At 64.0% G+C, this 56,912-nt stretch carries 51 protein-coding genes and 1 tRNA gene (1 of these 52 running past the window's edge); 22 read left to right on the forward strand and 30 right to left on the reverse strand.

Annotated features, from left to right (window positions below):
- Together guaA and NKI29_RS26670 are read right to left on the reverse strand one after the other, a co-directional pair.
- On the reverse strand, positions 1-959 hold a 959-nt coding region (gene guaA, locus NKI29_RS26665), incomplete at its 3' end, for a glutamine-hydrolyzing GMP synthase (protein ID WP_352797805.1).
- Between the two features lie 55 nt (positions 960-1,014).
- The gene (locus NKI29_RS26670) at positions 1,015-1,548 is read right to left on the reverse strand and encodes a MarR family winged helix-turn-helix transcriptional regulator (protein WP_245274715.1); all 534 of its coding nucleotides are present in this window, start codon (positions 1,546-1,548) and stop codon (positions 1,015-1,017) included.
- A 71-nt stretch (positions 1,549-1,619) separates the two neighbouring features.
- Between NKI29_RS26670 and NKI29_RS26675 the strand changes: the two genes are divergently transcribed.
- The gene (locus NKI29_RS26675) at positions 1,620-1,946 is read left to right on the forward strand and encodes a hypothetical protein (RefSeq protein WP_023677142.1); all 327 of its coding nucleotides are present in this window, start codon (positions 1,620-1,622) and stop codon (positions 1,944-1,946) included.
- On the opposite strand, the gene NKI29_RS26680 is transcribed toward NKI29_RS26675, so the two are convergent.
- From NKI29_RS26680 to NKI29_RS26690, 3 genes are all read right to left on the reverse strand, one after another.
- Positions 1,918-2,592, reverse strand: coding sequence for a 5'-methylthioadenosine/S-adenosylhomocysteine nucleosidase (locus NKI29_RS26680; RefSeq protein ID WP_023677141.1), 675 nt, complete (start codon positions 2,590-2,592; stop codon positions 1,918-1,920). The two genes, NKI29_RS26675 and NKI29_RS26680, sit on opposite strands and share 29 nt — an antisense overlap.
- A gap of 27 nt (positions 2,593-2,619) precedes the next feature.
- The gene (locus NKI29_RS26685) at positions 2,620-3,078 is read right to left on the reverse strand and encodes a PaaI family thioesterase (RefSeq protein WP_352797808.1); all 459 of its coding nucleotides are present in this window, start codon (positions 3,076-3,078) and stop codon (positions 2,620-2,622) included.
- 125 nt (positions 3,079-3,203) lie between these two features.
- Entirely contained in the window at positions 3,204-4,493 is a 1,290-nt protein-coding gene (locus NKI29_RS26690) for an RsmB/NOP family class I SAM-dependent RNA methyltransferase (protein WP_352571592.1), read from the reverse strand.
- A 345-nt stretch (positions 4,494-4,838) separates the two neighbouring features.
- Between NKI29_RS26690 and NKI29_RS26695 the strand changes: the two genes are divergently transcribed.
- Positions 4,839-5,516 carry an MIP/aquaporin family protein gene (locus NKI29_RS26695; protein WP_023677138.1) on the forward strand — a complete coding sequence of 226 codons (678 nt, stop codon included), beginning with the start codon at positions 4,839-4,841 and terminating at the stop codon, positions 5,514-5,516.
- Positions 5,517-5,595: 79 nt separating this feature from the next.
- Here the strand turns inward: NKI29_RS26695 and katG are convergent, their stop codons facing one another.
- Positions 5,596-7,794 (reverse strand): catalase/peroxidase HPI, encoded by a 2,199-nt coding sequence (katG, locus tag NKI29_RS26700; protein WP_352571593.1) that lies wholly within the window; start codon positions 7,792-7,794, stop codon positions 5,596-5,598.
- Positions 7,795-7,941: 147 nt separating this feature from the next.
- On the opposite strand from katG, the gene NKI29_RS26705 reads away from it, so the two are divergent.
- Entirely contained in the window at positions 7,942-8,850 is a 909-nt protein-coding gene (locus NKI29_RS26705; RefSeq protein WP_352457578.1) for a hydrogen peroxide-inducible genes activator, read from the forward strand.
- A gap of 59 nt (positions 8,851-8,909) precedes the next feature.
- Here NKI29_RS26705 and NKI29_RS26710 read toward each other — a convergent pair whose 3' ends face one another.
- Positions 8,910-9,512: a cupin gene (locus NKI29_RS26710; protein WP_352457577.1), complete on the reverse strand. Its 603-nt coding sequence runs from the start codon at positions 9,510-9,512 to the stop codon at positions 8,910-8,912.
- Positions 9,513-9,927: 415 nt separating this feature from the next.
- Here NKI29_RS26710 and NKI29_RS26715 point away from each other — a divergent pair, with 415 nt between their 5' ends.
- Positions 9,928-10,569, forward strand: coding sequence for a peroxiredoxin-like family protein (locus NKI29_RS26715; RefSeq protein WP_023677134.1), 642 nt, complete (start codon positions 9,928-9,930; stop codon positions 10,567-10,569).
- Positions 10,570-10,980: 411 nt separating this feature from the next.
- Here the strand turns inward: NKI29_RS26715 and NKI29_RS26720 are convergent, their stop codons facing one another.
- Together NKI29_RS26720 and NKI29_RS26725 are read right to left on the reverse strand one after the other, a co-directional pair.
- A complete protein-coding gene (locus NKI29_RS26720; protein WP_023677132.1) occupies positions 10,981-14,184 on the reverse strand; it encodes an efflux RND transporter permease subunit in 3,204 nt (1,067 codons plus the stop codon).
- Entirely contained in the window at positions 14,181-15,287 is a 1,107-nt protein-coding gene (locus tag NKI29_RS26725; protein ID WP_051406143.1) for an efflux RND transporter periplasmic adaptor subunit, read from the reverse strand. The genes NKI29_RS26720 and NKI29_RS26725 overlap by 4 nt, the downstream gene beginning before the upstream one ends.
- A 1,016-nt stretch (positions 15,288-16,303) precedes the next feature.
- On the opposite strand from NKI29_RS26725, the gene NKI29_RS26730 reads away from it, so the two are divergent.
- The 3 genes from NKI29_RS26730 to NKI29_RS26740 all read left to right on the forward strand — a co-directional run bounded on the left by NKI29_RS26730 (position 16,304) and on the right by NKI29_RS26740 (position 18,575).
- Complete coding sequence (locus tag NKI29_RS26730; RefSeq protein WP_352457576.1) at positions 16,304-17,305, forward strand: hypothetical protein; 1,002 nt, start codon at positions 16,304-16,306, stop codon at positions 17,303-17,305.
- Between the two features lie 58 nt (positions 17,306-17,363).
- The gene (locus NKI29_RS26735) at positions 17,364-17,987 is read left to right on the forward strand and encodes a hypothetical protein (protein WP_352457575.1); all 624 of its coding nucleotides are present in this window, start codon (positions 17,364-17,366) and stop codon (positions 17,985-17,987) included.
- A gap of 117 nt (positions 17,988-18,104) precedes the next feature.
- The gene (locus NKI29_RS26740) at positions 18,105-18,575 is read left to right on the forward strand and encodes a hypothetical protein (protein ID WP_352457574.1); all 471 of its coding nucleotides are present in this window, start codon (positions 18,105-18,107) and stop codon (positions 18,573-18,575) included.
- Between the two features lie 29 nt (positions 18,576-18,604).
- Here NKI29_RS26740 and NKI29_RS26745 read toward each other — a convergent pair whose 3' ends face one another.
- The 6 genes from NKI29_RS26745 to hisS form a co-directional block, all read right to left on the reverse strand.
- Positions 18,605-19,306: a hypothetical protein gene (locus tag NKI29_RS26745; protein ID WP_352457573.1), complete on the reverse strand. Its 702-nt coding sequence runs from the start codon at positions 19,304-19,306 to the stop codon at positions 18,605-18,607.
- 904 nt (positions 19,307-20,210) lie between these two features.
- On the reverse strand, positions 20,211-21,314 hold the full coding sequence (locus NKI29_RS26750; protein ID WP_352457572.1) for a calcium:cation antiporter: 1,104 nt from the start codon (positions 21,312-21,314) through the stop codon (positions 20,211-20,213).
- Positions 21,315-21,399: 85 nt separating this feature from the next.
- Positions 21,400-23,166 (reverse strand): AMP-binding protein, encoded by a 1,767-nt coding sequence (locus NKI29_RS26755; protein ID WP_352457571.1) that lies wholly within the window; start codon positions 23,164-23,166, stop codon positions 21,400-21,402.
- A gap of 408 nt (positions 23,167-23,574) precedes the next feature.
- A complete protein-coding gene (gene hisG, locus NKI29_RS26760) occupies positions 23,575-24,276 on the reverse strand; it encodes an ATP phosphoribosyltransferase (protein WP_352797815.1) in 702 nt (233 codons plus the stop codon).
- Positions 24,273-25,391, reverse strand: a complete 1,119-nt coding sequence (locus tag NKI29_RS26765; protein ID WP_352797818.1) for an ATP phosphoribosyltransferase regulatory subunit — start codon at positions 25,389-25,391, stop codon at positions 24,273-24,275. Before NKI29_RS26765 ends, hisG begins: the two co-directional genes overlap by 4 nt.
- A 178-nt stretch (positions 25,392-25,569) precedes the next feature.
- Positions 25,570-27,132 carry a histidine--tRNA ligase gene (gene hisS / locus NKI29_RS26770; RefSeq protein WP_352797820.1) on the reverse strand — a complete coding sequence of 521 codons (1,563 nt, stop codon included), beginning with the start codon at positions 27,130-27,132 and terminating at the stop codon, positions 25,570-25,572.
- 438 nt (positions 27,133-27,570) lie between these two features.
- On the opposite strand from hisS, the gene NKI29_RS26775 reads away from it, so the two are divergent.
- Entirely contained in the window at positions 27,571-27,822 is a 252-nt protein-coding gene (locus tag NKI29_RS26775) for a hypothetical protein (RefSeq protein ID WP_031213141.1), read from the forward strand.
- 4 nt (positions 27,823-27,826) lie between these two features.
- Here the strand turns inward: NKI29_RS26775 and NKI29_RS26780 are convergent, their stop codons facing one another.
- Entirely contained in the window at positions 27,827-28,462 is a 636-nt protein-coding gene (locus NKI29_RS26780) for a DNA-3-methyladenine glycosylase I (protein WP_352457566.1), read from the reverse strand.
- 222 nt (positions 28,463-28,684) lie between these two features.
- Here NKI29_RS26780 and NKI29_RS26785 point away from each other — a divergent pair, with 222 nt between their 5' ends.
- Positions 28,685-29,419: a L,D-transpeptidase gene (locus NKI29_RS26785; protein ID WP_352571602.1), complete on the forward strand. Its 735-nt coding sequence runs from the start codon at positions 28,685-28,687 to the stop codon at positions 29,417-29,419.
- Positions 29,420-29,680: 261 nt separating this feature from the next.
- Positions 29,681-30,601 carry a bifunctional 5,10-methylenetetrahydrofolate dehydrogenase/5,10-methenyltetrahydrofolate cyclohydrolase gene (locus tag NKI29_RS26790; RefSeq protein WP_352797822.1) on the forward strand — a complete coding sequence of 307 codons (921 nt, stop codon included), beginning with the start codon at positions 29,681-29,683 and terminating at the stop codon, positions 30,599-30,601.
- Between the two features lie 166 nt (positions 30,602-30,767).
- Here the strand turns inward: NKI29_RS26790 and glcF are convergent, their stop codons facing one another.
- From glcF to NKI29_RS26815, 5 genes are all read right to left on the reverse strand, one after another.
- Positions 30,768-32,096, reverse strand: coding sequence for a glycolate oxidase subunit GlcF (gene glcF, locus NKI29_RS26795; protein WP_352577554.1), 1,329 nt, complete (start codon positions 32,094-32,096; stop codon positions 30,768-30,770).
- 68 nt (positions 32,097-32,164) lie between these two features.
- On the reverse strand, positions 32,165-32,548 hold the full coding sequence (locus NKI29_RS26800; protein WP_352614815.1) for a DUF4870 family protein: 384 nt from the start codon (positions 32,546-32,548) through the stop codon (positions 32,165-32,167).
- Positions 32,545-33,801, reverse strand: coding sequence for a glycolate oxidase subunit GlcE (gene glcE / locus NKI29_RS26805; protein ID WP_352797825.1), 1,257 nt, complete (start codon positions 33,799-33,801; stop codon positions 32,545-32,547). The genes NKI29_RS26800 and glcE overlap by 4 nt, the downstream gene beginning before the upstream one ends.
- A gap of 224 nt (positions 33,802-34,025) precedes the next feature.
- Positions 34,026-35,522: an FAD-linked oxidase C-terminal domain-containing protein gene (locus NKI29_RS26810; protein WP_352457562.1), complete on the reverse strand. Its 1,497-nt coding sequence runs from the start codon at positions 35,520-35,522 to the stop codon at positions 34,026-34,028.
- Between the two features lie 136 nt (positions 35,523-35,658).
- The gene (locus NKI29_RS26815) at positions 35,659-36,993 is read right to left on the reverse strand and encodes a DUF3422 family protein (protein WP_352571607.1); all 1,335 of its coding nucleotides are present in this window, start codon (positions 36,991-36,993) and stop codon (positions 35,659-35,661) included.
- Between the two features lie 311 nt (positions 36,994-37,304).
- Here NKI29_RS26815 and NKI29_RS26820 point away from each other — a divergent pair, with 311 nt between their 5' ends.
- Genes NKI29_RS26820 through NKI29_RS26830 form a run of 3 tightly spaced genes read left to right on the forward strand, consistent with a single transcriptional unit; the run spans position 37,305 to position 40,110 of the window.
- Positions 37,305-38,108 (forward strand): FadR/GntR family transcriptional regulator, encoded by an 804-nt coding sequence (locus NKI29_RS26820; protein ID WP_352571608.1) that lies wholly within the window; start codon positions 37,305-37,307, stop codon positions 38,106-38,108.
- A 56-nt stretch (positions 38,109-38,164) separates the two neighbouring features.
- Complete coding sequence (locus NKI29_RS26825) at positions 38,165-39,301, forward strand: alpha-hydroxy acid oxidase (RefSeq protein WP_352571609.1); 1,137 nt, start codon at positions 38,165-38,167, stop codon at positions 39,299-39,301.
- 38 nt (positions 39,302-39,339) lie between these two features.
- The gene (locus tag NKI29_RS26830; RefSeq protein ID WP_352624704.1) at positions 39,340-40,110 is read left to right on the forward strand and encodes a metallophosphoesterase; all 771 of its coding nucleotides are present in this window, start codon (positions 39,340-39,342) and stop codon (positions 40,108-40,110) included.
- Positions 40,111-40,138: 28 nt separating this feature from the next.
- Here the strand turns inward: NKI29_RS26830 and NKI29_RS26835 are convergent, their stop codons facing one another.
- Together NKI29_RS26835 and NKI29_RS26840 are read right to left on the reverse strand one after the other, a co-directional pair.
- Positions 40,139-40,279: a hypothetical protein gene (locus NKI29_RS26835; protein WP_292664785.1), complete on the reverse strand. Its 141-nt coding sequence runs from the start codon at positions 40,277-40,279 to the stop codon at positions 40,139-40,141.
- A gap of 287 nt (positions 40,280-40,566) precedes the next feature.
- Entirely contained in the window at positions 40,567-41,265 is a 699-nt protein-coding gene (locus NKI29_RS26840; RefSeq protein WP_352797828.1) for a type 1 glutamine amidotransferase, read from the reverse strand.
- Between the two features lie 74 nt (positions 41,266-41,339).
- Here NKI29_RS26840 and NKI29_RS26845 point away from each other — a divergent pair, with 74 nt between their 5' ends.
- The 4 genes from NKI29_RS26845 to NKI29_RS26860 all read left to right on the forward strand — a co-directional run bounded on the left by NKI29_RS26845 (position 41,340) and on the right by NKI29_RS26860 (position 45,468).
- On the forward strand, positions 41,340-41,987 hold the full coding sequence (locus tag NKI29_RS26845) for a hypothetical protein (RefSeq protein WP_352797830.1): 648 nt from the start codon (positions 41,340-41,342) through the stop codon (positions 41,985-41,987).
- A 32-nt stretch (positions 41,988-42,019) separates the two neighbouring features.
- Complete coding sequence (locus NKI29_RS26850) at positions 42,020-42,754, forward strand: 16S rRNA (uracil(1498)-N(3))-methyltransferase (RefSeq protein ID WP_352797855.1); 735 nt, start codon at positions 42,020-42,022, stop codon at positions 42,752-42,754.
- 185 nt (positions 42,755-42,939) lie between these two features.
- A complete protein-coding gene (locus NKI29_RS26855; RefSeq protein ID WP_023680466.1) occupies positions 42,940-44,313 on the forward strand; it encodes a glutamate--cysteine ligase in 1,374 nt (457 codons plus the stop codon).
- A 102-nt stretch (positions 44,314-44,415) separates the two neighbouring features.
- Positions 44,416-45,468: a DUF937 domain-containing protein gene (locus NKI29_RS26860; protein WP_352797833.1), complete on the forward strand. Its 1,053-nt coding sequence runs from the start codon at positions 44,416-44,418 to the stop codon at positions 45,466-45,468.
- Positions 45,469-45,643: 175 nt separating this feature from the next.
- On the opposite strand, the gene NKI29_RS26865 is transcribed toward NKI29_RS26860, so the two are convergent.
- Complete coding sequence (locus NKI29_RS26865; protein WP_352571613.1) at positions 45,644-45,934, reverse strand: DUF1127 domain-containing protein; 291 nt, start codon at positions 45,932-45,934, stop codon at positions 45,644-45,646.
- A 178-nt stretch (positions 45,935-46,112) separates the two neighbouring features.
- Between NKI29_RS26865 and NKI29_RS26870 the strand changes: the two genes are divergently transcribed.
- The 3 genes from NKI29_RS26870 (at position 46,113) to NKI29_RS26880 (ending at position 49,840) form a co-directional block, all read left to right on the forward strand.
- Positions 46,113-47,069 carry a LysR substrate-binding domain-containing protein gene (locus NKI29_RS26870; RefSeq protein ID WP_023680469.1) on the forward strand — a complete coding sequence of 319 codons (957 nt, stop codon included), beginning with the start codon at positions 46,113-46,115 and terminating at the stop codon, positions 47,067-47,069.
- A 70-nt stretch (positions 47,070-47,139) separates the two neighbouring features.
- The gene (gene xseA, locus NKI29_RS26875) at positions 47,140-48,705 is read left to right on the forward strand and encodes an exodeoxyribonuclease VII large subunit (protein ID WP_352457093.1); all 1,566 of its coding nucleotides are present in this window, start codon (positions 47,140-47,142) and stop codon (positions 48,703-48,705) included.
- A gap of 7 nt (positions 48,706-48,712) precedes the next feature.
- Positions 48,713-49,840 (forward strand): DmpA family aminopeptidase, encoded by a 1,128-nt coding sequence (locus NKI29_RS26880; RefSeq protein ID WP_352698063.1) that lies wholly within the window; start codon positions 48,713-48,715, stop codon positions 49,838-49,840.
- A 61-nt stretch (positions 49,841-49,901) separates the two neighbouring features.
- On the opposite strand, the gene NKI29_RS26885 is transcribed toward NKI29_RS26880, so the two are convergent.
- From NKI29_RS26885 to NKI29_RS26900, 4 genes are all read right to left on the reverse strand, one after another.
- The gene (locus NKI29_RS26885; protein ID WP_023677464.1) at positions 49,902-50,156 is read right to left on the reverse strand and encodes a DUF768 domain-containing protein; all 255 of its coding nucleotides are present in this window, start codon (positions 50,154-50,156) and stop codon (positions 49,902-49,904) included.
- 510 nt (positions 50,157-50,666) lie between these two features.
- The gene (locus NKI29_RS26890; protein WP_352577548.1) at positions 50,667-51,011 is read right to left on the reverse strand and encodes an Atu4866 domain-containing protein; all 345 of its coding nucleotides are present in this window, start codon (positions 51,009-51,011) and stop codon (positions 50,667-50,669) included.
- The gene (locus NKI29_RS26895) at positions 51,011-51,739 is read right to left on the reverse strand and encodes an SDR family oxidoreductase (protein WP_352698065.1); all 729 of its coding nucleotides are present in this window, start codon (positions 51,737-51,739) and stop codon (positions 51,011-51,013) included. Before NKI29_RS26895 ends, NKI29_RS26890 begins: the two co-directional genes overlap by 1 nt.
- A 94-nt stretch (positions 51,740-51,833) precedes the next feature.
- Entirely contained in the window at positions 51,834-52,586 is a 753-nt protein-coding gene (locus NKI29_RS26900; RefSeq protein WP_352634648.1) for an SDR family NAD(P)-dependent oxidoreductase, read from the reverse strand.
- Between the two features lie 116 nt (positions 52,587-52,702).
- Here NKI29_RS26900 and NKI29_RS26905 point away from each other — a divergent pair, with 116 nt between their 5' ends.
- Complete coding sequence (locus NKI29_RS26905; protein WP_352797835.1) at positions 52,703-53,632, forward strand: LysR family transcriptional regulator; 930 nt, start codon at positions 52,703-52,705, stop codon at positions 53,630-53,632.
- Between the two features lie 61 nt (positions 53,633-53,693).
- Here the strand turns inward: NKI29_RS26905 and NKI29_RS26910 are convergent.
- Positions 53,694-53,770 (reverse strand) — tRNA-His (locus NKI29_RS26910).
- A gap of 339 nt (positions 53,771-54,109) precedes the next feature.
- Positions 54,110-54,568 (reverse strand): phasin, encoded by a 459-nt coding sequence (locus NKI29_RS26915; RefSeq protein ID WP_254819298.1) that lies wholly within the window; start codon positions 54,566-54,568, stop codon positions 54,110-54,112.
- 253 nt (positions 54,569-54,821) lie between these two features.
- On the opposite strand from NKI29_RS26915, the gene NKI29_RS26920 reads away from it, so the two are divergent.
- A protein-coding gene (locus NKI29_RS26920) for a PAS domain S-box protein (RefSeq protein WP_352698069.1) crosses the window boundary here: on the forward strand, positions 54,822-56,912 show its 5' portion. It continues 1,656 nt past the right edge of the window; 2,091 of the gene's 3,747 nt are visible here — the first part of the coding sequence; it begins with the start codon at positions 54,822-54,824; its stop codon lies beyond the right edge, outside the window.

Consider the following 56,912-nt stretch of genomic DNA (forward strand, 5'->3'; position numbering starts at 1 on the left):
TTCTCGGCCTCCTCCTCGAACACTTCGATGAACAGCCGCCCGATGGTCTTGCGCTTCTTCTCGGGGTCCGACTCGCCCTCGAGCGCGCCGATGAAACGGTCCGAAGCGTCGACCAGGATCAGCGGCAGATTGTAATGCTGGCGAAACATCTCCACCACGCCTGATGCCTCGTCCTTGCGCATCAGACCGTGGTCGACAAGGATGCAGGTGAGCTGGTCGCCGACCGCCTCATGGATCAGCAAGGCCGCGACCGAGGAATCGACGCCGCCCGACAGCGCGCAGATCACCTTGCCCTTGCCGACCTGTTTGCGGATCGTCTCGACCGCGTGCTCGCGGTAGGCGCGCATCGTCCAGTCGCCTTCGATGCCGGCGATGTTGTGGACGAAGTTGCGGAGCAGCCTGGCGCCGTCCGGCGTATGCACCACTTCGGGGTGGAACATGAGGCCGTACATTTTGCGCTCGACATTGCCGAAGATGGCGAAGGGCGAGCCCTCCGATTTTCCGAGCACCTCGAACCCCTTCGGCAGGGAGATGACGCGATCGCCATGGCTCATCCACACCTGATGGCGCTGGCCGGGCGCCCACAGGCCCTCGAACAACGGGCTGTCCTCGGCGATCTCGACGAAGGCGCGGCCGAATTCGCGGTGGTCGGAGCTTTCGGCGACGCCGCCCATCTGCACGCACATCGCCATCTGGCCATAGCAGATGCCGAGCACCGGCACGCCGGCATCGAAGACGATCTGCGGCGCGCGCGGGCTGCCGATGTCGCCGGTCGAGGCCGGGCCGCCGGACAGGATCACCGCCTTCGGATCGATGCGCTTGAACGCCGCCTCGGCCGACTGGAAGGGCACGATCTCGGAAAAGACGCCGGCCTCGCGGATGCGGCGGGCGATCAGCTGGGTGAACTGGCTGCCGAAATCGACAATCAGGACGGTGTCGGGATGATTGGCTGTTTTCATGGCGAGCGTTTAGAGAAAGAAACGAGTCGGCGCAATGGGTTGTGAGGTCGCGCTTTCACTTCGATTCCGGTGTGTCGTCCTGAACGCCAGAGGCTTTGTCCAATGCATCCGTTTGCGTTGTATCGAGCGACTGCAAGGCGCCCATCAGCGCCGCGAAACGCTCGTGACCAAGGCGGGCAACATAGCTCCGTTCGATCTGCAGCTTGATGCGGTCGCCATCGCGCAGGGCGTCCAGGCCCTTGCGGGTGTAGCGCACAAGCTTGCCGCGACCGTCTTGCGGATCGGGCAGACGCTGCAACACACCTTCCGTCTCCAGGCCATCGAGCAATTGCTGAATCGCCTGCTTTGAGATCGCCGAGCGCTCGATCAGCGCCGACTGGCGCATGCCGCCGCGCGGGATGTGTCCAAGCAGGCCGGCACGCGCTTCGGTGAACCAGTGATGGCCGGCAGCGCGCATCGCAGCGGCGAACTCGGTCTGCCAGGCGCGGCTCGCCTGCCACAGCCGCCAACCTATGTGATCCGGCAGCGCTTCAGGTTTTTCGTCAAGGCCCTTGACCAAATTCTTCTCGCCCGATACATAGTCAAGCATCTTGACTACTAGTTCACTCTAAGTGGCGATGCCGGTCAAGGCAATCGGCGACTTCAATTCAGGAGGAAATCATGGCAGCACTTCAGAAGGAAACCCTTGCAATGCTCATTCCGGGCATGACCCATGTGTTGGAACGAAACGGCAAGGAGGCTTACGTCTATTTTGAAAGCGAGGGTGCCGCGCACATGCTGCTCGACGATGGCGAGGCGCGAAGCGGGCGCTGGCGGATGCTCGATGACGGTTATGTCGCCGACTGGGACACCGGCGCGACCGGACGCTGGACCCTCGATCACGAGCCCGGGTCAGTCACTTACATCAATCGCGACAACGCCGTTCGCTTCAGGATGATCGGCGTGCTGTTCGGCAACGCTAAGAAGCTGCCGCCCCAACAAGCTTGAAGTCGATCGCGCCCGAGGCGATCGCCTGTTCCAGCAGTTGCACCGCCGCGGCCAGCTTCTCGTCGATGACGTGCAGATATTCGGTCCAGTCGCCGACATGCCTCAGATCGGCTGCCCCGTCGGAAATGCCGCGCAGGCCGATAAGCGGCACGTCGAACAGCTGGCAGGCGCGCAGGCAGGCGAAGGTCTCCATATCGACCATGTCGGCGGCGATCGCGTCGTAGGCGGCGCCGGAGACGATTGCCGCCCCGGTCGACAGCGTCGCCTGTCTGACGCCTGGTATCCTGAACGGCAGCGGCACGCTGACAGGCAGGTCGAGGAACGGCGTGGCGCCCTTCTCGAACCCGAGGGGCGAGGCGTCCATGTCGCGGTAGGCGACTGAAACGGCCTGGTAGATTTCCGTCTGCTCCAGCGTCCGGCTGCCCGCCGACCCGAGCGACACGACTAGATCGGGCAGCGCCATCCCGGCATGCAGCCGGGATAGTTCGGCGCTGAGTCCGACGCCGGCCTCGACCGGTCCGACGCCGGTCAGCAGCGGCGTGAACAGCCGCTGCAGGTGTGGACCGTATTCGGCTTCGGCCGCCATGACGAAGAGAACGGATCTGCCGGAGATCGGGGTGAGCTCACCAGGTGTCTTGCCGGCCATGATCGTCCATCCTCCCCTGCCCGTTCCTCAGCCCTCGATGCCGTCGCGGCCGAGCACTGTCATCATCGTTCCGGTCATCGTGGCGATCAGCTTGGCCTCGCCGTCGACGGCGAACGCATAGGCCTGGCCGTCGGCGACGATGATGGTGCGGCCGGGCTTGGTAACCGAGCCGCGAAACAGGAAACGCTCGCCCCTGCCCGGCGCCAGCAGATTGACCTTGAACTCGATGGTCAGCACGCCGGAATTTTCCGGCATCAGCGAGAATGCCGCATAGCCGCAGGCCGAGTCGAGAGCCGTCGAAATGACGCCGGCATGGAGAAAGCCGTGCTGCTGCGTCAATGCCGCAGAATAGGGCATTTCGATCTCGATGATGCCGGGCGTCACCAGCGTCACCTCGGCGCCAATCGTCATCATCGCGTTCTGGCGCGCGAAGGACGTCCTGACGCGGTCCTCGTAATCGGGAGCAGGAACGATCTTTGCTGCCATGGCCGTCGCCCTTCGTTTCTCGACAAATCTTATTGCAAAGGCATTTATCGCAGAGGGGTGGGCGGCAGGCAATCGCAAATGCTGCACTGCAGCATTCGGCTTAGCCCTGTATCGATGGCAACGATTCAGCCGGCCCGCCGCAGCGCGCAGAAGTAAAAGCCGTCGGTGCCGCTCAGCAACGGCGACAGCGAAATGCCGCCCGCAGCGCCTATCCGCATTGCCGCTTCGTGGCCCGCAAAACGGCTGTCCCAAAGCTGGCGGTGATCGAGCGGGACAAAACCGGGATGGCGGTCCCGGAAGGCCGAAACCTGGTCGCCATTCTCCTCGTCGAACACCGAACAGGTGATGTAGACCAGCAGGCCGCCGGGTTTGACGAAGTCCCTGGCGGCATCGAGTATCGTCTCCTGCTCGCCCTTGCGGGCGTCGAGCTGTCTTTGCGTCAGCCGCCATTTGGCATCCGGCCGGCGCCGCCAGGTGCCGCTGCCGGTGCAGGGCGCATCGATCAGGACGATGTCCATATGCTTGCCGAGCGGCGCGAGTTCGGCCGGCTTGGTGACGATCTGCACATTGCGGTTTTCCGAGCGGCGGATGCGGTCGAAGATCGGCGCCAGCCTTGCCTTCTCCGCATCGTGAGCGAAGATCTGGCCTCGATTATCCATCGCCGCGGACAGCGCCAGCGTCTTGCCGCCGGCGCCGGCGCAAAAGTCGAGCACCTGCATTCCAGGCTCGGCGCCGGCCAGTTCAGCCGCAATCTGCGAACCCTCGTCCTGGACCTCGAACCAGCCTTTCTGGAAGGCCGGCTCGGCCTGCACGTTCGGGTGCCTGCCGTCGCCTTCGATCGGCGGGATGCGGATACCGTGCGGCGCGATCCGGGCAGGCTTGGCGCCGGTCTCCGCCAGTTCCGCCAGCACCTTGCCGCGATCGGCCTTCAGCGTGTTGACCCTGAGGTCGAGCGGCGGGCGTGTCGCCAGCGCGGCACCCTCTTCCACCCAGGCCGTGCCGAACGCCCGTTCGAACAGCGGCATGCACCAGTCGGGGATGTCTGCCCTGACGGCCGGCGGCGCATCGGCAAGCCGGCGACCGCCGAGCGTTGTCAGTTCGTCGGCGGTAAGCAGCGGCGGCGCGAACTTGTCGCCCTCGAGCGCCTCGTTCAGCGACTGCGCCGTCTGGCCCCATTCGAGCAGCAGCGCGCCGAAGCCGATGGCGCGCGGCGTGTCCTCGCCGAGCAGCCAGCCTGCGGAGCGCTTGCGGCGCAGCGCGTCGTAGACGATGTTGCCGATCGCGGCACGGTCGCCGCCACCGGCGAAGCGGTGCGACAGGCCCCAGTCCTTCAGCGCATCGGCCACCGGCCGGTGACGCCGGCCAATATCGTCAAGCACTTCGATGGCTGCCGCCAGCCGCCCGCCCAGTCTCATTGTCGTCTTCCATTACTCAGCAAATTAATTCCGGCCCTGCTCTTAGAGCTTTTCGTGCCCTGATTGAAACAGTTCTGTTTCGCCGACGGCGAGACGATCCATGCGGAGGGGTGACGAATGTGGGTTGGTGCATCGCGAGCCGCCGCCACCAAGCGGGCGCCGGCATGCGGTACGAAACAATTCGATCAATATATTATATGTTTCTAATGTGCGTGTCTGGTGCTCACAAGCATAGCGGCTTGCGCAACTGCTCTGCTTTGCAAGTTTTCCGGTTGCGAATACTCTTTGCGCGGTGATTCGCGTCGCAGAAAAAGCGGAGCCGCGGGTCGATACGAGGAGAGGGCAATGAAAACTTATCTGGCGGAAGTTCTAGGCACGTTTCTATTGGTGTTCATCGGCACGGCTTCGGTGGTGACGGGCGGCTTCGGCGGCGCGCTGCCGCTCGGCCAGGAAGGTATCGGTCTGGCGTTCGGCATCGGCCTGATAGCGGCCGCTTACGCGATCGGCCCGATTTCGGGCGCGCATCTCAATCCGGCGGTGACGCTCGGTGTGTTCCTCGCCGGGCGGATGCCGGCCAGGGATGTCATTCCCTATTGGATCGCGCAGGTCATCGGCGCCATCATCGCGTCGCTGGCACTGTGGATCATCGTCTCCGGACAGGTGGGCGGCCACACCGGCGGCTTCGGCGCCAATGGCTGGGATGTGACGAAATGGGGCGTCAGCTCGGCCTTCCTGTGGGAGCTGATCGGCACCTTCACCTTCGTCACGGTGATCCTCGGCGTCACCAACGCCAAGCACACCACGGCCTTCGCCGGCCTGGTCATCGGCCTGACGCTGGCCGGACTACACTTCGCCATCATTCCGGTGACCGGCACATCGCTCAACCCGGCCCGTTCGATCGGACCGGCGCTGTTTTCGGGAACTGCGGCGATCGGCCAGCTCTGGCTGTTCATCGTCGCGCCGCTGATCGGCGGCGCCATTGCCGGCGTGGTCGCCAAGGCCGGTATCTTCGAGAAAGACTGACTTTTCGGAAGCCCAACGAAAAAGGCGCGGGTCGAGACCCGCGCCCTTTTTGTTGCGTCGAGAAATTCGTATGCCCGGATCAGGCCGCGAGGTCAAAACGGTCGGCGTTCATCACCTTGGTCCAGGCGGCGGCGAAATCCCTGACGAACTTCTGCCCGGCGTCGGCCGATCCGTAGACCTCGGCAAGCGCACGCAATTGCGCGTGCGAGCCGAAGATCAGGTCGGCGCGGGTGCCGGTCCACTTGACCGCCCTGGTCTTGCGGTCGCGTGCTTCGTAGACTTCATCGGACCCGGCGGCCGGATCCCAGACCGTGTTCATGGAGAGCAGATTGACGAAGAAATCGTTGGTCAACGTGCCCGGCCTGTCGGTGAACACCCCGTGCTTCGACTGACCGCTGTTGGCGCCGAGCACCCGCAACCCGCCGACGAGCACCGTCATCTCCGGCGCCGTCAAGGTCAGCAGCTGCGCCCGGTCGACCAGCATCGCTTCGACCGACATCGGCGGCTTACCCCTGACATAATTGCGGAAGCCATCGACTTTCGGCTCGAGCGCGGCGAAGGACTGGACGTCGGTCTGTTCCTGTGAAGCGTCCATGCGGCCCGGCGTGAACGGCACCCCCACGTCATGGCCGCCGTCCTTGGCCGCCTTCTCGACCGCGGCGACGCCGCCGAGAACGATCAGGTCGGCAAGCGAGATCTTCTTGCCGCCGGACTGCGAGTTATTGAAGCCCTTCTGGATGCCTTCGAGTGTCTCGAGCACCTTGGCCAGCTGCGCCGGCTGGTTGACCTCCCAATCCTTCTGCGGCGCCAGGCGGATGCGGGCGCCGTTGGCGCCGCCGCGCTTGTCGGAGCCGCGGAAAGTCGAGGCCGAGGCCCAGGCGGTCGAGACCAGTTCGGAAACGGACAGGCCGGAGGCCAGGATCTTCGCCTTCAGCGAGGCGATGTCCTGTTCGCTGACCAGCTCGTGGTCGATTGCCGGTATCGGGTCCTGCCAGATCAGCTCTTCCTTCGGCACGAGCGGCCCGAGATAGCGGACGGCCGGACCCATGTCGCGATGGGTCAGCTTGAACCAGGCGCGGGCAAAGGCATCGGCGAACTGATCAGGATTCTGATGGAACCGCCGCGAGATCTTCTCGTAGGCCGGGTCGACGCGTAGCGCGAGGTCGGTGGTCAGCATCGCCGGCGCGCGGCGCTTCGAGGGATCGTGCGCGTCCGGCACGGTGCCTGCACCGGCGCCGCCCTTCGGCGTCCACTGATGGGCGCCGGCCGGGCTCTTGGTCAGCTCCCATTCGTAGTTGAACAGATTGTCGAAGAAGTTGTTGCTCCATTTGGTCGGCGTCGTGGTCCAGGTCACCTCGAGGCCCGAGGTGATGGCGTCGCCGGCAATGCCGGTGGCATGCTTGCTCGACCAGCCGAGGCCCTGCGCCTCGATGCCGGCGCCTTCCGGCTCCGCCCCGACCAGCGATGCATCACCGGCGCCGTGCGTCTTGCCGAAGGTGTGACCGCCGGCGATGAGCGCCACGGTTTCCTCGTCGTTCATGGCCATGCGAGCGAAGGTCTCGCGAATGTCGCGCGCCGCGGCCAATGGATCGGGCGTGCCGTTCGGCCCTTCCGGATTGACGTAGATCAGCCCCATCTGCACGGCGCCGAGATGGCCGTGAAGTTCGCGGTCGCCGGAATAGCGCTCGTCGGCGAGCCATTTGGTTTCCGATCCCCAGTCGACGTCCTGCTCCGGCTCCCAGACATCGGCGCGGCCGCCGGCGAAGCCGAAGGTCTTGAAGCCCATCGATTCCAGCGCGACGTTGCCGGTGAGGATCAACAGGTCGGCCCAGGAGATTTTCCTGCCGTATTTCTGCTTGACCGGCCACAGCAGCCGGCGCGCCTTGTCGAGATTGGCATTGTCCGGCCAGCTGTTGAGCGGCGCGAAACGCTGCTGGCCGGCGCCGGCGCCGCCACGGCCGTCGCCGATGCGATAGGTACCGGCGCTGTGCCAGGCCATGCGGATGAAGAGCGGGCCGTAATGGCCGAAATCGGCCGGCCACCAATCCTGCGAATCGGTCATCACCTGGTGCAGATCCCTGATCACCGCATCGAGATCGAGGCTCTTGAATTCCTTGGCGTAGTCGAAGTCCTCGTCCATCGGGTCCGAGAGGCTGGACTGCTGGTGGAGGACGCCAAGGTCGAGCTGGTTTGGCCACCAGTCGCGGTTGGTCCTGCTGGCCGATCCATGTGGGACCGGGCATTTGCCGGCGCTGTTGTCGTCGGTTTTCGCGTCCATCTTTGCCTCCGATTTGTTGATTTTCCGGGATTTTGTTGATTTTCCGGGCAGGGCCAGCGGCCGCGCCATCTTGGAATGGTTCCAGACTAGCCCGCCCAGCCGATAAAGACAAATTGCCTTTGCTGTTTATTCTGATAGGTTTTCCTTATGATCGGTTTGACCGTCCGGCAGATGCATTATTTCGAGGCGCTGGCGCAGACGCTGCATTTCGGCCGTGCCGCAAAACTCGCCGGCGTCAGCCAGCCGGCGCTGTCTTCGCAGATCGCCGAGATGGAGCTGCGGCTGAATTGCCGTCTGTTCGAGCGCGGCGGCAAGGTGGTGCGGATGACCGACGAGGCGCAGGTCCTGCTGCCGCGCATCGAGCGCATTCTTGCCGACGTCCGCGACGTCGAGGCGACGGCCCGGCGCGGCCGCCCGGCGCTGGAAGGCCGCTTCCGGCTCGGCATCATCCCGACGGTGGCGCCCTATCTCCTGCCGCATGTGCTGCCGGAGCTGAAACAGCATTTCCCGGCCTTGCAGCTGGAACTGCGCGAAGCCGTGACCGCCTCGCTGGTCGAGGACACCAGTTCGGGAAAGCTCGACGCCTTCGTCGCGGCGCTGCCCCTCGATTACCCCGGCCTGGTTACCGAGGAACTTTTCTCCGACCGGTTCTTCCTGGCCGTGCCGGCCGGCGATCCCGCCTTCGCCTCGCCGCCGGTGCCGCCGGAGAGCCCGGCGCTGGAGCGGCTGATGCTGCTCGAGGAAGGCCACTGCCTGCGCGAACAGGCGCTCGCAGTCTGCGGCAGCGTGCGGCCGGTGGCGATGGCAAGCTATGGCGCGACCAGCCTGACGACGCTCTTACAGATGGTGGCACATGGGCTCGGCGTCACGCTCATCCCCGAGATGGCGGCGGGGCCAGCCAGCACTATCCCCGATTTGAAGATCGTGCCGTTCCAGGAACCGATGCCGCAGCGTACGATCTGCCTCGCCTGGCGGCGCAACAAGGTTCGCCACGACGAATGCGTCGAACTGGCCAAGATCATCCGCGGGCTGGATGCGGCGGTGCTGGCAGCGTAGAGCGGCGGGTCAAGGATCCGGTTTTAGCCCCGAAGCCAACTCGCAAGAAAGGAACGGCTTCAATCCTTTTCCCAGGCTGCGAGCAACGGGCCGTTGCTTCCATAGACAGGGTCCTTGCGCGGACGGCCAACCCTGGGGATCGTGACGACTGCCTTGGCATGGTCGGCGGCGGTCGTACACAGGTCATAGGTGCCGGATGGAGGATAGGCGCCGACAACCAGAAAATCGTCGGACGCGGAAAGACGCTGGTGCCCGGTGCCGGCCGGAAGCACCGCGACGTCGCCGGCCTTCAGGGGGAGCGTTCGTCCCTTGTTGCCGCCAAAGCGGACTTTCGCCGTCCCGCGCGCGACGCCGAGCACCTCGTGTATCCGCGAATGGTAGTGGACGTAGTCGTAGATGCCGTTGCGCCAGCTATCGCCCCAGCCATTTGCCTCGAAAAGCGCCTCCATGACAGCCGCAGGATCGAATTCCTCGGACAGCGTCACGGCGCCGCGATAGACGACAAGCGGCCAGAACGGATGGTTGGGCACAAGGCCATCATCCCCAAACCGAAACGCATTCGCTTTGCGCGGCCTGACCAGATCGGGGACCTCGCGCCGGCCCGGTCTGGCGGCACCGGTGACCTGCTCGACGGCTTTCTTCGTGGTTTGCAGAATGCTCATGATGCGGCCTTGGATTGGTGGTGGCTTCATGCCGACTTAACCGGCTGCACGGCCGTCGGTTCCGCTGAGGGTAGAGATCTGCGATCTGTGCGGTCGGAATTTGACGTCCGGGCACATCGAAGCCGCCCAAGTTTCAAGGCTTGAACACCGCAAGCATGTGAAGATCCAATCGGTCCCGCCGCTGTGTCGTCCCATGGCACGGATGAGACGATACACTGTTTACCACAGCGCTCGCGACAGCTCGCGAAACGGGCGACCCGCAGAGGCTTTTTTCGTGTTATGATGCATTTGCAACGCGCCTAATCTCGACCTCGGCAATATGACAAAGGTCGAAAGCAATTTTGCCCTGGCGTCGCCCAGCACGGACTCAACTCCGGATGGCTGGGCGTGCTTATCCGGGGCGAGGAGGTTGTCCATGTCCACGAGTAGTGTCGAACGTCCGCTGCAGCCGGGCGACCGGGCACCGAATATTATTCTCGATGCGATCTCCCGCGAAGGCAAAATCGCGCTCACTGATTTTCGAGGTCGTAGCCCATTGTTGATCGGCTTGTTTCGAGGCCTGCACTGTGCGTTCTGCCGGCGCAATGTCGCGGCAATGGCGCAACTCAAGCCGGCTCTGGCTGAGAAAGGCGTCGAATGCCTGGCGGTCGTCAATACGCCGGTAGAGCGGGCACGGCTCTATTTCCGTTACCATCCGACACCCGATCTTCTCGCCGCGTCCGACCCGGAGCGGGCCTCGCACCGTGCTTTCGGCTTGCGCGAGATCGGGATGGACAAGGTCATGGGGATCCGTATCGATCTCCCGGGTGAGTTGCCCGAGCCTATGGACCCCATCGCCATAAACGAGTTGCTCAACAAGAAGGAGGGGTATGAGATTACGGAAGCCGATCAGCAGATGATGGCTTCCGCTAAGGAGCTGCTGGTTGGTCAGTTTCTCATCGACCGAGGGGGCATTGTACGCTGGAGCTTCACTGAAGTTCTGGAGGCTGGCCTCAATACCCCCAAGGCGCCGAATCCGGAGGAATTGATGTCAGCGGCTTCCCAAGTTGCACATTAATGGGCTGCGGAAATAGGCGGCTGACAACTCGCTCGACGACCGCGCCCTTCCCGCTCACTACCGGGGAAAGGCCGTTCTGGGTCAAAACCTGAAGATCGTGGATGACCGCTTCGCGCCCGATCTCGGCCGTAGAGATCAGCTTCTCCGCGTCCTGAAAGCAGACATCGCAAGCGAGGACTCCGGAGGTCGCGGTTGCGCCCTCAAGCCCCGCCCGGTCGACCAGATAGAAGATCGCATTGGCCTCGCCGCCCGGCATCGTCTCGCTGAACTGGATGCGGCTGTTAGGCTGGATCAGACCGAGCAGGGTCTCCGCCGCACCTCGACGCCGAGATCGCGCAGATCGTGGCCGTTGCCGCGCCGCGCCGATTTTCTGGAGTGATAAGCCGCGCCCGACGCGGCGAATTCGTAACCCTACTCGGCGGCCGTCTCCGATGGCGCCTCTGCCGGCCCCGAAGGCTCGGCCTCGGCACGGGGCTTGCGCCGTGAAAACAGCGACCTGAGCGTGACGTAGAACACCGGCGTCAGGAACAGGCCGACGAAGGTGACGCCGAGCATGCCGGAGAATACCGCGGTGCCGAGCGACTGGCGCATTTCTGCGCCCGGGCCCGTTGCAATCATCAGCGGCACGACGCCGAGGATGAACGAGAAGGCGGTCATCAGGATCGGCCGCAGCCTGAGCCGGCAGGCTTCGACGGCAGCCTCGGCGGCCGACAGGCCGCGTTCCTGCGCCTGCCGCGCGAATTCGACGATCAGGATCGCGTTCTTGGCGGCAAGCCCGATCAGCACGATGAGGCCGATCTGCACGAGGATGTTGTTGTCCAGCCCTCGGAGCGACACGCCGAGCAACGCCGCGAGCACGCCGAGCGGCACCACCAGCACAATGGCGAACGGCAGCACCCAGCTTTCATATTGCGCCGCCAGCGCCAGGAACACGAACAGCACCGACAGTCCGAAGATATAGACAGCGGCATTGCCGGTGTTGCGCTCCTGATAGGCGAGCTCGGTCCATTCATAGGAGGTACCGGCCGGCAGCGTCTTTGCCGTGATCCCTTCCATCAATGCCAGCGCGTCGCCCGTGGAAACGCCGGGCGCGGCGTTGCCCTGCAGCGGCACCGAGACGTACATGTTGTAGCGCTGGACCAGCGCCGGGCCGGTGACGTCGCGGATCTCGACCAACGTGCCGAGCGGAACCAGCGCGCCGGTCGCCGAGCGCACCTTCAGTTTCAAGATGTCGGCGCGATCGAGACGGAACGCCTGGTCGGCCTGCGCCCGCACCTGGTAGACGCGCCCGAAAGCGTTGAAGTCGTTGACGTAGGCAGTGCCCAAATTGATCGACAGCGCCTCGAAGATGTTGGGGATCGGCACGTTCAGGATGCGCGCCTTGTCGCGATCGATCGCCAGGAAGAATTGCGGGCTCGACGCGGAGAACGTGGTGAACACGCCCGTCAGCCCCGGCGTCTTGTTGGCCTTGCCGGCGATTTCGTTGGCAAGCGCCAGGATCTGCCGCATGTCGGCGCTGTTGCGCTCCTGGATCTGCAGCTTGAAGCCGCCGGCATTGCCGACGCCGCGGATCGGCGGCGGCGGCAGTGCGATAATGAAGGCTTCCTTGATGCTTTGCAGGCTGCCGAACAGATTGCCGATGACCTGGGTCGCCGACTGGCCGGCTTTCAGTCGCTCGTCAAACGGCTTGAACCTGGCGAAGATCACGCCCGCGTTGCTGGCGTTGGTGAAGGTCGCGCCGGAGAAGCCGGCGAAGGCGACTGCGTAGTCGACGCCTGGCGTTTTCTGGATGATCTGCGACGCCTGCTGGATGACCGCATCGGTCCTCGACAGCGAAGCGCCGTCCGGCAACTGGATGACGACGATCGCATAGCCCTGGTCAAGCGACGGAATGAAACCGCGCGGCACCGACTGCACCATGTAGACCGTGGCGTAGATGAGGGCCGCGAAAACGGCCAGCATGGCGGCGATCGTTATCCACGAGCCGACCAGCACGCGGATGATGCTCGAATACCAATGGGCGACCCTGTCGAAGCCGCGATTGAAGCCGTCGGCGAGCGCCCGTCCGAACCGCGCCAGGAAAAAGCGCGGCGGCGCCGCCGCGGCGTGATGCGGCTTGAACAGCAGTGCGGCCAGCGCCGGCGAAAGCGTCAGCGAATTGAATGCCGAGATCGCCGTCGACACCGCGATGGTGATCGCAAACTGCAGATAGAACTGCCCAGAAATGCCGGGGATGAAGGCTGTCGGTACGAACACGGCTATCAGCACCAGCGAGATCGCGATGACGGCCGTTCCGACTTCGTCCATGGTCAGGTGCGACGCCGGATTGGGCGCCAGCCCTCTGGCGATATTGCGCTCGACGTTTTCGACCACGACGATCGCATCGTCGACGACGATGCCGATCGCCAGAACTAGGCCGAACAGCGTCAGCATGTTGAGCGAGAAGCCGGCGGCGTAAAGCACCGCCAGCGTGCCGATCAGCGACACGGGGATCGCCACGATCGGCACGATCGCCATGCGCCACGATTGCAGGAAGACGATGATGACGATGATGACCAGCAGCATCGCCTCGAGAATCGTCTTGTAGACCTCCTGGATCGACTCGGCGACGAACTCAGTCGGATTGTAGACGATGTCGTAGCTCAACCCCCTCGGGAAGTCGCGGGAAAGCTCCTTCATCTTGTCCTGGATCTCCGCGGCTGCGGCGAGCGCATTGGTGCCCGGCCGCTGGAAGATGGCGAGCGCCACCGCCGGTTTGCCGTTGAGATAGGAGTTGGTGACGTAATCCTTGGCGCCGAGCTCGATGCGCGCCACGTCCTGCAGCGAGATCAGGCGGCCGTCGTCGGTCGATTTGACGATCACGTATCGGAAGTCGCGTGCGTCGTTGAAGCGGCCTTGCGTGGTGACCGTGTACTGGAACGCCGTGCCGGTGCTGGTCGGCGGCGCGCCGATCGAGCCGCCCGACACCTGGACGTTCTGGTCGCGCAGCGCCTGCACCACATCGCCCGAGGTCATCCCCAGGGCGGACAGTTTTTCCGGATCGAGCCAGATGCGCAGCGAATATTCGCGTTCGCCGAAGATGATGAGGTCGCCGACGCCGTCTAGTCTGAGCAGTATGTCGCGCACCCGCGAGCGGGCGTAGTTCGAGACGTAGAGCTGGTCGTAGGTATTGTCGGGCGACAGCATGTGCACGACCATCATCAGGTCGGGCGAGCTCTTGGTGGTGGTGATGCCGAGGCGGCGGACTTCTTCGGGCAGGCGCGGCTCGGCGACCGACACGCGGTTCTGCACCAGCACCTGAGCCTGGTCGAGATCGGTGCCCAGCTTGAAGGTGATGGTCAGCGCCATCGCCCCGTCGCCCGACGAATAGGACGACATGTAGAGCATGCCCTCGACGCCGTTGATCTCCTGCTCGATCGGCGTTGCCACCGTCGCTGCGACCGTCTCGGCGTCGGCGCCCGGATACTGCGCGCGAACGACGATGGTCGGCGGCGCGATCTCGGGATATTGCGCGACCGGCAGCTGGGTATAAGCAATCCCGCCGAGGATCAGCAGGACGATCGAAACGACCGATGCGAAGATCGGACGGTCGACGAAGAAATGTGCGAACCTCATTGCTGCAACTCGGCGGTCTCGGCCTTGGGCGGCAACGTCACCATCTCGACCTTCACCTTGGTGCCCGGCCTGGCGTGCATCAGCCCTTTGACGATGATTGTCTCGTCGCCGGTCAGGCCCTGGCGGATGACCCGGTAGCCGTCGAGAAGCGGGCCGGTGCGCACGGGCTTCGCCGACACCATCCCGGCCTCATCCACCAGGAACACGATGCGGCGATCCTGATCGGCGCCGATCGCCTCGTCGGGCACCAGCACGCCGCTATGCGGCAGCGACCCCGGCACGTTGATGCGCCCGAACATGCCTGGCTGGAGAATGCCATCGGCGTTGGGAAACCTTGCACGTACCCGCATGGTGCCGGTCGCGTTGTCGATCCGGTTCTCGGCAAAATCGAGCTTGCCTTTGAATACCGCCTCCGCGCGGTCGGCGACGCGCACCACCACCTCGAGCCCGCCGGCGCCTTCCTGCATGCTGCCGCCGCGCTCCTTCGCGTCGCGGGCATAGCTGAAATACAGGCGCTCATCGACGTCGAAATAGAAGTCGATCGGATCGCGCGTAACGATGGTCGTCAGCAAGGTGGAATCCGGCTGCACGAGGTTGCCGACCGACACCAGCCGGCGGTCGATGCGGCCGGACAAGGGTGCCTTGATCTCGGTGAATTCCATGTTCAGGCTGGCCGTCGTCAGGGCAGCCGTCGCGCCCTGCATCTGCGCCTGCGCCGAAAGGTATTCCCGCCGGCGGTCGTCGACCGTCGCGGTTGAGATATTGCCGGTCTTGGCGAGTTCGTCGGCGCGATCCAGCTGCATCTTGGAGAATTCGAGCAGACTCTTGGCGACGTCCACTTGCGACTTGGCGGCATCATAAGCCGCCTGGTACGGACGCTCGTCGATGGTGAAGAGCAGGTCGCCCTTGTTGACCAGTGCGCCGTCCTGGAAGCTGACCTTGTCCAGATAGCCGCTGACGCGCGAACGGATGGCGACCTGGTCGACGGCTTCGAAGCGCCCGACGAACTCGTCGTCTTCGACGATTTCACGGACCACCGGCTTGGCCGCTGTCACCACGGGTAGCTGCTGGTCCTGCGCAAACGCAGTGCTGCTGAAAGCCATGCCGAGCAGGAATGCCGCCGACACGGCGGCGCGGGGAAGCCAGCCGGCCGATCGACAGGGTCGCTCGCCCGCGTCGCGATGCAATTGCCCATTCTCTGGGGTGTCCATTTGCGTCCTCGCTCGCTGGACCCGGAGGTCGGTTGATCCGCTTCTACGCTCAGGCTTTTCGTCGAGATCAGAGCACTGCAGTGTTGTGCATGGCAACATGATCATTTTCCATGTGGGCTGAAATGTCCACCCTGTGGCTGCCCCGCCACCCGCCACTGGCAACGCAGATCCACCGGGCGGTCCGGGACGCCATTGAGACGGGACGGCTAGACCCGGGAGCAGATCTTGGTCCCGTCGGGCTGAACGTCCGCAATCCTTCTTCAAACGTTAAAGCCGCCATTCCGCTATCGGCCCCGAGGCTGCCGGTCTGCAACGCGCCCCAAGGTCGGCCGTTAAAGTTAGTTGTGCCACCGCCTTACAGCGGACAACACCGGCGACCGCGCTTGAGGGCGTAGTTGCGCCAGGAGCGGTCATTGCCGAACCACTACTCAGACGTCCCGTTTTGTGATGGGTTTCGGATGCCGGCCGTCTACTGAGATGGTGTGGCTCCGAGGCCGGCGTCCGGAAGCCTCCAGGGAAGGAACCCGCGGGGTGGAGATCTCGGTTTTGAGTCTATGGGGATTTGACGGTTCGGCTTGGTCCGTTGTGACCGCACCGATGGGCTTGGTGGGTGGGCAGCTTGCGAGGCAAGCAGCAGGTGCATTGCAGACAGAAGTAGCGTCGCGGCGTAGGCGAGTACGAATGCCGTGCGCGGTAGCAAAAACCGCAACGCGCCGTGAAGCGCATTCGCCCCGCGATGTCGCCGGCGCTGTGGTTTGTCTTGAATGTTAAAGTTCGTACCATTGCATCCTGGGCCGGTTGGGCGCACACTGATTCAATCGGGATGCGGGGGCTCTCCTCCCATCGGGAGCTTCAGAATTGTTCGGCACGCGCGGGCTGTCTGCCATTCTTTAGCGAAGGAGAAGGGCATGCCCAAGTTCACGAACGCAGTCACTGGCAGCGAAAATGCGATCGAGGGCGTCAGTGTCGACGGCGAGGGGGTCGTTGGAACGAGCACCGACGGCGTTGGTGTCTTGGGCGAAAGCAAGCGCAACGAAGGCGTGCGCGGAGTCAGCCGCGGCTCCCATCCGGGCGTCGTGGGCATCAATAATTCGGCGGACCTTCGTCTAGGCCCGGTTTCGCTCCACCACGAGGCAAGCTCTGGAGGCAATGGCGGCTGGTTCGAGAGCAGCCTCGGTGAGGGCGTCCGGGGATGGTCGAAGAATTTGAATCATGGCGGTGTTGTCGGGGTCAATTCGGCCGGCGGCAATGCAATTTACGGGACCAGCAGCGATGGCGCGGCCATCTGGGGCACCAGTCAAAACAATGAGGGCGTCCATGCCGAGACGCATTCTCCGGGGATGGCGGCGCTGGCCGCTTTCCAGCTCAATCCAGAAAGCACAGGCGCGGCGCTTTATGCGAAGCATGAGGGCAACCTGACCGCTGCGCTTTTTGTCGGGAATGTGGTCGTGACGGGCAATATCGATGTCACCGGGCCGGGCAGCGACATTCGCCTCCTCAACGAGGATTGCGCCGAGGACTTCGACGTTCGCGACGCACAGCAGGTCGAGCCCGGAACCGTTATGATCCTGGGGCAGGACGGAGCTCTTGAGGAAAGCAATTGCGCGTACGACAAAAGGGTCGCAGGCGTGATTTCGGGCGCTGGCGATTTCAAGCCGGGGATCGTGCTGGGCTCCCGGCCTCAGTCGATCAACAGGCAGCCGATCGCGCTGATGGGCAAGGTCTATTGCAAGGCGGACGCGCATTTCGGCCAGATCGAGGTGGGCGACCTCCTGACGACCTCGCCCACGGCGGGGCACGCGATGACCGCATCCGACCGGGATCGGGCGTTCGGCACGATCATCGGCAAGGCGCTCGGCCCATTGCAATCCGGGCGGGGTCTCATTCCCATCCTCGTGGCCCTCCAATGAACCAAGACTGGAGCGCGGACGGGTACGGATGGCTGCCTAACCCCGCACGCCGCGAAGCGTGAAAACGCTGAAATCGTGCCGCGCCTTCACGGGATCGCCAATCAGCGTGCGGGCGCTCGGTCGGCTCGAGAACCGGCCTCTGCCGATAAGCGTCCTGGACATGGTCGCCACCGATGGCTTCCGCCGGTTCACCGGGGACATCAGCAGCGGCGATGTCGATTGCTCTTGGGAAATGCAGCTATGGCAAAATGGCTTCTGGTCGGCGCATGGCGATTTTCACGACGGCGGTACCCTGACCGGCGATTTCTTCTATCTTGAATTGCTGCTCGATCACGATCATTCCATCGGTGCGCGGCTCGAAGGCCACATCGTCGACGTGATCGAAAGTCGCCACACCTCGCTGAGCCTCGAAGGATCAGATCGCTGGGTTCGTGACAACTGGCACAAGTTCGAAAGTTCAGGCCCGACCCAGCGCTTGCATGCAGCGCCCGCCTGGGGTCAGCTTGCATGGGAAGGATTCGTCGCGCTCTATCTCGCGGTCGGCGCTTTTTTCTATGTCGTGACGGGCGGCGGGCGCAGCCGCTACAGAATGCGCCGCGCCGCCCCGCAGAATCCGGATCCGGGCGATACCCGGCCGGGCGTCGAAATCGACCCGGACGACGACGATGAGGACTACGGGTAAAGAATGGCGTTCTCCCCGCCTGCAACACGGTCAGGCCGAACCTGAGGTTCCGAAGGAATGTCGATGGATTTGCGCGCGATCTTGGCACCGCGGAGCGCGCCGGATGCTCAGGTAAGCATGCGAAGCGTGTCGGAAAGCCTTGGACTGGGGATCCCGGTCGCCTTGCGCGCCATCGCGGATGTTCTCGAACCGGTTACCCTGTCCTTCACGCTCGATGCTGGCACATGCTCGGGAGAATGCCGTCTTCGCTTGGCGAGCGACGGGTCGGTACAATATGCCGGCAGGGTCCATGACAGTGGGGCGCTTTCCGCATCTTATGCCGCGATCGTCAGCATATCGCTCGTGGGCTCAGCCGACGGACCGTTCCTGTTTCCTCGCCGAGGTCATGTCGGCGGCACATTTTCATTCGAATCCCGCGATGACGATTGGGACATGAATGTCAGGCACACGCTCGTCGAGAAGAACTGGACGGCTCTCAAAGCAGGCCTGCCCTCGGCACGGGTCGATTTCGGCACCGGGACGGGAGCAATCGAATTGATTACCGGACTGGCGAGCGCGGCCACTGGCGGGTTCGTCATTCCGTTTTGAGCCGTTTTGAGGCCCGCCGATCGAGCCCGCTATTCAAAGCGGAGCGACACCTCGAAGGACAAGCCGTCGTCGGGACCGGCCAGATCGAGATTGGCTCCCTCGATCATGTTGGGCACTTCCCAGGCCGTAGTGTCGCTATAGTCGGTGTCGAGCAGGCTAAGCGGACGGTACAGGGCCTTGTCGAACTTCCGCCCCCATTCTCCAACCAAAGCATGGATCGGCCCCTGGAGATCGATGCTGCTGTGAACCCGGATTGTCACCCCTTCGTCCCGCGCGGCAATGAAATCATCCTCGATCCATCGTGAATAGCCTTTGATGGAGAAGGCCCCGCTGCTGGTTGGACTGGTGCCTTCGGAGGCTGGACCGCTGATATTCACGCCGGCAATCAAACCGCCGAAGTAGCAATGCTCATTGGTCGCAAATCCCGCAACCAGCGCCACGGGAATTGCAACTTGCGCCTCCACCTGGACATTGAGTTTCCAGTGTCCTGACCGGGTAAACTCGACGAGCGCCTCGGTGCAGGCGAGCCCTGGCGAAAGGAGAGGCATGACGGGCGGCAGGAAGGCTACCACGTTTTCGTCGATGACCTTGCGAAGCTCCAGCGGTCCTCGCGTAATTGCAAGCGGGCGCACGAGAAGGGGCTGCGCGAGAAACTCTTCGCGGCCATTTGGTGGGGCAAGGGCCGTCTGCAGGCGCCGCAGCCTCGAGCCAGCAAGCTTAACCTGATCCATTTATTCCACCACGCGCGCCGGCGCGGCGCGCAACCCGTCCATAGCACATTAGTGCTTAAACTGCTAAGACCTTCGGCGGCGAAAAGCCCGGTTCGTGCAGCCTCTCGAGGGATGGCGCCTTCTTAAGCATGCGCTCGCATATGGCTCAGCAAGAGATAACATCGAGTGTCGGAATCTTCCGCAATAGCGACAATGGCGGCATCCTGATAATCTACATCGACCAACGCGGAGTCTTACGCCCTGCGAGGTCAGCTTCGACAGCCACGAGATGTGGTGGAAACCCGCATGGTTGTGCATCCGGCTAGCGAGGCCTAGCCCGACGACCTGGCCAAATACTTTTCCTAGAGTTCATCGGTATCAAGCCAGTCGCGACCGATGGCCATGACTCGATCTACGGGCAGGTCGCATGGCTGGCCTAGCAACCATGTCGCGATTCAAGAGCTGCCTGTCGGGGCAGACCTCAGACTCAGCCGGTCCGGTAAGACGTTTTGCCCTTCCGACGGAGCGTCTACTATTAGGCATCACAATATCATGGGTGAACGACCGGGATTTGGGCGCATTGCTGCCATTCGCAACGAGCAGAATGAAGGTCTCCGATGGGTCAGATCGCGTCGATGCATGGGGGCGCCTGAACGTCCGCTTCTCACATTCCAAGCCTCCAAGCCGCAAGTCCGCTTCCGGCCCGATCGAGACGTTCAAGGCCTCGATACTAAGCGTCCGCCCATGGCGCAAAGGAGACAAATTGGCGCCCGCCCCTCAAGCCGTCTTTGCCGTCACCACCCCAACTCTCGACCATCGCCTCATCGGGAACTTCTGCGGCTTGTCTACTTCGCAACTCAGTGCGGAAACGCGTGGCTGCTCGGTCGAGAACAGTCGTCAGTATCTGCCTGCCCCCATGCCCCCCTCACGGCACAAATATCAAAAACACCCAAGTAAAAAACACCACCAGATGGACCAAGCCGGTCAAGAACGTCGTCCTTTCCGTGCTGAAACTCACATTGCAGATGAAAAGCGCCAGGACCAAAAGCACCGTGTCGGTCGCCGGCAGCCCCAGCGTCAGGCCTCTTCCGGTCAGCAGGCTGGCGGCGGCTATGCCCGGTATTGTCAGGCCGATTGTGGCACAGGCCGAACCCATGGCGACGTTCAGGCCGCGCTGCAGCTCGTTGTTGAGTGCGGCGCGAACCGCCGAAATGGCCTCCGGCATCAGAACCAAGCCCGCGATCATCGCGCCGACAATGGCGTCGGCCTGCGGCACCTGGTAGGCGACGAGCGCATCCTCGACGCTGGCGGCGACCTGTTCGGCCAGCATGACGATGCCGATCAGCCCGATCAGCAGGAGAACAGCGCCGGCGGCGACGCTTTCGTGGGCGTCGGTTCGCACTGCGGCGCCATGCGCTTGCCCGTCGATGAAATCGTCGCGGTGGCGGACAGTCTGCGCGAACAGAAAACCGGCATAGAGCAGCACTGAAAGGACGCTGACGAAGCCAAGTTGGGCCGCCGAAAACGTGCCGGGATCGGTGGTTCGCGTGTAGGTCGGCAGAATAAGCGTCATGACGCTGAGCGCGACCAGAACCGCCAGATAGGCGCTGGTCCCTTGCCGGACGATCGCCTGCTTGCGATGGCGCCAGCCACCAAACGTCAGGCACATGCCGACAACACCGGTGGAGGTGATCATCACCGTCGAGAACACGGATTCGCGTGCAAGCGTCGGGTTGTTGGCCCCATGCAGCATGATGGAAACGATGATCGACACTTCGATTGCCGTCACGGCGATGGTCAGCACCAACGTGCCGTACGGCTCGCCTACCCGCCTGGCCACCGCCTCGGCGTGGTCGAGCACCACGAAAATGGTGGTGAACATGATCGCGCTCGACAGCGCGCCGACAAATATCCTGGTGCCCAGCGACCCTTCGTCCACCGACACCCCGCTGGCCCTGACCGCGACAGCCATCGCCAGGGCGGCCAACGGCATGCCGTAGGAAACCGCCGATCTTGCGAGACCACTCATTCCAAGCCCCTTCCGCAAGCCCCTTTTGCAAGCCTCTTCTGGGCAAGCCTCGTCTGCGAACCCTGCGAAAGCCCGAAGCGCGCCCTCACGCCGTCTTCTGCGTCACCAGTCCCAGCTCGTCGACCATCGCCTGGCGCATCAGGAATTTCTGCGGCTTGCCGGTCACCGTCATCGGCAATTCGGTGCGGAAGCGGATATAGCGCGGGATCTTGAAATGGGCGATCTGGCCGGCGCAGAAGGCCTTGATCTCCTGCTCCGTGGTGATCTGGCCGGGCTTCAGCACGATCCAGGCGCACAGCTCCTCGCCATATTTCGGGTCGGGAATGCCGAACACCTGCACCTCCTTGACCTTGGGGTGGCGATAGAGAAACTCCTCGACCTCGCGCGGATAGACGTTCTCGCCGCCGCGGATGACCATGTCCTTGACCCGGCCGACGATGTTGCAATAGCCCTCGGCATCGATGGTGGCGAGGTCGCCGGTGTGCATCCAGCCGTCGACGTCGATCGCCTCGCGGGTCTTCTGCTCATCGTCCCAATAGCCCTTCATCACGGAATAGCCGCGCGTGCAGAGCTCGCCCGGCGCGCCGACCGCGACGGTGGCACCTTCGGCGTCGATGGCCTTGACCTCGACATGCGGATGGACGCGGCCGACGGTGGAGACGCGCTTTTCCAGGGGATCGTCGACGCTGCTCTGGAACGACACCGGGCTGGTCTCGGTCATGCCATAGGCGATGGTCACCTCTGCCATATGCATCAGCGACACTACCTTCTTCATCACCTCGATCGGGCATGGCGAGCCGGCCATGATGCCTGTGCGCAGGCTGGTGAGATCGAAGGAGGCGAACTCCGGATGGTCGAGCAGGCCGACGAACATGGTCGGCACGCCGTAGAGCGCGGTGCAGCGTTCCGTTGCCACTGCCTTCAGGGTGGCGCCCGCATCGAACCCCTCGCTCGGGAAAACCATGGTCGCGCCCTTGGTGACGCAGCCCATCGTGCCCATCGACATGCCGAAGCAATGGTAGAGCGGCACCGGGATGCACAGCAGGTCGTCGACGGTGAGCCGGATCGCCGCGGTGACGAAATTGCCGTTGTTGACGATGTTGTTGTGGGTCAGCGTCGCGCCCTTGGGCGCGCCGGTTGTGCCGCTTGTGAACTGGATGTTGATGGCGTCGTCGGGTTTTAGCCCCGCTGAAATCCGGTCGAGCTTGTCATGCTCGTCGCGGCCGGCCATCGCCAGCACATCGGCGAAATTGAACATGCCCGGCGAATTCTCCTCGTCCATGCGGATGACGGTCTTCAGCGCCGGCAGCTTGTTGGCGTCGAGCTTGCCAGGGGTGGCGTTGGCGATCTCCGGCGCCAGCGTCTCGATCATGCCGAGATAGTCGGAGCTCTTGAATTTGGCGGCGGTGACCAGCGCCTTGCAACCGACCTTGTTCAAGGCATATTCCAGCTCGACCAACCGATAGGCCGGGTTGATGTTGACCAGGATCAGGCCGATGCGGGCGGTGGCGAATTGCGTCACCAGCCATTCCCAGCGGTTCGGCGACCAGATGCCGACGCGATCGCCTTTCTCGAGGCCGAGCGCCAGGAAGCCGGCGGCCAGCGCATCGACCGTCTCCGACAGTTCCTCCCAGGTAAAGCGCTTGTCCTGCTCGACGAAGACGGCGGCATCGAGCGTGCCGTATTTGCCGACCGTATCGGCAAACAGCGCCGGGATGGTCAGGTTGAGCAGCGGCACGCTGCGGTCGCCCGAGACATGCGCCGTGCCGTCGACCGGCGCAATGAACGAACCGCCCTCACGCTTGGAGCGCAAATTGCTGGCATTCTTCAACTCGTCGAGATTGATCGGCATCGCCGTGTCCTCCGCAGACAGAACGAGCCTATCAGCCCGGCGGGGTAGTGGAAATCCCGTCGATGGTACGGTTGGGGTTCGAACGTGAGGGATGGCGCCGAAAATAAAAAACCCGCCACGGCGGGCGGGTCTTCGGGGCCAATTGGCACCATAGCGAGACTAGTAGCATAGCTGCCGGCACAAAGCAAGAACAAAATTGCTGTACGTCAAGAAAATCGCTTCAGGTCGGTGCCAGCGGCCAAGCTGCCAATCTCCCTCCTTGAGGGGGAGATGGCCGGCAGGCCAGAGGGGGTCGTCTCGCGTGGAGCACCTGCCTGTTCTGTCCGTTAGGAGAGTCGCGTCAAGACGTACCGACCCCCTCTGTCGCCTTCGGCGACATCTCCCCCTCAAGGGGGGAGATTGGCGACGTCAGCCTGAATTCACCGATGCCATCCTGGCCGCAATATCGCGCAAAGTCGCCTCGTCGGCCGCCTCGCGCTGCTTCCGCGACGCGACGAGGCAGGCCTGCGAGCGCAGGATGACGCCGTCGGCCAGCACCTTGAGATGGTTGGCGCGCAGCGTCGCGCCTGACGTGGTGATATCGACGACGATATCGGCCAATCCGGCTGCCGGCGCACCCTCGGTGGCGCCCAGGCTTTCGACGATGCGGTAGACCTGGATGCCGTGCTTTTGCGAAAAGAACTGCTGGGTCAGGCGCCAGTATTTGGTGGCGATCCTGAGCCGGCGGCCGTGGCGCTGGCGGAAATCGGCGGCGACGTCGTCGAGGTCGGCCATGGTGTCGACATCGAGCCAGATGTCGGGCACGGCGACGACGACATCGGCATTGCCGAAACCGAGGCGGGCGATGATTTCGGCGCGCGTCTCGCAATCGGCAAGGTTTTCGCGCAAAAGGTCCTCGCCGGTGATGCCGAGATCGACCGACCCCTGGCCGATTTCGCTTGATATCTCCGAGGCGGACAGGAACGCTATTTCGACGCCGTCCATGCCATCGATACGGGCGCGGTATTTGCGCTCGTCGCCGGGCAGGCTGACGGCAAGCCCGGCCTTGGCCAGCACCTCCAGCGCCTGCTCCTTGAGCCGGCCTTTCGACGGGATCGCCAGCGTGATCATGGCGCCGTCTCCCGCAGCGCCTCGATGCGGTCGAGCCAGACGGAAAAACCGACGCCGGGGATCGGCGTTTTTGCGCCGAGCAGCGTCAGCAGCCGGTCGTAGCGGCCACCACCGGCGAGCGGCCGGTCGCCATCCTGCGCCGCGATCTCGAAGACGAGGCCGGTGTAGTAATCGAGCGGCCGGCCGAAGGCGGCGTCGTAGCTGATTTCAGACATCGGCAGGCCGAGGCTTTCGATGGCCGCGGCGCGGGCGGCAAAATTCTCCAGCGCAGCCCCCAGCGAAAGCCCGGCATCGGCGGCAAAACTTTCGAGCGCCCCGGCGGCGCTGTCGAGCGGCACGTCGATCGCCAGGAAACTCTTTAGTGCCGCGAATGCCTCGTTCGACAGCCGTACGCTGCGCAGTTCGGCTTTCTCGATCAGGCGCCGCGCAATCTCGGACGGCGAACGCCCGGCCGTTGCCGACAGCCCGGCCCGTTCCATGCCGCCGGCGACATGCGCCGAAAGGCTGTCGAGATCGCCATCGAGGACAAGGGCGGCGACCGGGCCGGCAAGCTGGCTGTTGCGCGGCGGATTGGCGAGATCGGCAAGTGCTGCTTCCAGCATCGGCGCCGAGCCGAAGGCGCGCGCCAGCCGCATGCGCCAGCCGCGCGGCAGGCCAAGCGCTGCCAGCACCGCTTCAAAAATGGTCTGGTCGCCGAGCGTCACCGCCAGCTCCCGGCCGGGCAGCACCAGCGACAGCAGCGCATGCGCATCGGCCAGCGAACGGGCGTCGGCGGCGGCCGTGTCGCCGTCGCCGAGGTCCTCGATGCCGGCCTGGAAGAACTCGTTGCCGCCCTCGCGGCGCTGGCGAAACACCTCGCCGAGATAGCAATAGCGGCGCGGCGTGCCGGCCTGGCTGGCAATGTGGTCGAGGCAGACCGGAATGGTGAATTCCGGCCGCAGGCAAAGCGTCTGCCCGGTCTCGCTCTCGGTGAGAAAGATGCGGCGCCGCAAATCCTCGCCGGCCATGTCGAGGAACGGATCGGCCGGCTGCAGCACGGCGACCTCGACCGCATGGGTGTTGCGCGCGGCGAAGAGGTTGGTGATGTCGGATGCGATGGCGAGGCGGGAGGTCATGGGAATGTGGAGCGCGAGGCACCCCCCTCTGGCCTGCCGGCCATCTCCCCCTCAAGGGGGGAGATCGGCAGCTTCAGCCTCGGCGTCTTCTCTCCAACGCTTGAGTTTGGCGAAAGCAGGCGCGATATCCAATCTCCCCCCTTGAGGGGGAGATGGCCGGCAGGCCAGAGGGGGGTGCTCACGCGCCACCCTTCGCTCGGTCGGCCGCCTGCGCCGCCAATATCTTCTTCACCTCGGCGACCAGATCGCCTTCCGCCACGGTCACCTGCGCCGGCCGTGCGGCACGCCATTCGGCGTTGTCGGCGATCTCGGCCGACATTTTCGCGCCTTCGATCAGGTCCTTGATCTGCACCTCGCCCTTGGCGCGCTCGTCGCCGCCCTGGATGACGGCGACCGGGCTGCCGCGACGGTCGGCATATTTCAGCTGCGCCTTCATGCCGGCGCCGCCGAGATACATTTCCGAGCGGATGCCGGCGGCGCGCAGCTCGGCCACCATCTTCTGGTAGCGGCCGAGGCTTTCCGTATCCTTGTCCATGGTCAGCACGACGACCGGCGCGATGACATCGGAAATATCGAGCTTGCCGAGGTTCTTCAGCGCCGTCATCAGCCGCGAGACACCGATGGAAAAACCGGTCGCCGGCACCGGCTCGCCACGAAAGCGCGAGACCAGACCGTCATAACGGCCGCCGCCGCCGACCGAGCCGAAGCGCACGATCTGGCCGTCCTCGTTGGGGATCTCGGCCAGCAGCTCGGCCTCATAGACCGGGCCGGTGTAATATTCGAGGCCACGCACGACGGATGGGTCGATGCGGATACGATCCTCACCGTAGCCGCTTTGCGCGACCATGGTTCTTATCTGCTCCAGCTCTGCAAGACCCTCAACGAACGAGGCATTCGTTATGCCGAGATGTTCGAGTTTCCTTTCCTCGACAAGATTGCTGAGCCCTGGGGTGATAGATCCCAGTGTCTGGACAATTTGTTCGGGATCATGCTGCGCCATGACCGTGAAATAGCTGATCACAACATCGATTTGCGCGTTACCCAGCCCGGCACCTTTGGTAAAATCACCGCTCTCGTCCTTGCGCCCGGCGCCCAAAAGCAGACGAACCCCCTCGACGCCCAGCTTGTCCAGCTTGTCGATCGCCCGTAGCACCTGCAGCCGGCGGCCAGCGTTCTCGTCGCCGCCGAGGCCGATCGCCTCCAGCACGCCGTCGAGCACTTTGCGGTTGTTGACGCGGACGACGTAATTGCCGCGCTTGATGCCGAGCGCCTCCATCACGTCGGCCATCATCATCGCCATCTCGGCATCGGCGGCAACGCCCGGCGTGCCGACCGTGTCGGCGTCGAACTGCATGAACTGGCGGAAGCGGCCGGGACCGGGCTTCTCGTTGCGGAACACCCAGCCGGAGCGATAGCTGCGATAGGGTTTCGGCAGGCGCTCGAAATTCTCGGCGACAAAGCGCGCCATCGGCGCGGTCAGGTCGTAGCGCAGCGACAGCCACTGATCGTCATCGTCCTGGAACGAGAACACGCCCTCGTTCGGCCGGTCCTGGTCGGGCAGGAACTTGCCGAGCGCATCGGTGTATTCGATCAGCGGCTGGTCGACCGGCTCGAAACCGTAGAGCTCAAAGACCGAGCGGATCGTCGCCATCATCTTCTCGACGGCGCGCAGATCGTCGGCGCCGCGGTCGACAAAGCCGCGCGGCAGCCGCGCTTTCATCTTTTCGGATTTGTCGGCCATGGGATGGGTACTTTGCTATGTAAACGGTGACTTATTTCGGGTCGGCGTGTCCTACCGATGCAGCCCGGAGAAGGCAAGGGTTTGCGCCTTTTCCGCGATGTCGCGGGACCAGTTGGTTCGCAAACGTCGCGCCGCCCCTCATCCGCCTGCCGGCACCTTCTCCCCGTATAGTGACGGGGAGAAGGGGACTTGTCGCAGCCTCGGCGCTACTTGTGCAACGCTGTGATTGGCGAAACCACCGGCGGAGGCGTCCTTTCTCCCCGTCCCTATACGGGGAGAAATGCCCGGCAGGGCAATGAGGGGCAGCGCAAAGCCATCAGGCAAGGCGACCATCCCCGAAACAAACCGCATCACAAATGAAACAATTGCGCCATGCGCGCGGCATCGTGCCGACACAATCCGGGCCGATAAGCGCGCCGAAACAAGGGGCTCGGGGCCATGGCCACGCTACAGAAGTTCGACATCATCGATAGCGGCGCACGCGACGCCTCGGTCCGGCTGCGGCCGGCCGATGGTTATGCGCCGAAGACGAAGCAAATCGCCGGACCGTTCGAGATCGCGGCGCAACAGCGCAGCGGACCGACGATGCGCGACGTGCTGATGACCGGCCTGCTGGTGATCTATCCGGTGTTCGCCGCGCTGGCGGCCATCCTTGCCGGGTTTTTCCTCGCCGGCGCCGGCGGCGCCTGAGCCGCTATTTCGGCCGCTTGAACGCTTTCCGTTCCGCCTCGACCGGCTCGCGGCAGACGCAGCCCTCGAGATGGTCGTTGACCAGCCCCATCGCCTGCATGAAGGCGTAGACGGTGGTCGGGCCGACAAAGCTCCAGCCGCGCTTCTTCAGCTCTTTCGAAATGCGGACCGAGACGGCCGTCGTCGGATTGGCGCGCAGATGGGCGAGATCGACGATCTCGGGCCGCTCGTGCGGGCCGGGTTCGAACTTCCAGAACCAGGCGGCCAGCGAGCCGGCCTCGTCGATGAGCTCGCGGGCGCGCTTGGCGTTGTTGATGGTCGAAACGATCTTGCCGCGGTGACGGATGATGCCGGCATTGCCGAGTAGGCGCTCGACATCGGCGTCGGTGAAGGCGGCGATCTTGTCGACATCGAAGCCGGCAAACGCCTCGCGGAAATTGTCGCGCTTGCGCAATATGGTCAGCCAGGACAGGCCCGACTGAAAACCTTCGAGGCAGATCTTCTCGAACAGGCGGCGGTCGTCGGCGACCGGCCGGCCCCATTCGTGGTCGTGGTAGTGGAGATAATCCGGCAGGTTGCCGTGCCAGAAGCAGCGGGCGATGCCGTCGGGACCGGCAAGCAGACCTGTCTTTTCATCCATGGCGGAATTCCGTTCGTGTCTTGGCGTTAACGCGTTTTGACGCGGGCTTTACCGCGGCTTTACCAGATTCCTGAACCGGGCGGTAACCACACCAAAAGCTTTACTGACAGATCGGCATTTTACGCATTCCGATTCATGTTTCGGTTGCCGCTTCGCGCCCAATGTCGGCGAAATCGGGGAGGCTTTGCACCCCGGCATGTTCGACGATCAAGGTGCGTTGCGATGAAGACATTCTTGTTCCCCCTGTTCGGCGCCGCGGCCGTGCTTGCGGCCGGCGCCGCCAATGCCAACGACCGCTATGCCGAGAGGCCGCCGGTGGTGGTCAGCCCAGATCTTTCGGCGCCCTGGGTGCTGCAGCTCGGCCATGCGCCGGGCATCGTGCGGCAGAGCCGGCAAGAGGCGCAGCCGCAACGGCGCTACCGGCGGCTGGCCGAACCCGATCAGCTGCGCACCGCAGCGGTGCAGGCGCCGGCCAAGCGCATGGTGATGCGGCCGCAGATCGACCCGATCTATCTGCCGCAGGAAGTCGCCTATGACGGCCCGCAGAAGCCGGGCACGATCGTCATCGATACGCGAGAGAATTTCCTCTATCTGATCGGGAAAAACGGTAAGGCGCGGCGTTATGGCGTCGGCACCGGCAAGCCGGGCTTCGAATGGTCCGGCACCCACAAGGTCACCAACAAGCGCGTCTGGCCGGATTGGCGGCCGCCGGCGGTGATGATCGCCCGCGAAGCCGCCAAGGGCCGTTATCTGCCGACCTATCTCGCCGGCGGCATGGAAAACCCGCTCGGCGCACGCGCGCTCTATCTCGGCTCGACCGAGTACCGTATCCACGGCACCAATCAGCCCTGGACGATCGGCGGCGCGGTGTCGTCGGGCTGCATCCGCATGCGCAACGAGGACGTGGTCGACCTTTACGAGCGGGTCAATGTTGGCACGACGGTTGTAGTGATGTAATCTGCGGTTGACCTCACCGATGATTCTGCTCAGAAGCCTCGGGAGCATTGAATAACGGGGGACGGGCCGTGTGGGGATGCGGCCAGTCACGAAAGGGCAGCGCGGCAAGCCGTGCTGCCCTTTTTGTTTCCGCCAGCAGGAATTGACGGGAAGATTTTGCCGGCACGTCGCGCGACCGGCATGGCGGTTCGCTTTTCGCGCTGCCTTTTCGCGGTTGCTTTGCTATGTGGCGGCTAAAATCCAGATAAAGGCCCCATCCCAATGTCCCTTTCCGATGACAGCCGCTATCTCAGAGGCGGCCCGGTTGCCCAACGCATCATCGCCGGCGTGCGCGAGGACGCGGCGATCGCCACCGCCGAAGGCTTTCCGCCCAAGCTAGTGTCGGTCACCGTCGGCGATACCGCCGCGGTCGACGTCTATGTCCGCAACCAGCGCGCCAAGGCCGGGTTGGCCGGCATCGGCTTCGAGGAAAGGCGCTTTCGCGCCGACATCACCGCCGGCGAACTGGAAGCGGCAATCCACGGGCTTAACGCCGACCCGCGCGTCACCGGCATCATCATCCAGCGGCCGGTGCCGGTGCACATTCCGATCAAGACGCTGCAGGCGGCGGTGCATCCGCTCAAGGATGTCGAGGGCATGCATCCGGCCTCGATCGGCAACATCGTCTACAACCAGCTCGACCTGGCGCCCTGCACCGCCGCCGCTTCGGTCGAACTGCTCAGGGAAACCGGCCTCGACCTCAAGGGGCTCGAGGTGGTGGTCGTCGGCCATTCCGAGATCGTCGGCAAGCCGATCGCGTTCCTTTTGATGAGCGAAGGCGCGACGGTGACCGTCTGTCACCACATGACGCGTTCGGTGGCGGCACACGCACGCCGCGCCGACGCACTGTTCGTCGCGGTCGGCAAACCGCGGCTGATCAAGGCCGACATGGTCAAGCCGGGCGCTGCCGTCATCGACATCGGTATCAATTCGGAGATCGGGCCGGACGGCGAAAGCCGCATCGTCGGCGACGTCGACACCGAGAGCGTCAAGCATGTCGCGTCCTGGATCACGCCGGTGCCGGGCGGCGTCGGCCCGATCACTGTGGCGATCCTGCTGCGCAACACGATGGTGGCCCTCAGCCGGCAGCGTGCCCGCTATCAGGCGACTTATGGCGTAGTTGACAGGCTCGCGGCGGAATAAAGACCCGCAGGCGCCAAGCCCCCTCACCCAGCCTCCGCTTCGCTCGGCTGACCTCTCCCCGAGGGGAGAGGAGATCGCCAGCGTTGGTGCCACCCTCTTCTCCCCAGCGGGGAGAAGGTGGACGCGAAGCGGCCGGATGAGGGGCCTGACGCCCACGACCATCCTGTTACTCAGCCGCAACCAGCTTTTCTTCCGGAACGCCTTCCGGCTTCGGCCCGCCATAGGCCCAGGCGAGCAGCTTTATCGTATGCACCACCGGCAGCTTGGCGGCAGAAGCGATCTGGGTGATGCAGCCGATATTGCCGGTGGCGACGATTTCGGCACCGGTCGCCTCGATATTCCTGACCTTGCGGTCGCGCAGCGTTGCCGAAATCCCGGGCTGCAGGATGTTGTAGGTGCCGGCCGAACCGCAGCACAGATGCCCTTCGCGCGGCTCGCGCACGACGAAGCCGGCACGGACCAGAAGCTCCTTCGGCTGGCGGGTGATCTTCTGGCCGTGCTGCATCGAGCAGGCTGAGTGATAGGCGACGATGGTGCCCGGCTTGCGGACCGGCTCGGGCAGGTCGAGGCTTGCCAGATATTCGGTGATGTCCCTGGCCAGCGCCGAGACGCGCGCGGCCTTGTCGGCATAGGCCGGATCGAGACGCAGCATGAAGCCGTAATCCTTGATGGTGGTGCCGCACCCGGATGCGGTGATGACGATGGCGTCGAGTCCGCCCTGCTCGACGGCGCGCGTCCAGGCGTCGACGTTCCGTCGGGCCGACGCCAAGGCAGCGTCCTCGCGCCCCATATGATGCACCAGCGCGCCGCAGCAGCCCTCGCCCTCGGGCACCACGACCTCAACGCCAAGCCGGGTCAGCAGCGAAATCGTCGTGTCGTTGATGCCGGGATCGAGCACGGATTGCGCGCAGCCGGTGAGGATGGCGACGCGGCCATTTTTCTTCGCGCCCTGCCCGGCATGGACGCCCGGCGAGGCCATCGGCGAGACTGCCGGGACCGACGCCGGGGCCAGCTTCAACATCGCACCCAAAGGCTTCAATGCCTGGATTTTCTCAAACAGGCCGGCGAATGGCTGGCCGAGCTTCGCCAGCTTGAGCGCCGCGCGGAAACGCGAGGGGTAGGGCAGCACGAAGGCCAGCATGGCGCGTGTCAGGCGATCGGCCAGCGGACGCTTGTAGGTCTCCTCGATATGGACGCGGGCGTGGTCGACCAGATGCATGTAGTTGACGCCCGACGGGCAGGTGGTCATGCAGGCGAGGCAGGACAGGCAGCGGTCGATATGGGTGACGATCTGCTTGTCGGCCGGCCGTCCGTTTTCGAGCATGTCCTTGATCAGATAAATCCGGCCGCGCGGCGAATCCAGTTCGTTGCCGAGCGTCACATAGGTCGGGCAGGTGGCGGTGCAGAAGCCGCAATGCACACATTTGCGCAGGATCTTCTCCGATTCCGCGACATGCGGATCGGCGAGCTGGGCAGCTGAGAAATTGGTCTGCACGTAAACGAATCCCTACCGTTTGAGCATGATCTTTTCCCAAAACCAGTACCCACTTTTGGGGATCATGCTCATAATCCCAGAAACCAGCTTTCCGGGTTCTTGACCGCCTCGCCGCGCTGCAGCGCCTGCAGGCCAAGAATGCAGCGGGCGATGAACCAGACCGCGACGGCAACCATCAGCACGACACCGATGACCACGATCATCAGCAGCGCCGAGATCAGTGCATAGAGCAGGCCGATCCAGAAGGTGCGGATCAGGAATGTGTAATGGCTCTCGACGAAGCCGCCGGCCTTGCCGCGATTGATATAGGCCAGGACGATGCCGACAATGCCGCTGACGCCGATGGCTAGGCCGGCGAGATAGAGGATGTAGATGACCAGCGCGTTGGTCGGGCCGGGCTCCAGCCAGCGGTCGGTCTGGCGTGACGTACCGTTTTGGCCTGGATCGCTCATTGTGCTCCTCCCTCGGTTGCCGGCGCGAGAGTAGCAGAGCTTGCGCCCGGCGCCATACGGCCGGGATTGAGGATATTCTTCGGGTCGAATTCGGCCTTCAGCCGCGCCGACAGTGCTGCCAGTTGCGGCGCTTGCGGTTCGAACACCGGTACGGCGGCGCGGTGCGAAGGGGTTGCGCGCACCAGCGTCGCATGGCCGCCGCCATGTCTTCTGATCAGGCCGCGCAACAGGCCAGCCTCGGGATCGTCCTGCTGCATGCGCAGCCAGATCAGCCCGCCCTGCCAATCGTAGAAGGCATCGACCGGGGCCTGCATGCGCAGCGCCAGCACCATCTGGTGGCCCCGCGACGGCGCCATCGAGACGCGCCACACCGGCCTTTCGCTGCCATCGGCGAACGGCGCGGAGTCGCGGACATCGCGCCAGACCGAGTACGAGACCGAACCGGAAATCTCCTGCAGCGGCCCCGCGTTTTTCAGCAGGTCTTTCAGCGCGGCGATGCGATAGGCGACCGACGGGCCGAAACCCTCGATGCGCAGCAGCGTCGCGGCATCGCTGCCGAGACTGCCGCCGGCGACCCTAGCTGCGACCCGTTCGGGAAGATGGGCAGCGCTCGACACTTCGGCGCTGGAACCCAGCGCCAGCGCCATGGCGGCGGCGGCGTGATCGTCGAGCAGGCCGCGGATGGCGAGCGTGACTTCGGTCTCGGCAGCAGGCAGCACCTTGAAGGTGACGTCGGTGAGCACCGCCAGCGTGCCCCAGCTGTTGGCCATCAGCTTGGACAGATCATAGCCGGTGACGTTCTTGACGACGCGGCCGCCCGACTTGAAGGCCTCGCCGCGCCCGGAAACGGCCGCTATGCCGAGGATATGGTCACGCGCAGCACCCACCTTCAGCCGGCGCGGGCCGGAAAGGTTCGCGGCGAGTGCGCCGCCGATCGTGCCTCGCGCTGGCTCACCGCCGAGCAGCGGGCCGTAATCCATCGGTTCGAAGGCAAGTTGCTGGCCGTTTTCGGCAAGCAGGCTTTCGATTTCGGCCAGCGGCGTGCCGGCTTTTGCCGACAGCACCAGTTCGGCCGGCTCGTAAAGCATGACGCCGGAGAGTTTGGAAAGGTCGAGCGTATGCTCACTCTGCTGCGGCCGGCCGATGCAGCGCTTGGAGCCGTGGCCGAGGATTTCCAGCGGTGCGTCTTCCGCCGCGGCCCAGGCGACGGTGGAGAGGACCTCGGCTGCGATGGTGGGGACGAAGGTGGTCATGAGGCGGATGCGCCAATGGCAAATGCAAAGACGTCGCGTTCCTTCGCGCCCCCCTCTGTCCTGCCGGACATCTCCCCCTCAAGGGGGGAGATCGAACGTCGCGTCTGGCTTCGCCAATCGTCAATATTGAAAGAAGGCTGAGGCGTGCAAGCTGCCAATCTCCCCCCTTGAGGGGGAGATGTCCGGCAGGACAGAGGGGGGTGTTCAAGCGCCAACATACCCACTCAAAACCTCGGAATGTCCGGAAACGCCACTTGCCCGCGATGCACGTGCATCCGCCCGAGCTCGGCGCATCGCCTCAATTGCGGGAAGACCTTGCCGGGATTCAAAAGATGGTTGGGGTCGAAGGCGCATTTGACGCGCATCTGCTGGTCGAGGTCGATCTGGTTGAACATTTCCGGCATCAGGTCGCGCTTCTCGACGCCGACGCCGTGCTCGCCGGTCAGCACGCCACCGACCTTGACGCAGAGCCGCAATATGTCAGCGCCGAAACTCTCTGCCTTGTCGAGTTCGCCCGGCACGTTGGCGTCATAGAGGATGAGCGGGTGCAGATTGCCGTCGCCGGCGTGGAAGACATTGGCGACGCCGAGCCCGTATTTCTCCGACAGCTCGCGCATGCCGGCGAGCACGCGCGGCAGTTCCTTGCGCGGGATGGTGCCGTCCATGCAGTAGTAGTCGGGCGAGATGCGGCCGACCGCCGGGAACGCCGCCTTGCGGCCGGCCCAGAAGCTCAGCCGCTCCTGTTCCGACTGCGACGTGCGGCATGTGGTCGAGCCGTTCCTAAAAGCAATGGCTTCGACCAGGCCGATCAGGTGGTCGACCTCGACACCCGGCCCGTCCAGCTCGACGATCAGCAGCGCCTCGACATCCAAGGGATAGCCGGCCTGGACGAAATCCTCGGCGGCGTGGATGGCCGGACGGTCCATCATCTCCATGCCGCCCGGAATGATGCCGGCGCCGATGATGTCGGCAACGCATTGGCCGGCCTGCTCGCTGGTCGGGAAACCGATCAGCAGGGCACGCGCCGTCTCCGGCTTCTTCAGGATGCGTACGGTGACCTCGGTTACGACGCCGAGCAGTCCTTCGGAGCCGGTCATGACGCCGAGCAGGTCGTAGCCTTCCGCGTCGAGATGGCTGCCGCCGAGGCGCACCACCTCGCCATTCATCAGCACCATCTCGATGCCGAGCACATTGTTGGCGGTGAGACCGTATTTCAGGCAGTGCACGCCGCCGGAATTTTCCGCGACATTGCCGCCGATCGAGCAGGCGATCTGGGAGGATGGATCGGGGGCGTAATAGAAGCCCTCCTGCTCGACGGCGGTGGTGATGCCGAGATTGGTGACGCCGGGCTGGGCGACGACGACGCGGTTCTGAAAATCGATCTCGAGGATGCGGTTGAAGCGGCTCATCACCAGCAGCACCGCGTCTTCGAGCGGCAGCGCACCGCCGGAGAGCGAGGTGCCGGAGCCGCGCGGCACGACGCGGATGTTGCGGTCGCTGCAATATTTCAGCACCCGCGAGACCTGGGGCACGGTTTGCGGCAGTACAACGACGAGCGGCAATTGCCGGTAGGCGGTGAGCCCGTCGCTCTCGAAGGCGCGCATGGCATTGGCGGCGTCGACGACACCCTCGCCCGGCACCATGATGCGCATATCGGCGACGATCTCGTCGCGCCGGCGCATCGTGGCGTCGTCTGGTTTCGGCATGGCAAGGCCGGACATCGACAGCCTCCTTCGATCGACTGGTAAAAATCTTTTACCAGCGACGGTGGTCGCTTGCAAATGCCGCTTTGGCCGGGATGAGAGGCCTATGGCCGAGACAGCCTTCCGCAGCGGCAATCTGCCGCTGCGCCCCACACTACTCGCCCGGCTGCTTGCCTGGTTCGGAGTGCATGCGGCGGACGCGGCGCACGCCCCACCAGACGAGCACGATGGCGAGCGGCACCGAGGCGGCGGTGACCATTTCCGGCGCGAAGGCATGGCCGAAGATCGAGGCGCCCTTGGCGACGTAGCCGATGAGGCCGACGACATAGTAGGAAACCGCGGCGACCGAGAGCCCCTCCACCGTCTGCTGCAGCCGCAATTGCAGGCGGGCGCGATTGTTCATCGATGCCAAAAGATCGCGGTTCTGCTTCTCGACCTCGACGTCGACCCAGGTGCGCAGCAGTGTGGTGGCACGGGTGAGCTTCGTCGACAGGTTGGCCTGACGCTCCTCGACCGAACGGCAGGTACGCATCGCCGGCGCCACGCGGCGCTGCAGAAAACCGCCCCAGGTGTCGTAGCCGGGCACCGCCTCTTCGTCGAGCGCCTCCAGCCGTTCGCGCACGATGCCGTCATAGGCGCGGCTGGCGCCGAAGCGGTAGAGGCTGGAGGCGGCATCGGCCTCCAGCTCGGCGGCCAGTTCGGTCAAGTCGGCAAGTAGCGTCTGGCTGTCGCGGGTCTCGGCGACCTTCATTTCCAACGTTGTCTGGGCCAGCCTGTCTTCGATGCGGCGGGCGCGACCGGACAGCGTCAGGGCCAGCGGCAGCCCAAGCATGGCCAGCGTGCGGTAGGTCTCGATGTCGATCAGCCGCTGCGACAGTGCCCCGGTGCGCGCCGGGGTCAGGCCGCGGTCGAGCACCAGCATTCGGGTCAAGCCGTCGCCATCCTGACGGAAATCGGTGACGATGGCCGCGTTGCCGCGCTCGACCAGCGAATAGCACAGGCTGGTCGGGTCGAAGCCGGCGATCAGTTTTTCGTTCGCCGGCGTCCATTTGCGGATCTCCAGCCTGATGCCGGAAATCACCGTGCCCGGCGGCGAAAACCCGTTGCCGAAGGGTGTGTCTTCTTGCCCCCTGCCGTTTTCGGCGAGCGGGCCTTCCCAGAGATAGGTCGAGAATTCCGTGTGGCGTTCCCAACGCAGCGAGCCCTTGCCCCATTTCATCGCGTGGTGGCGGGCGTGAGGGTCGGGCGCGGCAATGCCGAGGCGTCGCGACAATTCGGAAAGCACGGCCTGATCGATCCCGGATCCAGCTTCGGTCATGAAGGAAAGCTGCACCAGCACGCGCGGCTTTTCGACCAGCGGCTGCGGCCGGGCGTGGACCTCGCCGAGCGCGCCCGGCCGACCTTCATGCGCCGGAAAGCCCATGACGGTGCCGCCCACGGCTTTGGCGCGCAGCTGGAATTCGAGGTTGGAAGGGTCGGCGTCTGGCACGGCTGGTCCCCCGGGCTTCTGTGAGCCCTTTGGCAATGATGTCCCTCTAGAGCGGTCCATCGTTTCACGGAAACGGCGAACCGCTCTATCTCTTTGATTCTGCGCAATTCCGGACGGAAAACCGTTTCACACTTTTCCTGGTTGCTCTAGAGGCAATCTCCAGAGGGCGCAAACAGCCAGTTTAGCTCAAGCTGATATGAAGCCGCGGCTATGAAACGGACCCGGCCCCGGCGAATTGGATAAATAATTTGACCAGTTGGCGACGCTGGCTTTATCTTGCGCGACATCGGTTCAACCCCCAGGCATCCCGTTTGAGCGACATTTTCTCCCGGATCGAGCATTCGCGCACCGCCGACGAGGTGGTGCAGCAGATCGAGAGCCTGATCCTCGAAGGCGTCCTGCGCACCGGCGACCGGCTGCCGGGCGAGCGCGAACTGGCGCGCCAGTTCGAGGTGTCGCGGCCGATCCTGCGCGATGCCTTGAAAGCCTTGGAAGGGCGCGGGCTGTTGACGACACGGCCAGGCGGCGGCACCCATGTCGCCGATGTCATCGGCCAGCTGTTCACCAAGCCGGTGACCGACCTGATCTCGATGCATCGCAAGGCGGTGACCGACTATCTGGAGTACCGCCGCGAGATCGAGGCGGTGGCGGCGGAATATGCGGCGCGCCGTGCCACATCGGACGATCTGGCGCTGCTCGACCGCATCATGGCACGTATGGACGAGGCGCACCGGACCGGCAATTTCGACGACGAGGCGGAAATCGACGTCGAGTTCCACCACGCGATCTGCGAATGCGCGCACAACATCATCCTGCTGCACACGCTGCGCTCCTGTTATCGGCTGCTGTCGGAAGGCGTGTTCCAGAACCGGCGGCTGGTGTTCAACGTGCCGGGCGCGCGCGAGACGCTGCTTTCGCAGCACCGGGCAATCTACACGGCGGTCAAGGCCGGCGATCCGGCTGCGGCGCGGCAGGCGGCGATGGACCACATCTCCTACGTCGAACGATCGATGGCCGAGGCCGAGCGCAGCGGCGACTGGCAGCGCGTGTCGCGGCTGAGGCTCAGGCAGCGCTCCGAGCCCGGTGGCGGTGAGCCGGCAAGAAAACAGCCGTAGGCACCGCCCAGAAAATTCAACGACGAACCAGCGAAGAACCAGCGGAAAAAAGATCCATGAGCAGCATTCTCACCATCGCCGACCTCAAGGACCTGGCGCGCCGCCGCGTGCCGAAGATGTTCTTCGACTACGCCGATTCCGGCGCCTGGACCGAAAGCACCTACCGGGCCAACGAAGAGGACTTCCAGAAGATCAAGTTCCGCCAGCGCGTGCTGGTCGACATGGACAATCGCTCGCTGGAATCGACCATGATCGGCGAGAAGGTGGCGATGCCGGTGGCGCTGGCGCCGACCGGCATGACCGGCATGCAGCATCCGGACGGCGAGATGCTGGCGGCGCAGGCTGCGGAGGAATTCGGCGTGCCGTTCACGCTGTCGACGATGAGCATCTGCTCGATCGAGGATGTCGCGTCGGTGACCAGGAAGCCATTCTGGTTCCAGCTCTATGTGCTGCGCGACAAGGATTTCGTCTTCGATCTGATCGACCGTGCAAAAGCGGCGAAATGCTCGGCGCTGGTGCTGACGCTCGACCTGCAGATCCTAGGCCAGCGCCACAAGGATATCCGCAACGGGCTTTCGGCGCCGCCGCGGATGACGCCGAAGCACATCTGGCAGATGGCGACCAGGCCGCGCTGGTGCGTCGGCATGGCCGGGACAAAGCGCCGGAGCTTCCGCAACATCGTCGGCCATGCCAAGGGCGTCGGCGACCTCGCCTCGCTGTCGTCGTGGACGAAGGAGCAGTTCGATCCGCACCTGTCGTGGAAGGACGTCGCCTGGATCAAGGAGCGCTGGGGCGGCAAGCTGATCCTGAAAGGCATACTCGACAAGGACGACGCGCTGATGGCGGCCAGGACGGGTGCCGATGCGATTATCGTTTCCAACCATGGCGGCCGCCAGCTCGACGGCGCCTCGTCGTCGATCATGGCGCTCGAAGAGATCGCCGACGCCGTCGGCGACACGATGGAGGTGCATATGGACGGCGGCATCCGCTCCGGCCAGGACGTGCTCAAGGCGCTGTGCCTCGGCGCCAAGGGCACCTATATCGGACGGCCTTTCCTGTACGGCCTCGGCGCGCTCGGCAAGGAAGGGGTTACCAAGGCGCTGGAAATCATCCGCAAGGAGATGGACATAACGCTGGCGCTGTGCGGAAAGCGCCTGGTCACCGACATGGGCAAGGATCAGCTTCGGCGCTAAAGTCCCGTGACGGCATGATCATGGAGGCGACGCAGGCATTGACGGAGCCCGGCATCAGTTTCTACGAGGCGCGCGGACCGCAAGGCATGCGCCTTTACGCGATCGGCGATGTGCACGGCCGGCTCGATTTGCTGACCGCCATGCACCGGCGGATCGAGGCGGAGCTCAGTCAAAGACCGTCGGCCGATTGGCGCGTGATCCATCTCGGCGACTATGTCGACCGGGGCCCGGACTCCAGGGGCGTCATCGATTTCTTGATCGACGCGCAAAGACGCGATCGGCGTCACCTGATGCTGGCCGGAAATCATGATCTCGGCTTCCTCGATTTTCTCGATGTCCCCGATCCGGACGGGCTGTTCATGCGCTATGGCGGCATCCAGACGGCGCTATCCTATGGCGTGTCGCTCGGTGGGGGCAGCGCCTGGTTTGGCCGGGCCGATGCGGCATTGCGGCAAGGCCACGCCGCACTGGTCGAGGCGGTGCCGCAGAACCATGTCGAGTTCCTGCGCTCGCTGCCCTTTTCGGTGACCTTCGGCGACTTCTTCTTCTGCCATGCCGGCATCCGGCCCGGCGTTGCGCTGGAAAGCCAGAGCCGGCAGGACCTGATCTGGATCCGCGAGGTCTTCCACGACCACGCCGGTCTTCATCCCAAGATCGTGGTGCACGGCCATACGCCGGTGCCCAAACCCGAGATCACCGGCAACCGCGTCAACGTCGACACCCTCGCCTGGCAATCGGGAAACCTCACCGCGCTCGTGGTAGACGGCGCTGACAAGCATATCCTGACAGTCACGGGTGAGCGGGCGTAGGTAAGGCGTGGAGTTATGTGCAGAGGGTCTAGCGAAGCGCGGCGGTGACGCCGTAGCCGTCAACGGCATTGTGGTCGTTGGCCGCGTCGGCGGAATAAATGCCGAGGCCGCACAAGACGATGGCCGACAACATGACAAAGGACAAAAAGGCTGCTTTCACGGACGTCATCTCTTGTTGAGCTTCCTGCATCTAGGCACGAGCGGGTTACCAATGCGTTGAAACGCAAAATACGTCGCAAATGTCGGACGGTTTCGAGCTTCTAGGCATGTTCTGTATCGGCGGTGTGTCGCGCGGGTCACAGGAAAGGTTCATCGCGGTTGCACGCAAGATGCAGAGCGCGCGCCTTTTAGGCTGGCGGACAGACACAGGCCAAGGATGAAACGCGTTATCCCCGGCGGATTTGCCGCCGCGTGCCAAATATGCAACGTCGCCAAATACGTTGACTATATGGGCCGTCAGATCGTCGCCACCCAGGCGCGGGCGATGGCCAGGCCGGCGGCATCGGCTTGCGGTCCGTTGCGGGCCATTTCGTCGTCGAGCCGGACGGCCCAATCCGGATGGCGTTCGGCGATCAGCGGTGCGAAGGACGTACTCCAGTCGCGAACCATCGGCCGGTCCGCTTCGAAATGAAACTGGAAACCATAGACGGCGCGGCCGATGCGGAACGCCTGGTTCTCGGCGACGGCATTGCCGGCCAGCCGAACGGCAGTCTCGGGCAAGACAAAGGTGTCGTCGTGCCATTCGAAGATCGGGAATTTTTCAGGCAAAGCGGCGAGCACCGGATCGGCCTGCGCCGCCGCGGTGAGCGCGACCTCGTGCCAGCCGAACTCCGACGCGCCGCCGATCTGGTTCTCGCCGCCAAAGGCGCGCGCGACCAACTGGCTGCCGAGGCAGATACCAAGCACCGCGCGATCCCTCTCGGCAAAGTCGCGCGTCAGGTCGAGCAGGCCCGGAAAATAAGGACAGAGCTCGTCGTCCAGCGCATTCTGGGCGCCGCCGAGCACTACCATGGCGTCATGCCCGCCGCTATCTTGCGGCAGCGCGTCGCCGCAGTAGGGACGGCGCAGGTCGATATCGACGCCCGCCTCGACAAGGGCCGCGCCGATCTGGCCAAGGCCCTCATTGTCGAAGTTCTGGACAACCAAGACCCGCATCGAAACCTGCTGACATGAAATTGATGCAACGAGCGATATCATGGCACCAGCATTGCAGCCAACAGGGAACGCCTATGCCACTGCAAAACCGGGTCGACCCGTTCGGCGCCATCCATGCCGTGCCGGAGCGCGGCCTGTTCATGGGCAATCGCGGCATCATTCACGACCCCGAGACGAGAACGCTGTTGAGGAAGCGCTGGGCGCTGCAAGCCTGGATCATCTGCGTCTGCGAATTCGGCAACGTGCGGCGCGAGCCGATGGGGCGCAACCGGGCTGGCGGCAAGGCCGGCTGGACCGAGCTGTTTTTCCTCGACGAGGTGACGGCACTTGCCGCCGGCCACCGTCCCTGCTTCTTCTGCCGGCGCGAGCGGGCCAGGGATTTTGTCCGGCGTTTCGGCGACGCCTTCGGCATTGCCGAGCCACGCGCGCCGCAGCTCGACAAGCGCCTGCACAAGGAGCGCCTGGCCCCGGGCGGACGAGCGACGAGACTGAAACCGGAAGCGCTTGCGGACTTGCCTGACGGCACGATGATCTCGTCAGGAAACAGGGCGTACGCCCTGTTTGATGGCGCCGCGCTGCCCTGGAGTTTCGGCGGTTATGGCGAACCGGTGGGGTTCGGCGGTTTTACCGACAGTCCAATCCGCCTGCTCACGCCAGCGACAACTGTTTCGGTGCTGCAGAAAGGCTACGAGCCTGTCTGGCATCCTTCCGCCGAGGCTTGACGCCGAGGGTGACGTTGCCGCATTCCTCGGCGATGCGCGCCAATTACAAGATGCAGCGGCTGTTCGTGCCGGACGGGCTTGGACCGGACATCGAGTTCGACGTCGGCCCGCAGCAGAGCCATTATCTCTCGCACGTGCTGCGGCTCGGCGAAGGCGCCGAAATTCTGGTCTTCAACGGCCGCGACGGCGAATGGTCGGCGGCGATCGCCGCGAAGTCGAAGAAGGCGTTGCACCTGAAGGTGATGAAGCTGCAGCGCTCGCAGCCGCCGCTGCCCGATCTCGTCTATTGCTTCGCGCCGCTGAAGCAGGGGCGGCTCGACTACCTCGTGCAAAAGGTGGTCGAGATGGGCGCCGGCATCCTGCAGCCGGTCATCACCCAGCATACGCAGGTGGCAAAGCCCGGCATCGAGCGCCTGCGCGCCAATGTCGTCGAGGCGGCCGAACAATGCGGCATATTGGCGGTGCCGGAGCTGCGCGAAGCGGAAAGATTCGAGCGCCTGCTGGCGGACTGGGACCGCGAGCGGCGGCTGATCTTCTGCGACGAGGATGCATCGACCAACAATCCCCTGCCGGCATTGCAGGCGGTGCGGGAGAGAAAGCTCGGTCTGCTGGTCGGACCGGAGGGCGGCTTTTCCGACGAGGAACGCAGGATGCTGAGAGCGCTGCCCTTCGTTACCGCGATTCCGCTCGGGCCGCGCATCCTGCGAGCGGATACGGCGGCGGTGGCGGCACTGGCGCTGATCCAGGCGACAATCGGCGATTGGTGATCAATTCCAATTACCCGCTGGCTCAGGATTTTTCGCTTGATCGGCTACTGACATTTCGTCCATCTAGCGCCGGCAGTGGCCGCGTGTCCTTTCGGGCGCGCAAAGGACGCTGTAGCATTTGATTGGGCACCTGATCCCTTCCGAAAATCGAAGCCGATTTTCAGGGTCATGTGCGGAGGGCTCCTATGGCGCGCGATACTACCGATTTCCGGCCGATCGAAGGCGTCGACGAACTCGTCGAGCACCTGGCCGAAGGCAACAAGCCGCGCGACAAATGGCGCATCGGCACCGAGCACGAGAAATTCCCGTTCTATGTCGACGGCAATGCGCCGGTGCCCTATGGTGGCGAGCGCGGCATCCGCGCCATCCTCGAAGGCATGCAGGACAAACTCGGCTGGGACCCGATCATGGATGCCGGCCGCATCATCGGCCTGGTCGAGCCGACCGGCCAAGGCGCGATCTCGCTGGAGCCAGGCGGCCAGTTCGAGCTGTCCGGCGCGCCGCTGGAGACGATCCACCAGACCTGCCGCGAAGGCAATGCGCATCTGGCGCAGGTGCGCGAGATCGCCGAACCGATGGGCATTCGTTTTCTCGGCCTTGGCGGCAGCCCGAAATGGTCGCTGGCCGAGACGCCGAAGATGCCGAAATCGCGCTACGAGATCATGACCCGCTACATGCCCAAGGTCGGCACCAAAGGTCTCGACATGATGTACCGGACCTGCACGATCCAGGTGAACCTCGACTTCGAAAGCGAAGCCGACATGCGCCGCAAGATGCAGGTGTCGCTGAAGCTGCAGCCGCTGTCGACGGCGCTGTTTGCCAACTCGCCCTTCACCGAAAGCCGGCCGAACGGCTTGCAGAGCTGGCGCGGCGAGATCTGGCGCGACACCGACAATCAGCGCTCCGGGCTGCTCGAGTTCTGCTTCTCGCCCGATTTCGGCTTTGCCGATTATGTCGAATGGGCGCTCGACGTGCCGATGTATTTCGTCATCCGCGACGGCCAGTACCATGACATGACGCACATCACCTTCCGCCAGTTCATGGCGGGCGCCGCCCGCAACGAACTGCCGGACGGGCTGCCGACGATGGGCGACTGGGCGAACCATCTGTCGACGCTGTTCCCGGACGTGCGGTTGAAGCGCTTTCTCGAAATGCGCGGCGCCGATGGCGGGCCGTGGCGGCGCATCTGCGCGCTGCCGGCCTTCTGGGTCGGGCTGCTCTACGATGCGGCTGCGCTCGACGCGGCCGAGGCGCTGACCTCGAGCTGGAGCTACGACGAAGTGCTGGCAATGCGCAACGCAGTGCCGGAACAGGGCATTTCGGCGCCCTTCCGCAACACGACATTGCGCGAGATCGCCCGCGACGTGCTCGTCATCTCGCGCATGGGACTGAAGAACCGCGGCCGCAAGAACCGCGACGGCTACGACGAGACGTCGTTCCTCAACACGCTGGACGAGGTCGTCGCGCGTGGCACCACCAGCGCCGAAGAGATGCTCTCGGCCTACCACACACGCTGGGGCGGCTCGATCGAGCCGGTGTTCATGGAATACGCGTATTAACGCTTCGCTATCCGCTTGGCCGATGGTCCGGCAAATTCGCTTCAATCAGTGATGGAAACGAACTAGGCTTCTCCAACGCGGATTTTCCCGGAGGAGAAAACAATGCCTTCATTGTTCGATATTCTGGCACAGGCCCAGAACGGCAACGGCATGCAGGCGCTGGCCCAGCAGTTCGGGCTTTCGCAGCAGCAGACGCAGGCAGCGGTCGCGGCGCTGCTGCCGGCCTTTTCGCAGGGGCTGAAGCGCAACACGGCGGACCCTTATGGGCTCGGCTCCTTCATGACGGCGATGGCAAGCGGCCAGCACGCCAAATATTTCGAGGATGCAAGCCGGGCCTTCTCGCCGCAGGGCCTCGATGAAGGCAACGGTATTCTCGGCCATTTGTTCGGCTCGAAGGACCTGTCGCGGGCCGTCGCCAACCAGGCCGCGCAGGCGAGCGGCGTCAGCCAGCAGGTGTTGCAGCAGATGCTGCCGGCAATCGCCTCGATGATGATGGGCGGGCTGTTCAAGCAGACCACCAACCAGTTAGGCGGGCAGATGCATGCGGCAGGCGGCGGCAATCCGCTCGGCGAGCTCATCGAGCAGATGATGCGGCAGGGGGGCGGCGGCGGCCAGGCACCGGCCCCTCAGCCTGCAGGCCCCACGGATAACCCGCTCGGCAAGGTGCTGCAGGACATGTTCGGCGGGCAGCAGCCGCAACAGACGCAGAGCCCTTACGGCGACAACCCGCTGGGCAAGGTGTTGCAGGACATGTTCGGCGGCGGGCAGCAGCCGCAACAGACGCAGCAGACACAGAACCCTTATGGTGACAATCCGCTCGGCAAGGTACTGCAGGATATGTTCGGCGGCGGTGCACCACAGCCACAGCAGCCGCAGAACCAACCCCAGCAGACACAGAACCCTTATGGTGACAATCCGCTCGGCAAAGTGCTGCAGGACATGTTCGGCGGTGGCGCACAACAGTCTCAGCCGCGTCAGGCGCCGCAGCAACCCCAGGCGCCGCAGCCGCAGGCCAATCCGAGCGGCAGGCCGAGAAATCCGTTCGACGACCTGTTCGGCAAGATGTTCGAGACAGGCGCCCAGCAGCGCGACGACTACCAGAAAGGCATGGAGTCGATCTTCGACCAGTTCAAGCAGGGCATGGGCCGGCGGTAGACCAGACACCGGCAACCAATCATCAGTGCCGCCCAAAAAAGAAAGCCCGGTCCTGGGAGGACCGGGCAGCGCGCAGGCTGGCCGGGGGGATCCGGCAGGGAGTGGGGAGCCTGCGTAACTTAGTGGCGTCGTGCCTCAAAAAGGTTCAACGCGCCCGAACGGCGAAACCACGCGATCACACCACCTTGCGGGCAATATCCTCGATCGTTTCGGCGCGCTCGACCGCGATGACGCGAAGCCTTTCTGTCGGATCGCGGCCAAAGGGTACACCGACAGCGACGTGCAGGTCGGCGCGGGTCAGGCCGATGTCGGCGAGCTCGGCATCCGACATCTCGCCGAGGCGATAAAAGGCGCGGCGGTTTCTCCAGGCGCGGTAAACATTGGCAGCGGCATTGGCCACGCGCGTCGCAACGGCCGGACGCGAGGTGATGCGCGAGGTCTCGGTAGCGAAATCAAACGTAGCCATGTCGGTCTCCTTCACATTCGAACGGGCGAAACCGGTCGATCGGGCGCTGGCGACAGCGGCCGTTCCGGCTTCGATTCACATGCCTTCATGTGGACAATCGGAATTTGCCATGGCCCGATTGATTAATCCAACGAATGTTTCTAATCTTTAGCATCAGCATCAATGATGGATTAGGCCAATGAAAGCGCCGCTCGATCTCGATCAGTTGCAGACCTTCATCTCGATTGTCGACACCGGCAGCTTTACCCGCGCGGCGGAAGCGGTGCATCGCACCCAGTCTGCGGTGTCGATGCAGATGCGGCGGCTGGAGGAACGGATCGGCAAGCCGCTGTTCGAAAAAGACGGCCGCACCAACAGGCTGACCGAGGAAGGCGACAGACTGCTCTCCTACGCAAGGCGGCTGCTCTATCTCAACAAGGAAACACTGGCCGCCTTCGACGACCGCCGGCTCGAAGGCACCATCCGCATCGGCACGCCGGACGATTATGCCGATCGCTTCCTGCCAGAGATCATGGCGCGGTTTGCCCGTTCCAACCCGCATGTCGAACTGACCGTTATCTGCGAACCGACGCCGGGACTGGTCGAACACATCAAGCGCGGCAATCTCGACCTGGCGCTGGTGACGCACAACGACGCGCGCGGCCAGTCGGAAGTGGTGCGGCGCGAACCGCTGCTGTGGGTTACCTCGGCCAACCATGCGACGCATGAGCAGCCGATCCTGCCGATGGCCTTCGGCCGGCCGAACTGCATCTGGCGGCGGGCCGCCGCCGACGTGCTCGATCAGCAGAGCCGCGACTATCGCATCCTGTTCACCAGCTTCTCTGCCACCGTCATCGCCGCCGCGGTGCTTTCCGGTCTGGCGATCTCGGTGCTGCCGGAATGCGCGCTGCGGCCCGGCATGCGGGTGCTGGGCGAGGCCGACGGTTTCGGCGCCCTGCCCGATTGCCGCATCGGTATCATGCGCGGTCAGACCTCGCGGCCGGAGATCGTCGACGCGCTTGCGCGCCACATTTCGGAGAGCCTCGACAATATTTCCGTGCCACTCGGCGAGGAGACCGGCACGTTCGATTTCGCCGCCCTCGCCTTCGCCAAGATGAAGCGGACCAAGCCGAACCAGATCCTGCCGGGCTGGTGATCGCGCGTTTGGGGCGGACATCGAACACGGCCGCCTTGACGCCGGCCAGCAATCGTCCCCCAATCGGCCGATGAGCGACGCAGCATCCGAATCACGCACCAACGCCACCGAATATACGGTGAGCGAGATTTCCGGCGCGCTGAAGCGTACGGTCGAGGACGTCTTCGGCAATGTACGGGTGCGCGGCGAGATTTCCGGCTATCGCGGACCGCATTCCTCCGGCCATGCCTATTTCTGCCTGAAGGACGATCGCGCGCGGCTCGACGCCGTGGTGTGGAAGACCACGATGAGCCGGCTGAAATTCCGTCCAGAGGAAGGCATGGAGGTGATCGCCACCGGCCGGCTCACCACCTATCCCGGAAAGTCGAACTACCAGATCGTTATCGACAATCTCGAGCCGGCCGGTGCCGGTGCGCTGATGGCGCTGCTGGACGAGCGCAAGCGCCGGCTGCAGGCCGAAGGCCTGTTCGACGCGGCGCGCAAGCGCAGGCTGCCGTTCATGCCGTGCGTCATCGGCGTCGTCACCTCGCCGACAGGCGCCGTCATCCGCGACATCATCCACCGCATCAAGGACCGGTTTCCGCTGCACGTGCTGGTCTGGCCGGTGCGGGTGCAGGGCGAGACGGCGGGTGCGGAAGTGACCGCTGCCGTCAACGGCTTCAACGCACTGCCATGGGACGGCGCCATCGCGCGGCCCGATCTGTTGATCGTGGCGCGCGGCGGCGGCAGCCTGGAGGATCTGTGGGGGTTCAACGACGAAGCGCTTGCCCGGGCCGTCGCCGCTTCGGGCATTCCGGTGATTTCCGCGGTCGGCCACGAGACCGACTGGACATTGATCGATCTGGCGGCGGATGTGCGGGCGCCGACGCCGACAGGCGCCGCCGAGATCGCCGTGCCGGTCAAGGTCGACCTCGAAGCGACGCTTGCCGGCCTTGGCGCGCGGTTGAAGACCGCACTGTCGCGCAATTTCGAACGCAAGCGGCAGGCGGCACGCGCGGCCGCCCGTGCGCTGCCCTCGCCCGACCAGTTGCTGGCGCTGCCGCGGCGGCGCTTCGACGAGGCGACGAGCCGGCTCGGCCGGGCGCTGTCGGTCAGCGTCGAGCGCAAGCGAGCCAGGCTTCTGGGGCAGCGGCTGACGCCGGCGACTTTGTCGCGGCGCATGAACGAAGCCCGCACTCTGACCCGCCGCGACCTCGCCCGTGCGCAAGCGGCTTTCTTCGCCATCGTGCGCGAGCGTCGGGCGCGGTTTTCGCGCACGGCGACCAGACTGTCACCGGCGCCGATCGCAAGACGGCAGAAACTGCAAGGCGATGCCCTGCTGGCACTGACGCGGCGGCAGGACCAGGCGATTTCGCGGCGGCTGGACCGTCTGCGTGGAAAACTGACGCAGGCCGACCGGCTGCTGGCGACGCTCTCGCACAAGGCCGTGCTGGCGCGAGGCTTCGCGCTGGTCAAGGATGCGGACGGCGCGGTGGTCAAGCACGCGGCAGAAGTTGTGTCGGGGATGGCGCTTTCGCTGGAGTTCGCCGACGGCACCGCCGATGCAGTCGCCATCAGTGGCACGGCGCGGCCGAAGACGGTTGCCAAGCCCGCGGCCAAGCTCAAGGCGCCGGGCGGCCAAGGTTCGCTTTTCTGAGGAAAAAATGACCGACCCGCATCTTGCGACGCCCTCGGGCAAACTGCGCGCCCGCGCCTTCGCGATCCCATTCGATGGCACGCCAGGCCGCTTCAATGCCATCACCGATGTGCCCGGCGTGACGGTCGGCTATACCACGCTGATCTCAGGGGATGGGCCGCTCGTCGTCGGCAAGGGTCCGGTACGCACCGGCGTGACCGCGATCCTGCCACGGCCCAGAGACGAGTTGGCCGTCCCGGCGTTTGCCGGGATGTTCAGCGCCAATGGCAATGGCGAACTGACCGGCTCGCATCTGATAGAGGAGCTCGGAGCGTTCAATCTTCCCATCACCATCACCAACACGCATTCCTGCGGCGTCAGCCGCGACGCAACGCTGCGCTGGATGCAGACGGTGCTGCCGCAATCGCTCGACAGCGCCTGGGCGCTGCCGGTGGCGGGCGAGACTTACGACGGCTTCCTGAACGATATCAACGGCCACCATGTGAGCTTCGAGCACGTGTTTTCCGCGCTCGAAACGGCTGATAGCGGGCCGATCGAAGAGGGCAGCGTCGGCGGCGGCACAGGCATGATCACCTTCGGCTTCAAGGCAGGGTCCGGCACATCCTCGCGCAGCGTCGACTGGAATGGAAAGCGTTTAACGATCGGCTGCTTCGTCCAGTCGAATTTCGGTGCACGGCGAAACCTCGTGATCCGTGGCATCAGAGCCGGAGCGGAACTCGCCGATCCGGCGGCCCGGGACAACACGCCGCGAGCGGAGAAGAGCTCGATCATCGCGATCGTCGCCACCGATGCGCCATTCATGCCGCATCAGTTGAAACGGCTGGCGAAACGCGTGCCGCTCGGCGTGGCGCTAACCGGCGGCTATGGATACAATTCGTCCGGCGATATCTTTCTGGCCTTCAGCACGGCCAATCCCGACGCGGCGCGCGGCGCGGCCGGCAAGCTGGTCAGCGCCGGCTACATACCGGATGCCGATATCAACCCGTTCTTCGACGCCGTCGTTCAGAGCGTGGAGGAAGCAATCCTCAACGCGCTGGTCGCCAATGAAGACATGACCGGGCGCGACGGCAATTTCGTGCCGGCGTTGCCGAAAACATGGCTTAAGGAGAGATTTGGCAGAGCTGCGCGGCGATAAGACCGCGCAACTGCATCAGACAGGCAATGTTCGCCCGGCAGGTTTTGCCGGAGGCGGTCCGTCAGCCGGCAGGCTTGTTGGAATTCCGCTCGTCCTGGTCGGCCTCGGCCGCCTCTTCGAGCCTCGAAGCAATGAGCTCCTGAATGTCGCCGACCTCTTCCTGGATATCCTCCAGGGGTATGCCGGCCTCGGCAGCCTTGGCCGCACATTCCCTGGCGAGGGTCTCGGCCTGCTTCTCGATTCTGGCTGGCGAGGGCTGGCAGTGGACTTTTTCGCCAATCCACCCGCGCAAGAACTCGATCGCGTGTTCACTCATACTGCTGTTTCCCTAGCGGCTATGCCGGTTGGTAATCATAAACGTCGGCATCTTCGAAAAGATGCGTGCTGCCATTCGAGCCGAGTCGGCTTCGCCCGGCAAGCCGAACTTGTCCGAGGTCCACAGAGCTGAAGGGAATGGAGGGTTCAAGGAGCACGTTCTAGTTCTTGAGGACTGATTCTCTCGACGAAACTCGTTCGACCCGCGCTATTGTTTCTATTTGCTTTTTTTCGATTTTCAAGCCGTTTTAGATCACAATAGATGTCACAATGACTAGCACATTTACCGCGCTCTCGCCGGCACCATGTAAGAGGCGAGCCGTCAAAGCCGCCGCTATATAGTGACAACCATTTGCAATGTCGACTCTGCTCGCGATCCTGCTTCTTTCCGCCGCGCTTGCGTGAAGATATGTGGTGTGACGGGCCTTGCAGTGCAAGCTGCCGAGCGTCTCATGCAAGGCATGCAATAGCGTCTTGTGGAATCCTGAAGTGCTTGTCTCAGGGTGGCTCTCTACCGCCGGCGGTAAAGGATCATGCCGGCATGATAGAGGACGCCTTCGACGAACTCACCATCCGCGGTGAAGCCCGTATCGTCCCAGTATTCTATGTGGTTGCCGTGCACTTCATAGCGTCCCCGGTAGGCGCTTTCGCGGTCACCGCGCGCTTCGTCATAACGGCCGTTCGGCAGGAGTTCGTGCCTGATATGGCGATCCTCGGTGACCCACATTCCGACATAGGGATGATCTTGGTGCGTCATTGGTTCTTCCGCGAGGATTGGAGTTGAAGGAAGGGTCAGGCCGGTTGGAGCTACAGCAACGGCAATACGCGTAAGCACTGCGGCCAAAGTGGATCGCATCAATGCGCCGCCTTCGTCGGACGCACGACGATCTCGTTGACGTCGACATCGTCGGGCTGTTCGATTGCGTAGCGCACTGCCCTGGCGATGGCATCGGGTTGCAGGGCAATAGCACGCCAGGTTTTCATGGCGGCGGCAGCGGCTTCGTCGGAGATCGTGTTCGCCAGCTCGCTTTCCACCACGCCAGGATGAATGCAGGTTACGCGGATATCGTCACTCTCCTGGCGGAGCCCATCGGCAATCGCGCGGACAGCGTATTTCGTTGCGCAATAGACGGCGGCCGTGGGCGAGACGGCCAGTGCGCCGATGGAACCGATATTGATGATGTGACCGGAGCCGCGTGCCGTCATCTCGGGCAGAACCGCCGCGACGCCGTACAGAACACCCTTGATGTTGACGTCCACCATCAGCTCCCACTCGTCGACCTTCATGGCTGCCATGGCTGACAGCGGCATGACGCCGGCATTGTTGACGATGACATCGACCTGGCCCCATTCGGCCCGGGCTGCGTCGGCGAATGCTGCGACATCCGCCCTCCTGGTGACGTCGAGCGCTCGCACGCGAACCGTTCCACCAGCTGCCTCGATTTCGGCCGCAAGCGCTTCAAGGCGGTCGGTGCGGCGTGCGCCGAGCATCAGCTTCGCACCTGCCGCGCCAAGCTCGCGGGCAATGCCAGCGCCGATGCCGCTGGAGGCACCGGTGATCAGAACAACTCTGTTCATCGTCATCGAGATGATCCTTTTGGTTCTATGATTATTTTCACGATGTGAAGGGATTGGGTGCGGGTGAGCTCCCGCGGCGCGCCGGCCCTATTTGGGGGGCTCACTGGGCGGTGTAGCCGCCATCGACCAGAAGCAAGGCCCCGGTGATGAAGCTGGATGCCGGCGAGGCAAGAAAGGCGATGGCCTCGGCAACTTCTTGCGGCTGGCCGATCCGGCCGATTGGATGCGCGCCGCCGAAGCTGCGCAGCATCTCCCGGCCATTCTCCACCACGCCTTCCATGATGTCGGTTTCGATCACGCCAGGGGCAACGGCGTTGCAGCGAATGCCCATGCGCCCGTATTCGATCGCGATCACCTTGGTCAGCTGTGCGACAGCCGCCTTGGAGGAGGCATAGGCCGCCTGCGTCTCGAAGGCCGCGACGGCCGAGATCGACGAGACATTGACGATCGCGCCGCTACCGCCGGCGGCCATCAATTCCACTGCGGCACGGGCAGTGACGAAGCTGCCGCGCGCGTTGATCTGCAGGATGCGGTCATAGTCGTCGACCGAGGTCTCAGTCAGTCGTTTGTTGAGCGTGCGACCGGCATTGTTCACGACGATGTCGAGTCGACCGAAGCGCTTCGCGGCGAGTTCGACCGAGCGTCTGGCCAGATCCTCGTCGGCGACATCGCCGACCAGGGTCGCCACATCCTCGGCTTCCAATTCGCGTACGCTGTCGCTGAGATCGCTTGCCACGATCCGGGCGCCCCGCGCCCGCAGCAGTTCCGCCGCGCAGCGGCCGATGCCGCGTGCCGCGCCGGTCACGAGGGCGACTTTTCCATCCAGGTCCCAGGAGGAAGGGAGTGATGTCATGGGATATCTCCTTGTTGGTCGGCTTCGGCTTGGATCAGGAGGATCAAGCCTTCTTGCCGTTGCGACAGAGATAGAGCCATGGCATTGTCGCGATAACCCGCCTGCCGTTAACCTCGATGGTAAGTTTGACTAACCAATGGGACATCGATCTCAATGCAATTGCCGTCTTCGTCGCCGTGGCCGAGGAACGCAATTTTCGCGCTGCGGCAGACCGGTTGGGCGTGACGCGCTCAGCGGTCAGCCAGAGCATCCTCAGGCTTGAACAGCGCCTTGGCATCGCATTGCTGCAGCGCACGACACGCAGCGTCAACCTGACCGAAGCGGGCGAGCGCCTGCTGGCGAGCGTCGCACCGGCGATCGCCGACGTGAACGCGGCAATCGAAGCCACCACGGAGTTTCTGGACCGCCCGCGCGGCCGCCTGCGGATCGTGGTTTCGTCGATCGCAGAGGCCTTTCTGTCAGGACCGTTGCTGGCGTCCTTTGCAGAAAGGTTTCCCGAGGTGCATCTGGATATTGTGGTCACCGACGAGGAATTCGACATCGTTGCCGAAGGCTATGATGCGGGAGTGAGGCTCGGCGAAGTGATCGAGCAGGACATGATTGCCGTGCCGGTATCGGGCGATCAGCGACAGATGGCCGTCTGCGCCCCGCGCTATCTCGAAAAGTTCGGAGCACCCGCCCATCCGCGCGAGCTTGTGGCTCATCGATGTATCGGCTGGCGGCCGGCGCCGGGAGTTTCGCCCTATCGGTGGGAGTTCGGCGAGGACGGGCGCGAGTTCGACGTGGCGGTTGCGCCCGAGATCACAACCAACGACATGTGGCTGATGATCCGGCTGGCCGTTGCAGGCGCCGGAATCACGTTCGGCATGGCCGATACATTCCGCCCCTGGCTCGACCGCGGCGAGCTCGTGCCAATCCTCGACGGCTATTTTCCGCCGTTTGCGGGTTTCTATCTCTATTTCCCAAGCCGACGGAATATCGCGCCGAAGCTGAGAGCCCTCGTGGATCACCTGCGCGGCGCGCGTCAGGCGCGGGACCGTGGGTGAGCGCTACGGGATCGTAGTGAACGCTCGGCGCTATTGGTCAGAAACCTGGCTGAAAGCTGAATGGTACCGTTGGCTGGGATCGAACCAGCGACCTCCGGATCCACAATCCGGCGCTCTAACCATCTGAGCTACAACGGCACGTTTGCCTGAGCGGGATCGAGATGAAACGTTCGGGACCCGCTCTGTCGTTCGGCGATGCGTCCATACGGGCTATCGGAGTTTAATTCAAGGCTTTTGGCAAGGCAAAAGCTCGCTCCGGCATCGCGTCATTTTCCGCCGGACAAAAGAAAAGGCCGGCGGGAGGAGGTGCCGGCCTTTTCCTGTTACGAGCCAGCGGGAGGAGGTGCTGGCTGGTCACCCCGGTGAGCAGAGGGAGGAGGTTCCACCCGCCGGGTATTCACTTAAACCACTATATCGCACATCTATTTGTCTGACGAAATGCGACCTTTTGATGCATCGTCAAACTGTGCGCAAATATTAGGCGATCTTGATTTCTTTCACGGCCTTCTCGAAGGCGGTCTTGATCGGCTTGGATACGTCCTCGGCCGCCTTGGCAGCAACCGCCTGGAAGTCCTTAGCCTGCTCGACGGTCATTTCGACGCGCTTGCGCAGGAAAGCGGTCTGCAACTCGACGACTTCCGACAGCGACTTGGCGCCGATCAGCGCTTCGAAATGCGAGAAGCCGGCTTCGGCATTAGCGCGCAGGGCGGCGATGGTCTTGAGCGACAGGTCGCTGGAAACGGACTTGGCGGTCTCGTAGGTCGACTCCAGAGCCTTCTGGGTCTCCTCGGCGCCGGTCTTCAGCTTGGCATAGGCCTCTTTCGACTGCTCAACGCCCTTTTCGGCGAAGGCACGGATCTGGTCGGTGGCCTTCGAAGCGTCGAAGCTCGGGAATTCAACGTTTTCGATCGTTTCAGCGGTCTTGGTCCTGGACATTTTCCATCCTTTTCAGCGGCAGCGGCTTTGACAAAATGCCGTCTCGTTCATCTATCATGGCAATATAAAGGCAAATTTTGTGCATTGCAACATGTTTGTTGCATCGCACCATAAAATATTTGGTTCGCGGCGTTAACCACGCGCCTAGAGATTCCGCTGGTTGCACGCTATGACTTGTGGACCTTCGCGCCGTCGGCTTTTATTAACAAAGCGTTAACCGCAAATTGCCCGCTCTGTGAGGGTCGCCAAGCGCATGCCGGCTGAAAACTACTCCTTCCTCGATGTCGCCGTGCTCGACGCGGTCCGCCTGCGCTTCGCCGCAGGCGACGCGATCGCTATTCTGTCGGCAGATCTCGAGCAGGTGATCTGGGCCAACGGCCCCGGCGCAGCGGTATTCGGCTATCCCGACATCGGCGCGATCATCGGCGCCTCGGCAGGTTTGCCGCTGATCGCCAGGCGCCAGATCATGGCAACCAGCGGTTTTCCGCAGATCGGCCGCGACCGTGCCATCACGGTCCGGCTGGCGACTGGCCTGACCAGCCGCGCCGTCGGCTTCCTGGCCAGCGCGGTGACCATGCCCGATGGCGAGGAAGCAATCATGCTGGCGCTGCCGGCGGCGCAGACCGGCTCGCGAAGCGCCGCCGAGATCGCCGACCGCGCCATCGGTGGCTTTGCGGAAGACGGCCACTACATCGCCTTTGTCGATGCCAAGGGCAATATCGACGCCGCATCGGACGGCTTTTCGGCGCTCGGCATCCGGCCTGAGACGCTGGCCGCGCTTGTCGCCGACGTGGCGAACGAGAGCGACCGCATCGTCAAGCGCCTGGTTCCGGGTGGGTCCAGCTCCTATCCCGCGGGCCTTGCCCGGCTGACGGAAGAGCGGCACCTGCTGGTGGTGATCGACGAGGACCGGCTTGACGGCGAGGCCCCCGATGGCGAGCGCGCCGGCGGGGAAACCGAGGCGGCAGCGGCACTGAGAGGTGGCGATCTTCCCCAGCCAACGGATCAGGACAACGAGCAGCCGATCGCCAGCACCGGCGCGGCGGAGATCGACCTTGCAGCGATGCAAGGCACCTCGGCATCGGCGGAGCACGAACCTGCCGACGCGGCCGGCGATCACCGCACGGCTGGCGAAACGCCGACGCAGCATGACCATTGGTACTTCAATGCCGGCGACGACGCGCAGGTCCCGCCCGGGGCAGCTGCGTCCGGCAAAGTCGAGACCAGCCCGGACGCTTCGCAGGCCGGCGCGGATACTTCGCCGGAAAGCGCCGCAAAAGCCACCAAAGCCGCATCGCCGGCCGAACACCGCGCTTCGGCGATCGATCGCACCGCCGCGCCCATGCGTTTCGTCTGGCGTACCGACGCGGAGGGCCATTTCAGCGCCCTTTCGCCGGAATTTGCCGAGCTCGTCGGCAAGCCTGCCGCCGACGTGATCGGCCGCCGCTTCGAGGATGTTTCGGCCGCCTATGGCCTCGATGCTTCTGGCGAGATTGCCGGCCTGCTCGAACGGCGCGACACCTGGTCCGGCCGCTCCGTGCTGTGGCCGGTCGCCGGCACCGATCTGAAGATACCCGTCGATCTGGCGGCGCTCCCGGTTTACAGCCGCAGCCGCGTTTTCGAAGGTTTTCGCGGTTTCGGCGTGGCCAGGAGCGGCGATGCGGTGGTCGATCCGGATGCCGTCGGCATGGCCCTTGTCGCCGAGGAGAAACCTGCCGCGACCATCGGGCCGAAAGCCGTCGAACCTCTCCCCGAGACACCTAAACCCGCCGATCCGTTCAGGGGCGAAGTGCCGGCATTGACCATCGTGCCAAAACCCGAGCGGCGCTTTGCCGACAAGGTGATCCGGCTGGCCGAGCACCGGCAGCCGGCCAACGACAAGGGCCTGTCGACGCTGGAACGCAGCGCGTTTCGCGAGATTGGCGAGCGTCTCAAGAAGGACAGCACCCCGGCCGAAAAACAGCCCAGCGCCGGAAAGCAGAAGCCGGTTGAGAAAGTCGAGGCAGCCGGCAAGGCCGACGAGCCAAAGCTGAAAGAAGCCGGCCCGACGGACAAGGGTGAGATGCCGGCACAAGGTCCGGAAAGCGGGGCGGCTGCCGCCGAACCGCCCGAGGCCGATGCCGAAGACCAGAAGGATCTTGCCCGGCTCGACGGCGAGCAGCCGGATGAGGTGGAAGCAGAGGCGCAAGCCGGCGAACCCGTCACACGCCCTGTTTCCGGATCGCTGCTCGACTATGCCGACCGCGAACCCAGCGATGAGGCGCAGGAAGGCGTTGAGCCCAGCACGAACCGTCGAACGATCGTCGCCGAAGCGCCGCGGGATGGCGACGACGACAGCATGACG

The sequence above is a fragment of the Mesorhizobium sp. M0678 genome (assembly GCF_040320505.1).
Classification (GTDB): domain Bacteria; phylum Pseudomonadota; class Alphaproteobacteria; order Rhizobiales; family Rhizobiaceae; genus Mesorhizobium.

Coding starts and splice junctions, on each gene's coding strand:
- NKI29_RS26670 (WP_245274715.1), bottom strand. CDS start 1,548: ATGCTTGACTATGTATCGGGCGAGAAGAATTTGGTCAAGGGCCTTGAC.
- NKI29_RS26675 (WP_023677142.1), top strand. CDS start 1,620: ATGGCAGCACTTCAGAAGGAAACCCTTGCAATGCTCATTCCGGGCATG.
- NKI29_RS26680 (WP_023677141.1), bottom strand. CDS start 2,592: ATGGCCGGCAAGACACCTGGTGAGCTCACCCCGATCTCCGGCAGATCC.
- NKI29_RS26685 (WP_352797808.1), bottom strand. CDS start 3,078: ATGGCAGCAAAGATCGTTCCTGCTCCCGATTACGAGGACCGCGTCAGG.
- NKI29_RS26690 (WP_352571592.1), bottom strand. CDS start 4,493: ATGAGACTGGGCGGGCGGCTGGCGGCAGCCATCGAAGTGCTTGACGAT.
- NKI29_RS26695 (WP_023677138.1), top strand. CDS start 4,839: ATGAAAACTTATCTGGCGGAAGTTCTAGGCACGTTTCTATTGGTGTTC.
- katG (WP_352571593.1), bottom strand. CDS start 7,794: ATGGACGCGAAAACCGACGACAACAGCGCCGGCAAATGCCCGGTCCCA.
- NKI29_RS26705 (WP_352457578.1), top strand. CDS start 7,942: ATGATCGGTTTGACCGTCCGGCAGATGCATTATTTCGAGGCGCTGGCG.
- NKI29_RS26710 (WP_352457577.1), bottom strand. CDS start 9,512: ATGAGCATTCTGCAAACCACGAAGAAAGCCGTCGAGCAGGTCACCGGT.
- NKI29_RS26715 (WP_023677134.1), top strand. CDS start 9,928: ATGTCCACGAGTAGTGTCGAACGTCCGCTGCAGCCGGGCGACCGGGCA.
- NKI29_RS26720 (WP_023677132.1), bottom strand. CDS start 14,184: ATGAGGTTCGCACATTTCTTCGTCGACCGTCCGATCTTCGCATCGGTC.
- NKI29_RS26725 (WP_051406143.1), bottom strand. CDS start 15,287: ATGGCTTTCAGCAGCACTGCGTTTGCGCAGGACCAGCAGCTACCCGTG.
- NKI29_RS26730 (WP_352457576.1), top strand. CDS start 16,304: ATGCCCAAGTTCACGAACGCAGTCACTGGCAGCGAAAATGCGATCGAG.
- NKI29_RS26740 (WP_352457574.1), top strand. CDS start 18,105: ATGCGAAGCGTGTCGGAAAGCCTTGGACTGGGGATCCCGGTCGCCTTG.
- NKI29_RS26745 (WP_352457573.1), bottom strand. CDS start 19,306: ATGGATCAGGTTAAGCTTGCTGGCTCGAGGCTGCGGCGCCTGCAGACG.
- NKI29_RS26750 (WP_352457572.1), bottom strand. CDS start 21,314: ATGAGTGGTCTCGCAAGATCGGCGGTTTCCTACGGCATGCCGTTGGCC.
- NKI29_RS26755 (WP_352457571.1), bottom strand. CDS start 23,166: ATGCCGATCAATCTCGACGAGTTGAAGAATGCCAGCAATTTGCGCTCC.
- hisG (WP_352797815.1), bottom strand. CDS start 24,276: ATGATCACGCTGGCGATCCCGTCGAAAGGCCGGCTCAAGGAGCAGGCG.
- NKI29_RS26765 (WP_352797818.1), bottom strand. CDS start 25,391: ATGACCTCCCGCCTCGCCATCGCATCCGACATCACCAACCTCTTCGCC.
- hisS (WP_352797820.1), bottom strand. CDS start 27,132: ATGGCCGACAAATCCGAAAAGATGAAAGCGCGGCTGCCGCGCGGCTTT.
- NKI29_RS26775 (WP_031213141.1), top strand. CDS start 27,571: ATGGCCACGCTACAGAAGTTCGACATCATCGATAGCGGCGCACGCGAC.
- NKI29_RS26780 (WP_352457566.1), bottom strand. CDS start 28,462: ATGGATGAAAAGACAGGTCTGCTTGCCGGTCCCGACGGCATCGCCCGC.
- NKI29_RS26785 (WP_352571602.1), top strand. CDS start 28,685: ATGAAGACATTCTTGTTCCCCCTGTTCGGCGCCGCGGCCGTGCTTGCG.
- NKI29_RS26790 (WP_352797822.1), top strand. CDS start 29,681: ATGTCCCTTTCCGATGACAGCCGCTATCTCAGAGGCGGCCCGGTTGCC.
- NKI29_RS26800 (WP_352614815.1), bottom strand. CDS start 32,548: ATGAGCGATCCAGGCCAAAACGGTACGTCACGCCAGACCGACCGCTGG.
- glcE (WP_352797825.1), bottom strand. CDS start 33,801: ATGACCACCTTCGTCCCCACCATCGCAGCCGAGGTCCTCTCCACCGTC.
- NKI29_RS26810 (WP_352457562.1), bottom strand. CDS start 35,522: ATGTCCGGCCTTGCCATGCCGAAACCAGACGACGCCACGATGCGCCGG.
- NKI29_RS26825 (WP_352571609.1), top strand. CDS start 38,165: ATGAGCAGCATTCTCACCATCGCCGACCTCAAGGACCTGGCGCGCCGC.
- NKI29_RS26835 (WP_292664785.1), bottom strand. CDS start 40,279: ATGACGTCCGTGAAAGCAGCCTTTTTGTCCTTTGTCATGTTGTCGGCC.
- NKI29_RS26840 (WP_352797828.1), bottom strand. CDS start 41,265: ATGCGGGTCTTGGTTGTCCAGAACTTCGACAATGAGGGCCTTGGCCAG.
- NKI29_RS26845 (WP_352797830.1), top strand. CDS start 41,340: ATGCCACTGCAAAACCGGGTCGACCCGTTCGGCGCCATCCATGCCGTG.
- NKI29_RS26850 (WP_352797855.1), top strand. CDS start 42,020: ATGCGCGCCAATTACAAGATGCAGCGGCTGTTCGTGCCGGACGGGCTT.
- NKI29_RS26855 (WP_023680466.1), top strand. CDS start 42,940: ATGGCGCGCGATACTACCGATTTCCGGCCGATCGAAGGCGTCGACGAA.
- NKI29_RS26860 (WP_352797833.1), top strand. CDS start 44,416: ATGCCTTCATTGTTCGATATTCTGGCACAGGCCCAGAACGGCAACGGC.
- NKI29_RS26865 (WP_352571613.1), bottom strand. CDS start 45,934: ATGGCTACGTTTGATTTCGCTACCGAGACCTCGCGCATCACCTCGCGT.
- NKI29_RS26870 (WP_023680469.1), top strand. CDS start 46,113: ATGAAAGCGCCGCTCGATCTCGATCAGTTGCAGACCTTCATCTCGATT.
- xseA (WP_352457093.1), top strand. CDS start 47,140: ATGAGCGACGCAGCATCCGAATCACGCACCAACGCCACCGAATATACG.
- NKI29_RS26880 (WP_352698063.1), top strand. CDS start 48,713: ATGACCGACCCGCATCTTGCGACGCCCTCGGGCAAACTGCGCGCCCGC.
- NKI29_RS26885 (WP_023677464.1), bottom strand. CDS start 50,156: ATGAGTGAACACGCGATCGAGTTCTTGCGCGGGTGGATTGGCGAAAAA.
- NKI29_RS26890 (WP_352577548.1), bottom strand. CDS start 51,011: ATGCGATCCACTTTGGCCGCAGTGCTTACGCGTATTGCCGTTGCTGTA.
- NKI29_RS26895 (WP_352698065.1), bottom strand. CDS start 51,739: ATGACGATGAACAGAGTTGTTCTGATCACCGGTGCCTCCAGCGGCATC.
- NKI29_RS26900 (WP_352634648.1), bottom strand. CDS start 52,586: ATGACATCACTCCCTTCCTCCTGGGACCTGGATGGAAAAGTCGCCCTC.
- NKI29_RS26905 (WP_352797835.1), top strand. CDS start 52,703: ATGGTAAGTTTGACTAACCAATGGGACATCGATCTCAATGCAATTGCC.
- NKI29_RS26915 (WP_254819298.1), bottom strand. CDS start 54,568: ATGTCCAGGACCAAGACCGCTGAAACGATCGAAAACGTTGAATTCCCG.